Origin of the sequence: Brevibacillus massiliensis (assembly GCF_000311785.1) — a bacterium.
Taxonomy (GTDB): Bacteria; Bacillota; Bacilli; order Brevibacillales; family Brevibacillaceae; genus Brevibacillus_C; species Brevibacillus_C massiliensis.
Map to the genome: position 1 here is coordinate 57431 of NZ_HE978539.1, position 57671 is coordinate 115101.

At 50.6% G+C, this 57671-nt stretch carries 53 protein-coding genes, 4 pseudogenes and 1 riboswitch (1 of these 58 cut by a window edge); of the genes and pseudogenes, 50 read left to right on the forward strand and 7 right to left on the reverse strand.

What is annotated here, in order from left to right; all coding sequences use genetic code 11:
- Positions 1-95 precede the first annotated feature (95 nt).
- The gene (locus HGBM_RS11095) at positions 96-530 is read right to left on the reverse strand and encodes a DUF488 domain-containing protein (RefSeq protein WP_019121177.1); all 435 of its coding nucleotides are present in this window, start codon (positions 528-530) and stop codon (positions 96-98) included.
- A 22-nt stretch (positions 531-552) separates the two neighbouring features.
- Positions 553-900 (reverse strand): GNAT family N-acetyltransferase, encoded by a 348-nt coding sequence (locus tag HGBM_RS31635; RefSeq protein WP_245552943.1) that lies wholly within the window; start codon positions 898-900, stop codon positions 553-555.
- Between the two features lie 386 nt (positions 901-1286).
- Between HGBM_RS31635 and HGBM_RS27225 the strand changes: the two genes are divergently transcribed.
- The 30 genes and pseudogenes from HGBM_RS27225 (at position 1287) to HGBM_RS11250 (ending at position 34755) form a co-directional block, all read left to right on the forward strand.
- On the forward strand, positions 1287-1565 hold the full coding sequence (locus tag HGBM_RS27225; protein ID WP_051029652.1) for a winged helix-turn-helix transcriptional regulator: 279 nt from the start codon (positions 1287-1289) through the stop codon (positions 1563-1565).
- 735 nt (positions 1566-2300) lie between these two features.
- Positions 2301-2654, forward strand: a pseudogene (locus tag HGBM_RS31640) (FecCD family ABC transporter permease); the annotation flags it as partial.
- Positions 2655-2808: 154 nt separating this feature from the next.
- Positions 2809-3642: an alpha/beta fold hydrolase gene (locus tag HGBM_RS11110; protein WP_019121179.1), complete on the forward strand. Its 834-nt coding sequence runs from the start codon at positions 2809-2811 to the stop codon at positions 3640-3642.
- A 31-nt stretch (positions 3643-3673) separates the two neighbouring features.
- A complete protein-coding gene (locus tag HGBM_RS29520; RefSeq protein ID WP_280990812.1) occupies positions 3674-3955 on the forward strand; it encodes a DUF1963 domain-containing protein in 282 nt (93 codons plus the stop codon).
- 197 nt (positions 3956-4152) lie between these two features.
- Positions 4153-6033 (forward strand): sigma-54-dependent Fis family transcriptional regulator, encoded by a 1881-nt coding sequence (locus tag HGBM_RS11120; RefSeq protein WP_035286929.1) that lies wholly within the window; start codon positions 4153-4155, stop codon positions 6031-6033.
- A gap of 22 nt (positions 6034-6055) precedes the next feature.
- Complete coding sequence (locus tag HGBM_RS11125) at positions 6056-6874, forward strand: lipoate--protein ligase family protein (RefSeq protein WP_019121181.1); 819 nt, start codon at positions 6056-6058, stop codon at positions 6872-6874.
- A gap of 311 nt (positions 6875-7185) precedes the next feature.
- Positions 7186-8178 (forward strand): thiamine pyrophosphate-dependent dehydrogenase E1 component subunit alpha, encoded by a 993-nt coding sequence (locus tag HGBM_RS11130; protein ID WP_019121182.1) that lies wholly within the window; start codon positions 7186-7188, stop codon positions 8176-8178.
- A gap of 18 nt (positions 8179-8196) precedes the next feature.
- On the forward strand, positions 8197-9234 hold the full coding sequence (locus HGBM_RS11135; RefSeq protein ID WP_019121183.1) for an alpha-ketoacid dehydrogenase subunit beta: 1038 nt from the start codon (positions 8197-8199) through the stop codon (positions 9232-9234).
- A 76-nt stretch (positions 9235-9310) separates the two neighbouring features.
- Positions 9311-10588: a dihydrolipoamide acetyltransferase family protein gene (locus tag HGBM_RS11140; protein WP_019121184.1), complete on the forward strand. Its 1278-nt coding sequence runs from the start codon at positions 9311-9313 to the stop codon at positions 10586-10588.
- Positions 10589-10599: 11 nt separating this feature from the next.
- A complete protein-coding gene (gene lpdA, locus HGBM_RS11145) occupies positions 10600-11979 on the forward strand; it encodes a dihydrolipoyl dehydrogenase (RefSeq protein ID WP_019121185.1) in 1380 nt (459 codons plus the stop codon).
- Positions 11980-12451: 472 nt separating this feature from the next.
- Entirely contained in the window at positions 12452-13228 is a 777-nt protein-coding gene (locus tag HGBM_RS11150) for an alpha/beta hydrolase (protein WP_019121186.1), read from the forward strand.
- 463 nt (positions 13229-13691) lie between these two features.
- The gene (locus tag HGBM_RS11155) at positions 13692-14513 is read left to right on the forward strand and encodes a PHP domain-containing protein (RefSeq protein WP_019121187.1); all 822 of its coding nucleotides are present in this window, start codon (positions 13692-13694) and stop codon (positions 14511-14513) included.
- Complete coding sequence (locus HGBM_RS11160; protein WP_026074332.1) at positions 14489-15262, forward strand: sugar phosphate isomerase/epimerase family protein; 774 nt, start codon at positions 14489-14491, stop codon at positions 15260-15262. Before HGBM_RS11155 ends, HGBM_RS11160 begins: the two co-directional genes overlap by 25 nt.
- Before the next feature lie 11 nt (positions 15263-15273).
- Entirely contained in the window at positions 15274-16044 is a 771-nt protein-coding gene (gene surE, locus HGBM_RS11165) for a 5'/3'-nucleotidase SurE (protein ID WP_019121189.1), read from the forward strand.
- Between the two features lie 40 nt (positions 16045-16084).
- A complete protein-coding gene (locus tag HGBM_RS11170) occupies positions 16085-17164 on the forward strand; it encodes an ABC transporter substrate-binding protein (RefSeq protein WP_019121190.1) in 1080 nt (359 codons plus the stop codon).
- Positions 17154-18872: an ABC transporter permease gene (locus HGBM_RS11175; RefSeq protein WP_019121191.1), complete on the forward strand. Its 1719-nt coding sequence runs from the start codon at positions 17154-17156 to the stop codon at positions 18870-18872. The genes HGBM_RS11170 and HGBM_RS11175 overlap by 11 nt, the downstream gene beginning before the upstream one ends.
- Positions 18869-19921: an ABC transporter ATP-binding protein gene (locus tag HGBM_RS11180; protein WP_019121192.1), complete on the forward strand. Its 1053-nt coding sequence runs from the start codon at positions 18869-18871 to the stop codon at positions 19919-19921. The genes HGBM_RS11175 and HGBM_RS11180 overlap by 4 nt, the downstream gene beginning before the upstream one ends.
- A gap of 271 nt (positions 19922-20192) precedes the next feature.
- A complete protein-coding gene (locus tag HGBM_RS11185) occupies positions 20193-20495 on the forward strand; it encodes an ArsR/SmtB family transcription factor (protein ID WP_026074333.1) in 303 nt (100 codons plus the stop codon).
- 183 nt (positions 20496-20678) lie between these two features.
- Positions 20679-21842: an MFS transporter gene (locus HGBM_RS11190; RefSeq protein ID WP_019121194.1), complete on the forward strand. Its 1164-nt coding sequence runs from the start codon at positions 20679-20681 to the stop codon at positions 21840-21842.
- A 145-nt stretch (positions 21843-21987) separates the two neighbouring features.
- A riboswitch (SAM riboswitch) is annotated at positions 21988-22112 on the forward strand.
- Between the two features lie 100 nt (positions 22113-22212).
- Positions 22213-23232: a sugar ABC transporter substrate-binding protein gene (locus tag HGBM_RS11195; RefSeq protein WP_026074334.1), complete on the forward strand. Its 1020-nt coding sequence runs from the start codon at positions 22213-22215 to the stop codon at positions 23230-23232.
- 70 nt (positions 23233-23302) lie between these two features.
- On the forward strand, positions 23303-24793 hold the full coding sequence (locus tag HGBM_RS11200; RefSeq protein ID WP_019121196.1) for a sugar ABC transporter ATP-binding protein: 1491 nt from the start codon (positions 23303-23305) through the stop codon (positions 24791-24793).
- Between the two features lies 1 nt (position 24794).
- On the forward strand, positions 24795-25793 hold the full coding sequence (locus HGBM_RS11205; RefSeq protein ID WP_019121197.1) for an ABC transporter permease: 999 nt from the start codon (positions 24795-24797) through the stop codon (positions 25791-25793).
- Between the two features lie 207 nt (positions 25794-26000).
- On the forward strand, positions 26001-26741 hold the full coding sequence (locus tag HGBM_RS11210; RefSeq protein ID WP_019121198.1) for a GNAT family N-acetyltransferase: 741 nt from the start codon (positions 26001-26003) through the stop codon (positions 26739-26741).
- Positions 26742-27456: 715 nt separating this feature from the next.
- Entirely contained in the window at positions 27457-28998 is a 1542-nt protein-coding gene (locus HGBM_RS11220; protein ID WP_019121200.1) for a sugar ABC transporter ATP-binding protein, read from the forward strand.
- Positions 28982-29950 carry an ABC transporter permease gene (locus HGBM_RS11225; protein ID WP_019121201.1) on the forward strand — a complete coding sequence of 323 codons (969 nt, stop codon included), beginning with the start codon at positions 28982-28984 and terminating at the stop codon, positions 29948-29950. The genes HGBM_RS11220 and HGBM_RS11225 overlap by 17 nt, the downstream gene beginning before the upstream one ends.
- Before the next feature lie 64 nt (positions 29951-30014).
- The gene (locus HGBM_RS11230) at positions 30015-31118 is read left to right on the forward strand and encodes a substrate-binding domain-containing protein (protein ID WP_019121202.1); all 1104 of its coding nucleotides are present in this window, start codon (positions 30015-30017) and stop codon (positions 31116-31118) included.
- Positions 31119-31197: 79 nt separating this feature from the next.
- Entirely contained in the window at positions 31198-32295 is a 1098-nt protein-coding gene (locus HGBM_RS11235; RefSeq protein ID WP_019121203.1) for an erythritol/L-threitol dehydrogenase, read from the forward strand.
- A 37-nt stretch (positions 32296-32332) separates the two neighbouring features.
- Positions 32333-33328 (forward strand): dihydroxyacetone kinase subunit DhaK, encoded by a 996-nt coding sequence (locus HGBM_RS30755; RefSeq protein ID WP_026074336.1) that lies wholly within the window; start codon positions 32333-32335, stop codon positions 33326-33328.
- 13 nt (positions 33329-33341) lie between these two features.
- Positions 33342-33989 (forward strand): dihydroxyacetone kinase subunit DhaL, encoded by a 648-nt coding sequence (gene dhaL / locus HGBM_RS30760; protein ID WP_026074337.1) that lies wholly within the window; start codon positions 33342-33344, stop codon positions 33987-33989.
- Positions 33982-34755, forward strand: a complete 774-nt coding sequence (locus tag HGBM_RS11250; protein WP_019121204.1) for a triose-phosphate isomerase — start codon at positions 33982-33984, stop codon at positions 34753-34755. Before dhaL ends, HGBM_RS11250 begins: the two co-directional genes overlap by 8 nt.
- A 50-nt stretch (positions 34756-34805) precedes the next feature.
- Here the strand turns inward: HGBM_RS11250 and HGBM_RS11255 are convergent, their stop codons facing one another.
- Complete coding sequence (locus HGBM_RS11255; protein WP_019121205.1) at positions 34806-35579, reverse strand: DeoR/GlpR family DNA-binding transcription regulator; 774 nt, start codon at positions 35577-35579, stop codon at positions 34806-34808.
- Between the two features lie 426 nt (positions 35580-36005).
- Here HGBM_RS11255 and rpiB point away from each other — a divergent pair, with 426 nt between their 5' ends.
- Genes rpiB through HGBM_RS11280 form a run of 5 tightly spaced genes read left to right on the forward strand, consistent with a single transcriptional unit; the run spans position 36006 to position 41987 of the window.
- Positions 36006-36494, forward strand: coding sequence for a ribose 5-phosphate isomerase B (rpiB, locus tag HGBM_RS11260; protein WP_019121206.1), 489 nt, complete (start codon positions 36006-36008; stop codon positions 36492-36494).
- Positions 36495-36512: 18 nt separating this feature from the next.
- A complete protein-coding gene (gene glpX / locus HGBM_RS11265; RefSeq protein WP_019121207.1) occupies positions 36513-37457 on the forward strand; it encodes a class II fructose-bisphosphatase in 945 nt (314 codons plus the stop codon).
- A 48-nt stretch (positions 37458-37505) separates the two neighbouring features.
- The gene (fsa, locus tag HGBM_RS11270) at positions 37506-38159 is read left to right on the forward strand and encodes a fructose-6-phosphate aldolase (protein WP_019121208.1); all 654 of its coding nucleotides are present in this window, start codon (positions 37506-37508) and stop codon (positions 38157-38159) included.
- A gap of 23 nt (positions 38160-38182) precedes the next feature.
- Positions 38183-40204, forward strand: coding sequence for a transketolase (gene tkt / locus HGBM_RS11275; protein ID WP_019121209.1), 2022 nt, complete (start codon positions 38183-38185; stop codon positions 40202-40204).
- A gap of 40 nt (positions 40205-40244) precedes the next feature.
- Entirely contained in the window at positions 40245-41987 is a 1743-nt protein-coding gene (locus HGBM_RS11280; RefSeq protein WP_019121210.1) for a methyl-accepting chemotaxis protein, read from the forward strand.
- A 236-nt stretch (positions 41988-42223) separates the two neighbouring features.
- Here HGBM_RS11280 and HGBM_RS11285 read toward each other — a convergent pair whose 3' ends face one another.
- Positions 42224-43123, reverse strand: coding sequence for an SDR family oxidoreductase (locus HGBM_RS11285; RefSeq protein ID WP_019121211.1), 900 nt, complete (start codon positions 43121-43123; stop codon positions 42224-42226).
- Positions 43124-43357: 234 nt separating this feature from the next.
- On the opposite strand from HGBM_RS11285, the gene HGBM_RS32080 reads away from it, so the two are divergent.
- Positions 43358-43489 carry a hypothetical protein gene (locus HGBM_RS32080; RefSeq protein WP_019121212.1) on the forward strand — a complete coding sequence of 44 codons (132 nt, stop codon included), beginning with the start codon at positions 43358-43360 and terminating at the stop codon, positions 43487-43489.
- Positions 43490-43726: 237 nt separating this feature from the next.
- A pseudogene (locus HGBM_RS32475) lies at positions 43727-43999 on the forward strand (aromatic acid exporter family protein); the annotation flags it as partial.
- A gap of 36 nt (positions 44000-44035) precedes the next feature.
- On the opposite strand, the pseudogene HGBM_RS31645 reads toward HGBM_RS32475, so the two are convergent.
- Positions 44036-44329, reverse strand: a pseudogene (locus tag HGBM_RS31645) (VOC family protein); the annotation flags it as partial.
- A 209-nt stretch (positions 44330-44538) separates the two neighbouring features.
- Between HGBM_RS31645 and HGBM_RS27240 the strand changes: the two are divergent.
- Positions 44539-45219: a GntR family transcriptional regulator gene (locus HGBM_RS27240; protein ID WP_019121214.1), complete on the forward strand. Its 681-nt coding sequence runs from the start codon at positions 44539-44541 to the stop codon at positions 45217-45219.
- Positions 45220-45430: 211 nt separating this feature from the next.
- A complete protein-coding gene (locus HGBM_RS11305) occupies positions 45431-45991 on the forward strand; it encodes a DNA-3-methyladenine glycosylase I (RefSeq protein WP_019121215.1) in 561 nt (186 codons plus the stop codon).
- On the opposite strand, the gene HGBM_RS11310 is transcribed toward HGBM_RS11305, so the two are convergent.
- Positions 45979-47337 carry a sigma-54 interaction domain-containing protein gene (locus HGBM_RS11310; RefSeq protein ID WP_019121216.1) on the reverse strand — a complete coding sequence of 453 codons (1359 nt, stop codon included), beginning with the start codon at positions 47335-47337 and terminating at the stop codon, positions 45979-45981. The genes HGBM_RS11305 and HGBM_RS11310 overlap by 13 nt on opposite strands.
- 196 nt (positions 47338-47533) lie before the next feature.
- On the opposite strand from HGBM_RS11310, the gene HGBM_RS11315 reads away from it, so the two are divergent.
- The 5 genes and pseudogenes from HGBM_RS11315 to HGBM_RS11335 all read left to right on the forward strand — a co-directional run bounded on the left by HGBM_RS11315 (position 47534) and on the right by HGBM_RS11335 (position 51828).
- Positions 47534-48619 (forward strand): aromatic ring-hydroxylating oxygenase subunit alpha, encoded by a 1086-nt coding sequence (locus tag HGBM_RS11315; protein ID WP_019121217.1) that lies wholly within the window; start codon positions 47534-47536, stop codon positions 48617-48619.
- Positions 48620-48757: 138 nt separating this feature from the next.
- Positions 48758-49483, forward strand: a pseudogene (locus HGBM_RS27245) (ABC transporter ATP-binding protein); the annotation flags it as partial.
- A gap of 86 nt (positions 49484-49569) precedes the next feature.
- Positions 49570-50208, forward strand: coding sequence for an ABC transporter permease (locus HGBM_RS11325; protein ID WP_019121219.1), 639 nt, complete (start codon positions 49570-49572; stop codon positions 50206-50208).
- Between the two features lie 15 nt (positions 50209-50223).
- Positions 50224-51135 (forward strand): osmoprotectant ABC transporter substrate-binding protein, encoded by a 912-nt coding sequence (locus HGBM_RS11330; RefSeq protein WP_019121220.1) that lies wholly within the window; start codon positions 50224-50226, stop codon positions 51133-51135.
- A 36-nt stretch (positions 51136-51171) separates the two neighbouring features.
- Positions 51172-51828 (forward strand): ABC transporter permease, encoded by a 657-nt coding sequence (locus tag HGBM_RS11335; RefSeq protein WP_019121221.1) that lies wholly within the window; start codon positions 51172-51174, stop codon positions 51826-51828.
- Here the strand turns inward: HGBM_RS11335 and HGBM_RS27250 are convergent.
- Positions 51801-52469 (reverse strand): nitrilase-related carbon-nitrogen hydrolase, encoded by a 669-nt coding sequence (locus HGBM_RS27250; RefSeq protein ID WP_019121222.1) that lies wholly within the window; start codon positions 52467-52469, stop codon positions 51801-51803. The two genes, HGBM_RS11335 and HGBM_RS27250, sit on opposite strands and share 28 nt — an antisense overlap.
- Positions 52470-52812: 343 nt before the next feature.
- On the opposite strand from HGBM_RS27250, the gene HGBM_RS11345 reads away from it, so the two are divergent.
- From HGBM_RS11345 to HGBM_RS11370, 6 genes are all read left to right on the forward strand, one after another.
- Complete coding sequence (locus HGBM_RS11345; RefSeq protein WP_019121223.1) at positions 52813-53013, forward strand: cold-shock protein; 201 nt, start codon at positions 52813-52815, stop codon at positions 53011-53013.
- A gap of 211 nt (positions 53014-53224) precedes the next feature.
- Positions 53225-54178: an ABC transporter permease gene (locus tag HGBM_RS11350; RefSeq protein ID WP_019121224.1), complete on the forward strand. Its 954-nt coding sequence runs from the start codon at positions 53225-53227 to the stop codon at positions 54176-54178.
- On the forward strand, positions 54168-55118 hold the full coding sequence (locus tag HGBM_RS11355; RefSeq protein ID WP_019121225.1) for an iron chelate uptake ABC transporter family permease subunit: 951 nt from the start codon (positions 54168-54170) through the stop codon (positions 55116-55118). Before HGBM_RS11350 ends, HGBM_RS11355 begins: the two co-directional genes overlap by 11 nt.
- Positions 55112-55870 (forward strand): iron ABC transporter ATP-binding protein, encoded by a 759-nt coding sequence (locus HGBM_RS11360; RefSeq protein WP_019121226.1) that lies wholly within the window; start codon positions 55112-55114, stop codon positions 55868-55870. The genes HGBM_RS11355 and HGBM_RS11360 overlap by 7 nt, the downstream gene beginning before the upstream one ends.
- 40 nt (positions 55871-55910) lie before the next feature.
- Entirely contained in the window at positions 55911-56864 is a 954-nt protein-coding gene (locus tag HGBM_RS11365) for a siderophore ABC transporter substrate-binding protein (protein WP_019121227.1), read from the forward strand.
- Positions 56865-56972: 108 nt separating this feature from the next.
- Positions 56973-57671, forward strand: the 5' end (the start) of a protein-coding gene (locus HGBM_RS11370; RefSeq protein ID WP_245552949.1) for an ATP-binding protein. The gene runs 882 nt beyond the window's last position; the window shows 699 of its 1581 coding nt (coding positions 1-699); its start codon is at positions 56973-56975; its stop codon lies off the right edge, out of view.

Sequence of the window (57671 nt, forward strand, 5' to 3'; positions counted from 1 at the left end):
GAGCCGACATTTTCATAAAAAAAATCTTGACAGACCCTGTTTTTTAGTAAAGATGAAAGCATTCGGCTAGATATCCAGTTCCTTTAGATGTTTCGCTATAGATGAACGATTTCGATGCGGTTGTCAAATTCCCTTAAATATTCAACAACCAATCTTCTGTGGCAATGATGAGGCTTCTCTTCGCTGCATAAGAAACACGGAACACCGTCACCCAACATTTTCTGCATTCCTGTTTCAATTTTTCGTTGAGATAATAAATCCAGGAATGCAGTCTCAAACTCTCCCCAAGAAATATCTTTGTGTTTAATGGCCTTCAGCAGGCCTTCCGTCGGAGCAAGCGAAAGATCATGAACGTATTCGATATTCAGCAGTTCCAAAATAAATTCCAGGTCATCCTTTTTGGCGAAGCCAGCCAGTTGAGATGTGTTTTGCAGACGTGTATCAATAAGACGTGTAACTTTGTTTGTCTGAAGGGCTGACACAAAGGTCCGCAGCGATTTTTTGGAAAAACCTATTGTGGTAAGTAACATGGTATGCTCCTTTTCGCTTCCTTTACTCATGACACCGCCAAGCGTCATGCAATTTTTGTTTATTGTTTCGTAAAACGGTTATAAAACCGTCCAATATATCATGACTAACTGAAAAACCTTTGCGTTTATAGAACTCCAGGGCGTTATGATTGCCATTCGAAACAAAGAAAAAATAATCTTCGACATCGTCAAATTGCATGAACCACACCATTGACATATGGAAGAGTGCTGATCCAATCCCATATTGTCTATACTCTTCTTTAAGATAAAATTGAGATAAACAACCGACATTTTTTCTGCTGACAGAAGAAAGGTCAAAAAAAGTGGCAAACTCGTTTGCATACGTTTCTTTGGGGGAGATATTTGACATAACCTACTGGTTTATCATCGGCTTTTACTACCACAATATGGTTGTGTATTGCACGATTTATTGAAGGAATCATCCTTGTGTCAAAATTCATGTTGTCAAACAATTCTGGTTTGATCTGTGATTTCGACTTCTGAAAAGCCATAAGTTCATTGCATAGCTCCCTACAGCATTCAACTTCTTAACAGATATAATTTCATAATTTACATTCATCTTTCTCACCTCTCTTTACGCGTTTACCTACAATATAATTTTAGTGCATAGTTAAGGTAAAACAAGTACGCAGTAATTTATGACTAAGTCAGTAAAAACTGATTTAAAGGAGCCTTCGCGATGAATAGTGAACAAACGGGATACAAAAATAGAAATGATGCCCATTAACCTATGCTTTGAACATCATAGGAGGTAAATGGCGACTTCCTATTATCTGGGCTTTGTGGCAAAACAATACTTTGCGTTACAACGAGTTGAAACGGAAGATTGATGGAATTACAAATATGATGTTGTCTCAAGCATTAAAGGAAATGGAGGAGTATGGGCTCGTTGCTCGTAAGATGTATATGGAAATTCCTCCAAGAGTAGAGTACTCCCAGACTGAAGCGGGAATGGACTTGGTACCCTCTCTAAAATCACTGGCAAAATGGGGAAAGCAAATGCAAAATAAGTGAATTTCTTCCTCCCTAGAACCAAAGAAAGAAGGTAACTCATGCCAGGTGCTGGGGCAGGGTGTCCCTTCGCGTATCCAATACCGAAACATAAAGGAGTGACTGCGCGATGCTTATGTATCGCTGTTTTCGGACGGGGGGGGGGCCGAATCCCTCCGCCCTCCACATACACATGCGAAGATACCACCTGATCAGGGTGGTCTAGACATTTGCCGCTTGATAAAACGGCCAGGACAATGTTAAAATCACCAGCCTCTGGATGTTTGCTCCTATTTTAACTTTAAACTACGCGATGCCTTTTGTGTATTAACCGGTCCAGCCAACGTTTTTTACCCCACCCCAGGAACAGATTACTCCAAACATCGGCCGGAAATATCCATGTTCAGCCGGAACAAATTCTGCATTAATTAGTATCACGTAATCTGGCTTGGCAAAGGGGGAAACGGAATTGGCGGCACAGGTTCGGTTTGAGGATCAGGAGTGGGCTGATTTGGCGGCATGTTTTCATTTGGAATCTGGCGGGCGCAGCACGGATTCCGTCCGGACGCTGGATTTGCTCGATCTGGACGTGTGCGGTGCGTACTTGGATCGTTTAAATGGCGTCTTACGCTCTCCGTCGCGCATGGTCAGCGCTTCGCAATTTGCGAAACGCTACGCTTTTTTGATGATGGCGCCATTGTATGCGATGACGCGGTTCAACAAAAGCTTCCAAATCACGCTGGGCAGCTACCGAATAACATTACCGTGCAAGAGTTCGGAGACGACGTCGCGAAAGGGCTCGGCGCCCCGGTACAGCTGCACCGGGGCGTGCTGCTCGCCGTCAGCGTCGGGCTCGCCGGTTCAGCGGTGTCGGTCGCTAGGGCAGTCGGCTTCGTTGGACTGATCGGCCCGCATATTGCCAGAAAGCTCGTCGGACCGTCGTTCGGCACGCTCATTCCCGCCGCTGCGCTCGTCGGCGCACTGCTCGTGCTCGTGTCGGACACGGCGGCGAGAACGGTATTTTTGCCACTCGACATTCCAGCGGGCGTGTTCACTGCAGGTGTTGGGGCGCCGTTTTTTATCTACTTGCTGTATCGGAATCGGAACCGGTAGGAGGTTATGCGGACGCAGTCGCTTTCGCTGTCGTACGGCAGCGATGGGGTAAACGGAAAACGACGTATCTACACTTCTGCTTGGAAAAGGTTTTTTACCGGTTTCATAGAATAGTGATAAAAAAAGTAACCATTCAGAAAGAGGAGGGGCAGTGATGATTCAGGGCGGAAAGTATCTGAAGGTGGAACCGGGTGTTGAAATTTTTGTTCAGGATATCGGAAATGGGGATCCCATTGTCTTTATTCCCGGATGGACGTTTACCACCGAAGTGTTTCATAAGCAAGTCGAACATTTTCAAAAAACGAACAGAGTCATTGCAATAGACCCGAGAAGTCATGGAAGATCGTCCATTACGATGCATGGAAATGATTATGCGACACACGGCTCGGATTTGGCAAAAGTGATGGAAGCATTGGAATTGAAGGACGTTACGTTGATTGGTTGGTCATTCGGATGTTTGACGATGTGGGAATATATCAGGCAGCACGGGACCAAGAATATAAAATCGCTGGTCTTTATCGATTTGTCGGCCAAGCCGCTATCGATCAACCATGAACAGGACTGGGTGGAAGGACCGCTTGATGAGATTGCGGCAGTCTATAACCATTATCTAAGAGATTCCGAAAAGCAGCGGGAGTTTGTAGCGGCATACGCGACAGAAGTAATGGTTCAGAGAGAGCTGGAGGAAACAGAGCTCAACTGGATTATTGAGCAGTCTTTAAAAACACCTCATTACATCGCGGCAAATTTGTTTGCGTCCGGGATGTTCTCCGATTACCGGGAAGAAGCCAAACTCGCAAGTGAGTCTGTGCCGACCCTTACCATCATTGCAGAGCATTGGGCTGCTAAAGCAAAGAGGTTTGTTGAACAGCATGCTCCAAAATCTGCCGTAGAAGTGTTAGGGGGGCATATGATGTTTTGGGAGCATGACGAAAAATTCAATCGGATTCTCGATCAGTTCATAAAGGGTCAAAATCCCGCTGGATGATGAGCCCGGCGGAGATGATGAAGGCATTCCCATTGGCGCAAGCAAAGTCGGCGGCAGCCCCGATTTGCCGGAGAACGTCGAATGGCCTGCATGGAAGCAGTACAATCAGTCTTTCATCGCCCAGATCAATCTGGCAGACTTGCCCTCGCCTTCACCGCTTCCCGCGAGTGGACTGCTTTCTTTCTTCGTCTTGTCAAACAGCAATTTGACTGTGTTGTTTGTGAAATGCAATGTGGATAAGAATGGCTCATCTGGCAACGGTGATAACCAGCCAATCGGAATTGGCGAAAAATGCAGTCCGTACTCCCTTTAGGAGGCGGGCTGCATTCGCTTTTCGATTACGACGAAGGCTTCCTTGGCTATGACCCCACTGAGTCATCCGTATTTGCGACAAGCTATTCAAAATATTGAGAAATTTATCGGAAAACGGTAAGCTAAAGGTAATTCCCTTATTCATGAGAAAAGGCAAAGGGGGGCGGCTCCTTGTTTAACGAAACGCTTTCTTCGAAAATGTGGAAACGTTTTGTACAAGAAGGTGTAATCGACTCTGCACGCATCAATAAGCGAATAACGGAATCGTGGATTCGCTGTAAAAACAGGTATGTCAATCCGTATCTGGGCACAGGGCGGGAAATTCTGACTGGCGAGTCCTTTGACAGCCAGAAGAAAAAGTATCAGGAATTGCTGGATATTACTTTGCCGCATGTAGAGAAGATGTCCAAATTTATTGCAGACACCGGGATGATCGCCATACTGATTGATCCTGAGGGCTATGTGCTCTCCATGAAAGGGAAAAAGCCGATCCTGCAATACGCCGGAGACATAAATTTTGTGGAGGGTGTTCGCTGGACGGAGGATGAGGTGGGAACAAATGCAATCGGGACGGCGCTCCATGCCAAAGAACCGATACTGGTCAGCGGCACGGAGCACTACTCGGTAGCTTCCCATAAATGGAGCTGCTCCGCGGCGCCCATTCACGATGAAGAAGGCAGGCTGGTAGGTATTCTCGATATCTCCTGTCCGCTGGAGCACAGTCATCCCAATATGCTGGCGATCGTTTCTTCCATTGCCTATACGATCGAGCAAGAATGGAGCAGAAGGCGCGAGCTGGACGAGTTGGAGCTGATTCGCTGCACGTGGGAACTCGCGGAAACCAATCAGCCGATCGTGATTTTGAACCAGAAACAGCAGGTCATCTTTGCCAATAAGGTAGTGCGGCAAAAGGTATTGCAATGGCCGAGCAAATGCGACTACCAGGACTTGCTGCGCGAATACGGGTATGTGGAACGAAAGCGAACCCCTGTCTACTCCAAACAACACGGTGGGCTGCTTGGATACAGTGCCTTCTTGCTGGAGGCAGCCGTGAACTCCCGCCATGCTGCTGTGACGCTGCCTTTCTCGCTGAATCCCATTTTATTCCATGGTGAAGCGGGAACGAGCATTTCGTTCCAGCGCGTTCTGAAGCAGATTGAACGCATTTCCCGCAGCAGCGTAAATGTGTTTATCCGGGGGGAAAGCGGCACCGGAAAGGAGCTTGTCGCTCGGGCCATCCATGAGAACAGTCCATATAAATCGGGTCCCTTTGTCGCGATGAATTGTGGCGCTATTCCCAAGGACCTGATCGAAAGCGAACTGTTTGGCTACGCGGAAGGAGCGTTTACCGGTTCGCGCCGCCACGGGTACAAAGGAAAACTGGAGCAGGCAAATGGAGGCACCTTGTTTCTTGATGAAATTGGGGAGATTCCTCATCAAATGCAGGTTGCGCTGCTGCGTGTCTTACAGGAAAGGAAAGTGACGCCCATTGGCAGCACTTCCGAAATACCGGTAAACATCCGCGTCATAACTGCGACACACCGGGATATTACGCAACTGGTGAAGGCGGGGACATTTCGCGAGGACCTGTACTACCGACTGCACGTTTTCCCTCTCCATGTGCCGCCCTTGCGCGAACGGAAAGAAGACATCCCCTATCTGATCCGCTATTACTGCCGGAAAAACAATCTCGAGCTGCCGGCAATCCCTCACATCATACAGCAGCTCATGGAATACGACTGGCCAGGGAATATTCGGGAGCTGTTCAATACGCTGGAACGCATCAGCATTATCGGCGACGAGGAAATACCGCTTCTGCTGCAGGAGCTGTTCCAGTCTGGATCGAGGGGCAAAGCTCCAGCAGCCGTGCCAGATCATCTCCCGGAGCGCGAAAACGGGCCCGCTCCCCCTGAGAGGCTGCCGGTTCGCTTCGCCAAGCTGACCTATCGAGAGGAGATTGAAAAACAATCGATCATCCAGGCGTTGCGGAAAACAAATGGAAGCGCTTCGGCAGCGGCTGGTCTTTTGGGAATTCCACGAAGCACCTTTTACAGGAAATTGCAAAAGTACAACCTGTAAGGCAGCGCAGAAAGGAGAAGAGATGGACAGCGTAAGCTTGCCTGCACGGCTCAGTGTAATCGATACCACTTCCGCAATCATGACTGGGGACATAACAGTGCCTTTTGCTTTTGACGAGGTATACGGACGGCAGGTAGGAGAAGGGCTGCTGGAACCAACCGTTCATATCTGGAGGCATCAAAGAGCATTTGTGCTGGGCTCAAGAGACTGGAAGCTTCCGCAGGTCCAGGAGGCAATCAAGTGGCTGCAGGGTCAGGGATATTCGGTCACGGTCCGCAATTCGGGAGGAGCAGCCGTTCCCTTGGATCCTGGGGTTGTCAATCTGTCGCTGATTTTGCCCAACCGGCAAGGCAGTCTGGATGTACAGCGCCATTTTGTCCTGATGGCTGAGCTTATTCGCCAGAGCCTCGAACGTTGGGCTTGCAGGGTCAGCACAGGCGAAGTAAGCGGCTCGTACTGTCCCGGAGAATTCGACGTAAGCGTGAATGGAAAGAAGTTCTGCGGGATTGCCCAAAGAAGGCAAACCAGGGCGGTCATCATCCAGGCATTCGTGCTGGCAGAAGGCAGCGGGGAGGCCAGAGGGAGGCTGGTCAAAGCCTTTTATGAACGCGCTGCCGGAGGATCATCTTCAGCGGATCATCCCATTGTGGAACCGGCGAGCATGTCCAGCCTTTCCGAGCGGCTTGGCAAGTCAAGCGCAGAATCGTTTGTCAGATTGATCAAACAGCAGCTTGCACTGCAGGGACTCTTTGCCGAGTATCGCGACTATTCGCCGTTCAAACTGGAGGGTGTGCAAAAAACGGTTGAGGAGTACCGAAGAAGATATCACGTGCACGTGTAATGGAAGAAAAACCAAGAGCCATCGGTGTTTAGGCACTGGTGGCTATTTTGTTGCGCAAAAACGGTCTTAAAACGATTCTGGGAAAGAATGAGACAATTTGGGACTCTGTCTCATTTTGTATTGCCGCCTCCCGGAAAGAAGAGATGGCAACCCCCTGTTTTCAGCGAAAGGAGAGCGTTTGCTGTGTTGGCACACGACTTGCTTTTGGGATAAGGAAAGAAAGGGGGAAGGCAGGTCAGCCGTTGGAGGATTGCGTGATGGATCACCGTGTTTCAAGTTGGGACATGAAGGAAAGATGGGAGGAAGATCGTATGGAAGTAACCGCAAAAGAAAACAAGGTATTGTCACAGGACAAGGCCAGGTGGATGTACCAGAAAATGCTGGAGATCCGCAAGTTTGAAGATGCCGTGCATCTCCTGTTCGGCCAAGGAAAATTGCCGGGATTTGTTCATTTGTACGCGGGGGAGGAAGCCATTGCGGTGGGAGTCGGGGCCCATCTTGACGTAAAGGACTCGATTACGAGCACTCACCGTGGACATGGCCACTGCATTGCCAAAGGCTGTGATCTGGATGGAATGATGGCCGAAATTTATGGGAAGGCAACGGGTTTGTGCAAAGGGAAAGGCGGCTCCATGCACATCGCCGATTTGGATAAAGGGATGCTGGGCGCAAACGGAATCGTGGGCGGAGGCTTCCCCTTGGCTTGCGGTGCCGCACTGACGGCCAAGCTGAAAAAGACGCAAAGTGTAAGCGCTTGCTTTTTTGGTGACGGAGCCAACAATCAGGGGACATTTCATGAGGGAATCAACCTGGCCGCGATTTGGAAGCTGCCCGTGATATTTGTTGCCGAGAACAACGGATACGCGGAGGCGACACCGTTTACGTATGCGTCGAGCTGCATAAATATCGCTGATCGCGCAACCGCTTACAATATACCCGGCGTGACTGTCGACGGCAAAAATGTGATGGAGGTCTACCGCGTTGCAGAAGAAGCTGTGAAAAGGGCCAGAAACGGAGAGGGGCCTACCCTGATCGAGTGCATCACCTATCGCAACTACGGACATTTTGAGGGAGATGCCCAGAAGTACAAAACGGAAACGGATAAGCAAAAGCACGCGCATGAGCAGGATGCGATCAAGATTTTCCGGGATTATCTGACAGAGCAGCAGCTTTTCACGGAAGAAGAATTGACTGAGATGGAGGAGGCAGTCGAGCAGTCGATTCAGAAGGCCATCCGTTTTGCCGAAGAGAGTCCATACCCGGACGCAAGCGAGCTGTTGACCGATGTGTACGTCTCTTATTAATGGAAGGGAGGAGAAATCATGGCGAGAATGATCAGTTTTTCAAAAGCGATCAACGAAGCGATGAAGATCGCGATGGAGCAGGATGAAAATGTAGTTCTGATGGGAGAAGACGTAGCGGGGGGAGCCCAGGTCGATCATCTGCAGGATGACGAAGCGTGGGGCGGCGTTCTGGGTGTGACCAAAGGCTTGGTCCAGACATTTGGCCGTGACCGCGTGCTGGATACGCCGATCACGGAAGCCGGGTATGTCGGTGCGGCCATGGCGGCTGCCGCCACAGGCCTGCGGCCGATTGCCGAGCTGATGTTCAACGATTTCATTGGCAGTTGTCTTGACCAGGTGATGAATCAGGGGGCCAAGTTCCGCTACATGTTTGGCGGCAAAGCCCAGGTGCCGATCACGATTCGAACCATGCACGGGGCAGGGTTCCGCGCCGCGGCCCAGCATTCGCAAAGTTTGTACGCCATGTTCACCCATATACCAGGGGTCAAGGTAGTCGTCCCATCAACGCCATACGATGCGAAAGGCTTGCTCCTGGCCGCTATCGCCGATAATGATCCGGTTATTTTCTTTGAAGACAAGACCCTTTACAACATGACAGGAGAGGTTCCGGAAGGCCATTATACGATTCCGTTAGGCCAAGCGGACATTAAGCGAACCGGCTCGGATTTGACCATCGTGGCCATCGGCAAGCAGGTGCATACGGCCCTGGAAGCGGCAGAGCTGCTTGCCAAAAAAGGGATTGAAATCGAGGTCGTGGACCCCCGCAGCTTGTCTCCGCTGGATGAAGAAACAATTCTCTCTTCCGTTGCCAAGACCAACCGCTTGATCGTCATTGACGAAGCGAATCCGCGCTGCGGCATCGCGGCTGATATCGCCGCGCTTGTCGCCGACAAAGGATTTGATACCCTGGATGCGCCAATCAAACGGATTACGGCTCCGCATACACCTGTGCCGTTTTCGCCGCCACTCGAAGATTTGTATCTGCCCACCCCGAAAAAAGTGATTGAAGTCGTCTCGGAACTGATTGGTGACGCTTCCATCATGGCCGTTTCCTAAACATGACGCGGGGCACTCCTCCAAACATGGGAAGGGGTGCCCATTTATCCGACGAACGAAGGAGTGAATCGAAAACATGGCTGCAGAAGTCATTATGCCGAAATTGGGAATGTCCATGGCAGAAGGAACCGTGATCGGCTGGAAAAAGAAAGTTGGCGATCAGGTCACCAAGGGCGAGGGAATTGTGGATATCAGTTCGGAAAAAATTGAGATGGAACTGGAAGCGCCGGCGGATGGCATTTTGCTCGCGATCGCCGTCGCCGATGGCGGGGTCGTACCCTATGGAACGGTGCTCGGCTATATCGGACAGTCAGGGGAGAATCTGGAGACCACTTCCCATGCGGCAGCAGGAACCGCGGAGCACCAGGAGGTGGCGGCAACAGCGATGATGGAAGAGAAAGCCGTTCCGGCGCCAGCCGCGAACAAAGGCAGCAGCTTGAAAATTTCCCCCGTTGCCAAAAAAATCGCCGAAGAAGCAGGGCTAAATCTGGAGTCCATCGTGGGTACAGGCCCGCAAGGCCGCATCACGAAAGAAGATGTAGAAAAGGCTTTGGCGAGCCGTGCTGCTTCCGGGCCGGTAGCGACAACCCCAGCTTCAGCTGCTGCTTCAGCTTCTACACCTGCACCCATGCAGACTGCTTCTGCCCAGGAGGTGGTGGAGACTACTCCGGTTATCGGTATGCGAAAGGTAATTGCCACCCGGATGCTGGAGAGCTTGCAGCAGAGCGCCCAGCTGACGATGACGGCCAAGGTCGATCTGACCGAGCTGCTCTCGCTGCAAAAACAACTGGCGGTTGAGATTGAAAGACGCCAGGAAGGAAAACTTACCGTTACCGACTTTATCGCCCGGGCTGTCGTCCTCTCGCTGAAGAAGCACAAACAGCTGAACAGCGCTTATTTCGCCAATCAGCAAGAAGCGCGAATCGAAACATATGGACATGTTCACCTGGGAATCGCTGTCGCGCTGGAGAAGGGCTTGGTGGTTCCGGTGATTCGTCACGCCGACACGCTCACTTTGCTGGAAATCTCAAAAGCGATCAAATCGTTGGGCGAGCGGGCCCGCAATAACCAGCTAAGCGGTGACGAAATGAAGGGATCTACCTTTACGATCAGCAATTTGGGAGCTTACGGGGTCGAGTATTTTACACCTGTATTGAATCCTCCGGAAGCCGGGATTCTTGGTGTCGGGGCGATCGAGGCAGTTCCGATGTACCGGGGAGAAGAACTTACGCGGTGCAGCCTGCTTCCGCTCAGCCTGACATTTGACCACCGCGTGTTGGATGGAGCGCCGGCCGCTCAATTCCTGGGAAGCGTCAAGGATTACCTGGAACACCCGTACACTCTGTTGTTGTAAGGAGGAGACCCGTGGGAACCGTAGTGATTATCGGTGGAGGACCGGCAGGTTACGTAGCTGCGATAACAGCTGCCCGCAAAGGACAGCAGGTGACAATCATAGAGCATCAGCAATTGGGCGGCACTTGTCTCAATGAGGGATGCATCCCGACGAAGTCGCTTCTGGAAAGTGCGGAAACCTATGAAAAGGTGAAGCGAGCCGCAGCCTTCGGGATCGACGTGCCGGCTGACGGAGTATCCGTCAATTGGCGAGGCGTCCAGCAGTATAAAGGGAAGGTGATGAAAAAGCTTGTCCTCGGAGTAGGCTATTTGATGAAGAAGAACCAGGTGCAGGTAATCAAGGGGAAGGCAGCTTTTTTGACAGACCGGATCGTGAAAGTGGAAAAAGCGGACGGAGCCGAGCAGATCACCGCTGACCGCTTTATCCTCGCAACGGGCTCCGAGCCGATCGAGCTGCCGTTTGCTCCTTTTGATGGACACTGGATCATTCACAGCAGCCAGGCGATGTCGCTTCCCGGCATCCCCGCCAGCTTGCTGATCGTGGGGGGAGGAGTCATCGGCTGTGAATTTGCCAGCATCTACAGCAGAATGGGAACAAAGGTTACCGTGGTAGAGATGGCAGGGCAGCTGTTGCCGGGGGAAGACCGCGATATTGCGGAGGTGTTAACCCGGCAGTTGGAGGCGGCGGGGGTAACCATTTACACCGGGACTTCGCTGCAAAGCTTGGATGCAGCGGCGAAAACAGCGACCGTGCAAAAAAGAGACAGAGTGGAAGAAATACAGGCAGAACGTGTATTGGTGGCAATTGGCCGAAAGCCGCGAGTAGAGGAGCTGGGCTTGGACCGGATTGGTGTAACGTATTCCAGGCAAGGCATCCAGGTAAACGAAAACATGCAGACGAGTGCCTCTCATATATATGCCTGCGGCGATGTGATTGGCGGTATTCAGCTTGCCCATGTTGCCTTTCACGAGGGAGAAGTGGCAGCGCTCAACGCATGCGGCATTGAGAAAAGCGTTTCTTATCACGCCGTTCCCCGCTGTATCTATACGTCACCGGAGATCGCCAGTGTGGGGCTTACGGAGATGCAGGCCAGAGAAAAGTACGGGGATGTTCGCATTGGGGAATTCGCATTTACGGCGAACGGAAAAGCGTTGATTCTAAATGAACAGACAGGGAAAGTGAAAGTGATTGTCGAGCCGAAGTTCAACGAGATCGTCGGGATTACGATTGTCGGCCCCCGGGCGACCGAGTTGATCGGCCAGGGAACAATCATGCTGCACACGGAAATGACTGCGGATGCCATGGAAGATTTTATCGCGGCCCATCCGACACTGTCAGAAAGCCTGTTGGAAGCCGTGTTGAACGTAACGGGTCAAGCCATCCATGGTTAAGGCTGTCGGGAAAATCCCGGCAGCTTTTTTTCTTTTTATATCGTTAGAGTAAGAGTTATAAAAGATCCCCGTTAATTAGATACATATATTAGCATAAATAGAAATATTTTTACCATAGCCACGTAATCATCCGTAAATTAAACGTTCAGGGAATTTAGAATATACAATTTGCGAAATGATAGTCTGAGAGGAGGTACCGTTGCTCAAAATGGCATAATCATAATTGATAATATTAAATTTGAGCATCGTAAGGAACAGGGTCTGCAGGCTTTTTGTTGAATATAGAACGTTGGCTAAAAAGGAAAAGGTACCCCCATTTCATACCGAATATTCCCGTAATTACGAATCGTGGGAAATGGTTGTTGCCGTTACTTGTGCCATTTACAGCGGCGGGATTGGGGGCTGCGCATGTACATGGCAGTTTTTCGCCAACCATCGGGATAACAGCGACTTTTGGAGAGGAGCGATACTTGTGAAAGATCATGTCTGGATTGAGAGCAGAGGAAAACGTCTGTCGGCGATGGTTCATCAGCCGCAGGGCGTGAGCAATCCCCCTGTCGTGATTGTTTGTCACGGATTTACCGGGGAAAAAGTGGGCGGCAACCAATTTAATCTGCATGTGGCGAATGGCATTGAAGCAGCCGGCTTTGCGGTTGTTCGCTTTGAATATGCCGGCTCGGGAGAAAGCGAAGGAGAATTTGCCGTCGATACGACGATCACGGGCTGGAAAAGCGACCTGCGCGAAGTCGTCCACTGGGTGAAAAAGCAGTCGGCTCTTCAGAAGGGGCCATTGTTTCTTCTCGGGCATAGTCTGGGCGGATGTGTCGTGCTTCTCCATGAAGACACGGATCATTTGATTTCTGGACGGATCGCGTTGGCTCCGGTCATTCATCCCGAAGAAAACTTTCGTGAGATCATCCTTGGGCCACAGATGTGGGCGGCGTCCTTGGCAGGCGAGACAATCTCGCACTTTTTTGGCAAAGGTTACTTTTTGCAGCCGAATTTCGTGCGCGACATTGCCCGGCAGAATCACTCTCCGCTGCAAGTCGGCCAAACCTATGCCGATCCGGTTCTGCTGATCCACGGTACAGAAGATCCGGCTGTTCCGGCGGAAGGGTCCAGGCAGTTTTACCAGGAGTATAATGGACCAAAGGAGCTTTTTCTAATCGAAGGGGCCGACCACAGCTTTTCGCGGCACATGGCTGAGCTGAGGGAGAAGATCGTGGAATGGTTGAGGTCACATGTTTGATGGGAAACGCCCAGGCGATCGTGTGCTCCCGTCAATGGAAGCGTAAAGGCAAGGAATCAGCAAGGAAGGAAACAAAGCTGCGGCTTTCTCAGTGAACTGAGGAGGCCGCACTTTTTTTGTTCGGCTAACTATGCCCCGTCCGTGCGCCGCAACTTAGGCTCCGCCAAAAAGCTTGCGGAGCCGGGTATCCTTATCTCGGAGCATGTGTCATGGATCCCCCCGCACAAAAGAATGTTAAAAATTTGTAAATCATTTACAAAATCTTTGCAAAAGACATTGAAAGCGCTGCGAATCTATGTTCAAACATCACACATTCTTACCCGAATGTCGGATGGATGCGTGATGACGTTTACCTGCCGAGAAGAGCAGCGGCGCTTCATAAAAGCTTATCACTCTGCTTATTCGGGATTAAAACTTATTTTCTAAAATGAAGCCAGGGTGAAACGAGAGGGGGGAGTGTAACATGATCGATCTGCATACACACACGACGGCATCTGACGGACTTATGACTCCTCGGGAGCTGCTAGACGAGGCGCAGCAAGTGGGCGTCCGTTATTTAGCGATTACCGATCACGACTCGATCGACGGCTACCTTGCCATCAGGGAAGAAAGCAAACAAGCAAAAGTCCGGGTGCTCCCGGGAATTGAATGGAACACGGACGGTCCGGACGGCGAACTGCACATCCTGGGTTATGGCTTTGACATCGCCGATCCCCGTCTGCACTATATCATCGATCGACGGAAGCAAGAGCGCATCGATTGGGCCAAAGAGATTGTCGGCAAGTGCCGGCAGTTGGGAATGGAGATACCCTTTGCGGATTGTCTGGCCCGGGCCAAGGGAGGGGTTGTGGTCCGCACCCACATCGCGGAGGTGTTGGTTTCACACGGGTACGGAACGGACCCGCGGGAGGTTTTTGGCAAGCTGCTGCAAAAAGGCTGTCCAGCGTATGTGCCCAGACCGGTTTTTACTGCCCGGGAAGCGATTGAGTTAACCCGTGAGATCGGCGGAATCGCCATCCTGGCGCATCCCGGCATCTATCCGTTCGAGTTTGATTTCAAGCTTTTAGTCGAGTATGGGATAGACGGAGTAGAGGTTTACCATGCAAAGCATTCGCCCGAGCAGACAACAAAATGGGAGCGGGAAGCACAGCAGTACAACTTAATTCGTTCAGGAGGCAGCGACTTTCACGGGTATGGGTCAAGGAATCCGCATCCAATCGGAAGTGTAGATATCCCGCCTGAAGTAAAGGAGTGGTGGACTTGTTTTATGTCTCATCAACCCTGATGTGGTCTTATCCGGTAGAAGAAGCGATTCTGATAGCGAAACAGCATGGGTTTCAGGGAGTAGAGATATGGGCCGAGCACGTCTGGTTTCATCAGAGCGATGCGGCAAAAATCAAGCAGGTTGCAGCTCGGGAGAATATGTCGTTGACGCTTCATGCAGCCAGTTGGGATTTGAATCTCTGTTCGCTCAATCAAGGAATCCGGGAACAATCGGTGGCGGAAATCACCAAGTCGTTTATCCTGGCGGCCCAGTTGGGAGCCAGGAATGTCACGATCCATCCCGGGCGGGTCACCCTCTCGCAGAGCTGGAAGGGTTGGCATATGGACATTCTCACGCAAAAGCTCAACACGCTTGCAAAAGAAGCCGGAAAACTTGGATTGGACTTATCCATCGAACATATCGAACCAATCAAAAAAGAGTTTATTGTAACCCCGGCAGATATGAATGAACTGACCGCGAGGATCGCTTATCCCGTCAGTACAACCTTCGACGTGGCTCACGTTCCGCTCACTTATCCCCTCGTCGATTTTTACCGGGAACTGCGCTGGATCAGCAAGGTGCATATTAGTGACGCGACCGTGAACCAACTGCATCTTCCGCTTGGACAAGGCGATGTGGCACTGCAATCCATCCTGCCTGTGATCATGGAAAAAGAAACGATCATCGTCGTCGAAGGAATCGACTTTTCCAAAGAGACTGAAGACTTGAAACAAAGCGCGAAGTACCTGCAAAGTGTGGTCAAGCGATAGGAGCCGTGAACATGTCCTATAAAATACTAGTTACCAATGATGACGGCATTTTTTCGAATGGTGTGTATCACCTTGCGCGAGCGTTGCAGCCGTTTGGCGAGGTCTTTGTTGTTTGTCCGGATCAGGAAAGAAGCGCGATCAGCCATGCCATTACACTCAAGTCTCCCTTGAAAGCAAACAAGGTAAATTTTTTTCAAATGCCCTGCGAGGCGTGGGCTGTCAACGGAACGCCGGCAGACTGTGTCAAAATGGCGGTCGAGGTCATTTTGAAAGAAAAGCCCGATTTTGTCATTTCGGGAATCAATCTCGGTCCGAACCTCGGACGGGATGTATTTTACTCGGGGACCATCTCGGCAGCGGTCGAGGGCGTGATGTACCAAATCCCTTCTATTGCCGTATCGCTGGCCACCTTTAAGAAAGACGCGGATTTTTCCATTGTCGAACCATTGGCTTACAGGGTGTTTGAAACCCTTTTTCAACACAAGCACAGCGCTGAACACGTGTTGAACATTAACCTTCCGTACTTGTCAAAAGAAATGGTGAGCGGGGTGGCAGTGACCCAACTCGGGATGGATGTGCTGCGCTATCAGTACGTTGGCTTGAATGATCCGCACGGCTATTTATGCTATTGGCTGAAAGACAACCTGGCCGAACTGAGCTTGAACGACGAGGAGAACGATTTCCAACAGCTTTGCAACGGCTATATTACCGTGACCCCGCTGCAGTTAAACATGACGAATACCGCATTGAAAACCAAAATGATGAAGTGGTTTCAAGACTGACAGTGAGCCCAATCGCTGATCCATTTAGGGGGAGTCTATTATGTTGAGTGCTGTTACGAAGAAAATCGCTTTGCCCATTCTTACTGTCCTGACTGCTGCCAGCCTGGGTGCTTGTGGCGCCACACCCGCAGGGCAGCAGTCAAGCGAGGCCGCCCCAAAGCCAACGGCTAATGCTGCCGTAACCGTGGAGGCGCCGAAAGTCGAAGGAACACTCCACTTCTACACGTCGCAACCGGACAAGGATGCGGCGGCGCTGATTGACGCCTTCACCAAGAAGTATCCGGATGTGAAAGTGGAGCTGTTCCGCTCCGGCACCGAAGAGGTGATCAGCCGTTTGCTGGCAGAGGCGGAAACCAACAATGTGAAAGCGGATGTCCTGCTGGTTGCCGACGCTCCCACCTTTATCAGTTTAAAGAAGCGGGACTTGCTGCTGCCCTATCAGTCAAAAGAGGCTGACGAAATCCCCGACGAGTTGAAAGATGCCGATGGGACCTACTACGGAACAAAAATCATGTCTACCGTATTGGCTGTAAATACAAAGAACGTCACGGAGCTGCCAGATAGCTGGAAGGTGTTGACCTCTCCGGCTGCGGCTGAAAAGGGCATTATGCCAAGTCCGCTGTATTCGGGGGCGGCCGCCTATAACCTGGGCGTTCTGATCAGGCAGGAAGGATTTGGGTGGGATTATTTTCAGGCGCTTGCGGCGAACAAGGTGACAGTCGTAAAAGGGAATGGCGCTGTGTTGAAAAGCCTGGCAAGCGGCGAAAAGGATTACGGAATGATTGTGGATTACATGGTGGCCCAAGCGAAAAAGGAAGGTTCTCCGGTTGAGCTTGTGTATCCGAAAGAGGGAGTCCCGGTCATTACCGAGCCGATTGGGATTTTAAAAGCGACGCAAAATGCGGAAGCGGCGAAGGCGTTTGTCGATTTCGTGCTCTCGGAAGAAGGGCAAAACGTGGCTTCAAGTCTGGGCTATACGCCGATACGAAAAGGCGTGAAAGCGCCGGAAGGACTAAAATCGATCGATCAACTGAACGTTTTGTCGGCCAATCCGCAAGAGTTGGAAGAGACGCGCGAGGAAGACAAAAAGAAATTTGGAGAGATGATCGGTGGAAAGTAAGCTCCAGGCGGCTTGGAAAGAAAACCGGCTAAAGAACCCGCTTCCTCCATTGCGGCGCTTCCATCTGGGCGAAATCGGCAAGTGGACGACCTTGGCGCTGGTTGCCTGCTTCTTCCTCTTTCCGCTGCTCAAGCTGACGTTTCTCAGCGTGAAGACAGATACAGGGATCGGCCTTACCCATTTTACGGAAATCCTGGCCGACCCGCGGACCTGGCTGGCTGTTGAAAACACCTGCTGGGTCGCGGGCGGATCTACCGCGATCGCCGTTGTGATCGGAGTCGGATTAGCCTGGATTTGCGCTTATACGGATATCCGGAGAAAGGGCTGGATTCACCTTCTGGCCCTGATGCCGTTACTTATTCCCTCCTATGTGACTTCACTGGCGTGGACGCAATTGGCTGGCCCGACAGGATTTCTGAATAAATGGGCTTCCTTATGGAATGTCTACGGATTGGACGGGATTATCGTCGTGATGGGACTGACGCATTATCCCCTGGTCTATCTGCTGACGCTGTCCGTCTTGTACCGCATCCCCAAAGAATTGGAATGGGCGGCGCGGGCATCGGGTGCCGAGGGGATGAAGGTATTTCGCCAGGTGACGCTGCCGCTCGCTTTGCCCGGGATAGCCGGGGGCGGATTGCTGGCTTTTATCGCCAGCCTCGATAACTTTGGCATCCCTGCATTTCTCGGCATCCCGGAAGGAGTCACAGTGCTGAGCACCCTGATTTATGAACAAGTGATCGGGTTTGGCCCCAGCGCTTTTGCCCGAACAGCGGCTCTATCGATCATTTTAGGTGTGATTGCCCTCCTTGGAACCGGCGCCCAGTGGATGCTGGTGCGAAATAACCGTTTGGACCAGACGGACGCCGAAGACCGCTCGATTCGCTATCCGCTCGGCAAGAAGCGTTTTCTGCTGGAAGGGCTGGTGTGGATCTTTCTGCTTGGAACAAGCGTCGTTCCCCTGCTGGCAATGGCAGCCACTTCTTTTCTCAAGGCATATGGGCTTGCTTTTACGCTGGAAAACCTGACCTGGGACAACTTTCGGTTTGTCCTGGCAGGCAATGCGGCTTCCCAAGGCGCGATCAGGAACAGTCTGGCTCTCGCCTCGATGACGACAGTCATCTGCATGGTGGCGGGAACGCTGTTGGCCTACTGGCGAGTAAAGCAGCCGACGATTTTGCTCAAGGCCATAGAGGGCGCAGTATCGCTCCCTTATGCGCTGCCTGGAATCGTGCTGGCTCTGGCCATGATCCTGACCTGGATCGAGCCGTTCCCCGGATGGCAGCCCGGTATTTACGGCACAATCTGGATGATTCTGGTTGCCTATCTGACGAGATTCCTGATCTTGCAGGTGAGGAGCAGTTCGAGCGCCATGCTGCAGATCGGCAATGAAGTGGAGGAAGCGGCCAGGATAAACGGAGCGGGCTTGCTGGCTCGCTGGCAAAAGGTGCTCATCCCGCTGTACCTGCCTGGCATCCTGACGGGAGCCTTTCTCGTTTTTTTAACATCTGTTACGGAATTGACGATCTCTTCTTTGCTCTGGTCATCTGGAACGGCAACAATCGGCGTCGTCATTTTCAATTTGGAACAGGCTGGACAGACTGCGAACAGCACGGCCTTTTCCACGGTAATCGTGGCTGCCATCGGACTGGCCATCTCACTCGGGGGATTGATGAAACAATGGTGGCGAAGGAGGGAAGCAAGATGAATGGGACGATCATCCGGGGAGTCAACAAGAAATTCGGGCAGGTAACGGCTCTGCACCATGTTGACCTCTCCATCAAACGCGGGGAATTTATCGCCCTGCTTGGGCCAAGCGGCTGCGGGAAAACGACCTTGCTGCGGCTGATCGCGGGATTTGAATCGCCGTCGGCTGGCGAAATCTGGCTCAATGATGAATTGGTGGCCAGTGCCGAATTCAGGAAACCTCCGGAAGAGAGACGGATTGGAATGGTGTTTCAATCGTTTGCCCTCTGGCCGCATATGACCGTCTATGAAAATGTGGCGTTTCCGCTAAAACATCAGTCCGACATCTCGCCAGCGTATAAACAGAATCCGCAAAAACGGGTAAAAGAGGTTTTGGAAATGGTCGGGCTGGGCGGGTTTGAACGGCGTTACCCCAATCAACTGTCCGGCGGGCAGCGCCAGCGGGTTTCGCTGGCGCGGGCGGTTGTCTTTAACCCTTCCGTGCTGCTGATGGATGAGCCGTTGAGCAGTTTGGACGCGGAATTGCGCATTCAGATGAGAAAGGAGATTCAGGAGATTCACCGGGAGTTGGGTACATCTATCGTTTACGTCACCCACGATCAGTCGGAAGCTCTGGCGATGGCAGACCGCATCGTCGTGATGAAGGAAGGCAGAATCGAGCAAGTGGGGACGCCGCAAGACATCTATTTTACGCCGCAAACGCCATTTGTCGCCAAGTTTGTAGGGAGAGCCAACTTTTTATCAGGTACGTGGCTAAATCCCAGCACGTTTGTACCCGCCAACGCTCGGGAACCGGTCACGATTCAATCCCCCCACTTTTTTTCGTTTTTTCACAAACACAATCTCCTGCCTGTCAGACCCGATCAAATCAGCTTGAAGAAGTGGAATGAGCCGGCAACGGGACTGACTGGAACGATTACGCATATCCAATTTCAAGGGAAAGAGCTGATCTACTCGGTTCAGACCCCGGAGAGCCAGGTGGAAGTGATCACCGATATCCATACCAGGTTTGCCTATCAGGAAAAGGTGAGATTGGAGCTGCAAGTGTAGCGGTGCGTGGGACAGATCCCCCGTTCTACTAAAGAGGGCGACGCCAAGACACTTTTTGGAATGATAACCCTTGTCATCTTCACACGTCAGTGATTTGGACAGCGAGTCTTTCGCAGGCTGCCGGTTGCCAATTGGGTCAACTTGGCAGCCTGCTTGGCGCTGTCAACCGGACGCTGCGTTTGTCGGCTTGTTGTTGACAAGATTACCGACGTATAACAAGGCCGAAGGCAAAAAAATTGACACATCGAGAATTCTCGATATAATGATGTGTATGAAACCAATCGAAATTTTCAAGGCCCTGTCCAATGAATCGAGGCTGCAAATATTACAATGGCTGAAAGAACCGGAACATCACTTTACTCCCCACGAAGGGGTTGATCTAAGGGAAACTGGGGTATGTGTAGGTCAAATTACCAAAAAGTTGAATATGACGCAGTCAACGGCTTCACAGTATCTTTCCATTCTGCAGCGGGCTGGGCTGATAAAGACCACCCGAATTGGGAAGTTTACTTACTTTAAAAGGGATGAGCAGGCCATTCAGGAAATCGCTGAATTCATGAAGCGGGATTTATAGACGAACTGAATTTCTCTCAGGAGATATTCAGTTTCATTTCAGCTCAACATATTGACATATCGGGATATATCGAATTGAGTTCTTTTTTGCTTAAACATATATCTATATTTCCTAATATGTCGAAACAATCGTCTTAACAGACAAAAAAATCATCAGATCCAAACAAACAGGAGTGGAGAGAGCTTGTCGAACACATGGAAAATTTACGCATTGGCAATCGTCAGCTTTTTAGTGGGAACGTCTCAGTATATCATATCTGGCATTCTGGATAAAATTGCGGATACGATGGGGATTACCCTGATGGCTGCGGGTCAGCTTATTACCGTTTACTCACTTGCTTACGCGATCGGCACCCCCGTTCTGATGGCGGTCACGGCAAGCGTCGACAGACGCAGATTGCTCGCTTCTGCGTTCGGTATATTTGTCATAGGAAATATCCTCTCGTTTGCCCTGCAGGGATTTGAGGCATTTATGGCCGCGCGCGTTGTCATGGCGCTTGGAGCGGGGATGGTTGTCGTTACGGCACTGAGCATTGCGGCTAAAATAGCCCCGCCAGGCAAGCAGGCCAGTTCCATCGCGACAGTCGTGATGGGATTTACAGCCTCTTTAATTATTGGTGTGCCGCTTGGAAGAATTGTCGCTTTCACCTATGGCTGGCAGTCAGTTTTTGCTGGAATCGCCCTTTTAGGACTAATGGGAATGGTTGTTATTTTCTTTGCCATTCCGCGCATGAAAGGGGATCAACCCGTACCTCTGCGCAAACAGATTTCCTTTTTAAGAAATCCGAAAGTCGCTTTGGGCTTATCCATCACCTTCTTCTGGCTGGGAGGGTATTCGATCGCTTATACGTATATATCGCCTTACCTTTTGACCGTTGCCGGAATGAGCGAAAAAATGTTAAACGGGGCATTGCTCGCTTTCGGTATCGCCAGCCTCGTCGGATCTAAATTTGGAGGCTACAGTACGGACAAGTGGGGGCCGTCCTTTACGCTGATGGGCGGGATGACCCTGCATATCATATCCCTTGTCGTTCTGGCCCTCATACCGCACTCCTACATTGCGGTATTCCCCTTGCTTTTAATCTGGTCCTTTGCGGCCTGGTCATCGGGCCCGACACAACAATACAATTTGGTCACACTTGCGCCTGAATCTTCGGGTGTGATGCTCGGTCTCAATCAGTCGATGATGCAATTGGCCATGGCTGCCGGAGCAGGGATTGGCGGTGTGGTCGTGGGTCAAGTTTCGTTGGCGTCGATCACCTGGATCGGAGCGTTGGGGGTTGCTGTTGCGATTGTTGCGACTTTCGGGCTGGCTCGTTTGCGGTCCTTCAGGGAAGCGGCAGAATAAGCCTGCACGGGGTCGGGCCCAAATGGCGGACTCGCATGGCTGGAAGCATTCAATCAACAATCCCGTTAAAAACCAAGTTGACAAATCGGTAATGCATATTATATTCTGTATTCACAATACGAAATACAGTTGCGAATCATCATTACTCTTATCCAGAGAAGGCTGAGGGACAGGCCCTATGACGCCCGGCAACCTAGCAAAGAGAGAGCTGCGCTCCCCCGCGCCAAGGTGCTAACTCCTACAGGTATGAAAATACCTGACAGATGAGAGGCCGGAATCGTTGATGGAAGCCTCTTTCTGTACGAAAGAGGCTTTTTTGGTGCGCATCTGCGGCTGCTTCTTTGGGCAACAAAAAAAAGGGGGAAACACAGTGAAAAAGAGGTTTGGTATTGCTTTAGCGATCACGTTGGCATTGTCTGTTGTCCTGACGGGATGCGGAGCGGGAGGCAGCAGCAGCGGTACGGGCGGCAATCAAGCTTCAGGCGAAAAAGCGAAGCGGATTGCGCTCGTGATGCGTCAAAACGTGGGCACTTTCTCAGCCCAGTACATCAATGGCGTCAAAAAGGAAGTAGAGAAAAATGGCGGCGAGCTGACCGTCTTTAATGCCGATGGCGATCTGGCAAAAATGGCTTCCAACCTGGATGCCGCGGTCAACCAGCATTTCGACGGCATTTTGATCGACCATGGTACCGCAGAGGCGCTGCAGCAGGGGGCCGAAAAAGCCGTAAGCAGAAACATTCCGGTTGTCTTGTTTGACACCGATATCAAGCTTCCAGGCGTGCCGGTGGTAGAGCAGGATGACAACAAGCTGGCAGAACTGAGCCTGGAGAAGCTGGCTGCCGATACAGGCGGTAAAGGCGGTATCGTCAAAATCTGGGTGGCCGGTTTTGCCCCGATGGAGAAGCGTCAAGTAACGTATGAAGCCTTTTTGAAGAAGTACCCGGATATAAAAGAGATTGCCGCGTTTGGGACGGCTTCCAACAACACCGCTTTGGATACGCAGACACAGATGGAAGCCATTTTGAAAAAGTACCCGAATAAAGGCGACATCACAGCCGTGTGGGCCTCCTGGGATGAATTTGCCAAAGGAGCGACACGCGCGATTCAACAGGCCGGACGGACAGAGATTAAAGTGTACTCGATTGATTTAAGCGATGAGGATCTGCAAATGGTTCAGGAGGAAAATTCCCCCTGGGTGGCAACGGCCGCGGTCGATCCGGCCAATATCGGCTTGATTCAGGCACAAACGGTCTTTAAGAAGATCAACGGGGAGGAAGTCCCGGACAGCGTGAAGCTAAATCCCGTGCTTGTCGACTTTGCGGATTTGCCGAAAGACAAAAAGGTGACGATGGAGGATCTGCCTGAGTACATCAAAGATTGGGGCAAGTAAGGCAGGTGATCTGTTTGGTTAGTCCCGTTGATCGATCAACGGGTCTTCCTATGAAAAGGGGGGATACATGATGACTCATTTGCAGATGAACGGGATCATCAAGCATTTTTCAGGTGTCCCGGCCCTTCGCTCGGTCGATTTCGAGGTGAAGGGGGGCGAGGTGCACGCTCTGCTCGGCGCCAATGGGGCGGGAAAAAGCACCCTGATGAAAATTCTGACGGGGGCTTACCAGGCGGACGCAGGGACGATTTCGCTGGATGGCAGTGAGGCAGCCATCCACTCTCCGCAGGATGCCAAGGCCCTCGGGATTCAATGTGTCTACCAGGAAGTGGATACGGCGCTGATCCCGTATTTGAGCGTGGCGGAAAATATCCTGTTGGACCAACTGGTGCAGACGAAAGCAAAGGGACTGATCAACTGGCAGCGCCTCTATTCTCAAGCGGAAGAAATCCTGCAAAGCCTGGGCTTTTCGATTCCCGTGAAAAAGCATGTGGAAGCGTGTACCCTGTCAGAAAAGCAGCTGATCTTGATTGCCCGGGCCACTGTGCAGAAAGCAAAACTGGTGATCTTTGACGAACCGACCGCCCCGCTGAGCAGCAAGGAGAGCGAGCGGCTGTTTCAGATCATTGCCCGCCTGAAACAGAACGGAGTCGGAATTATCTACATCTCTCACCGGCTGCCGGAGATTTTCCAGATTTGCGACCGCATTACGATCATGCGGGATGGCAGAAATGTGACCACCAAGAAGACCAGCGAGACCAATCTTGACGAAGTCATCACCCATATGTTGGGGAAGTCCTTTGCCGAGGAGTTCCCCAAAGTGCAGGTGCCGATCGGAGAGCCGCTGCTGGAGGTAACGGGAGCCGCCGGCGGCAAAGTGAGCGGCGCCGATCTGACAGTGCGGGAGGGAGAGATCGTCGGGGTCGTCGGTCTGGTCGGCGCCGGGAAAACCGAGCTGGCCCGGCTGCTGTTTGGCGCGGACGGGATGGAAGGGGGCAAGGTCACCCTCAAAGGGAGGCAGGTGCATTTTCGCAGTCCAAAAGACGCTGTCGAGGCGGGGATCGTGCTCGTACCGGAAGAGCGGCGCAAGGAAGGCATTTTTGTCGAGGAATCGGTCAAAAACAACCTGTCCGTGACGACGCTGGCAAAGTGGTCGCCGCTGGGATTTATCCGCCGGGGGATGGAGTCCGGCCATGCCAGGGAGCTGGTGAACAAACTGGACGTGAAGACTGCGGATATCAGCCAACTGGTCGGGTTTCTCAGCGGGGGCAATCAGCAAAAAGTGGCGATCGGCAAGTGGCTTGGCACGGAATGCGACGTCTTTATGTTTGACGAACCGACCAAAGGAGTCGATATCGGGGCAAAGAGCGACATCTATCGGCTGATCGGCAATCTCGTGGAACAAAAAAAGGGAGTCCTCTATTTTTCCTGCGAATTTCAGGAAGTGATCGGGATCGCAGACCGGATTCTGGTGATGTTCGAAGGGAAGATCGTCAAAGAACTGAGCCGCGAGCAGGCTACGCAAGAATTGATCATGTACTACGCAAGCGGAGGTGAATAAGGTGGAGGCAAAGAAAATCAGTTTGTTTGATCTTGTCTATAAATACGGAACAGTCGCCGTGATCGTGATCGTCATGCTGGTATTTAGTCTGACAAATCCCTATTTCTTTACCTATGACAATATTGCAGATATCTTGCGCTCCATCTCGATTGTCACGTTCGTTGCGATCGGAGTTACCTTTTCGTTGATCGTCGGAGGTTTTGACCTGTCAGTCGGATCGACGGTCTCCCTGACCACCGTTGTCACTGCCTCGATGATGGTCTGGTATGAGCAGGGGGCGGTTGTCACATTGGTGGTGCCGATTGTAGTCAGTCTGCTGGTAGGTCTTATCAATGCACTGCTCGTGGTGAAAATCCGGATTCCCGACTTGTTGGCCACCTTGGCCATGCTGTACATTGTCAATGGCATTCATATGACGTATTCCAAAGGCTACTCCATCTATGCCAATATGCCGATGAGCGATGGGACAACCGCGCCGGGAAAATTTCAGCAGTGGTATCTCTGGCTGGGACAGGGAGAAATCCTCTCGATTCCGGTGCCGGTGATTTTAACCTTTTTGCTCGTCGTGATCACGCATATCTATTTGACCTACACCAGACAGGGACGGATGCTGTACATGACGGGCGGCAATCTGGAGGCGGCCCGCTTATCCGGCATTCCGGTGGATCGGTACCGCACGCTTGCTTATGTCCTCTCCGGCCTTTTTGCCGGACTTGGCGGCATGCTTCTGGCAGCCCGCATCGGGACGGGGCAGGTGAGCAGCGGCGGATCCATGTTGATGGATGCGGTTGCTGCCGCTTTCGTCGGCTTTTCCGTATTTGGCGCAGGAAAGCCAAACGTATTCGGCACCTTCGTCGGAGCCATCCTGATCGGGGTACTGCTGAACGGGATGACCATGCTCAACCTTCCCTACTACGCCTACGATATTATCAAAGGGGTCGTATTGGCGCTGGCTTTGGCCGTTACCTACTACCAGCTGCGCCGGAAGAGAAGGGCGTAGAGTATCTTATTATCGCACCGCGTGAGCGCGGTGCTTTTTTCGTTTTGTATAGAAGTGGAAAATTTGATAAAATTGAATAAGTAGGAAACAAATGGGGGAGCTTCGGCGTTCCCTTTTGAAGGATGTGATCCAATCGTGATTCTTTTCATTGCTGTAGCCCCAAAGTATTCGAAGTAAAACAAGCAATACTTTGGGGAGGATACTCTTATGAAATACGCAATTTTCACGTTAACCGAGCGGCCGGAATTAGCCGACCAGATAGACGAGTTGTTTGCGGCAAGCTGGCCGGAATTTATGCGGCACGATCAAGTGGCCGATGAATATTTTCCGTATTTGGAGCAGTTGTTTCCGCAGTTTCAGTTTTTTCTGCTTGAAGAAGGCGGGAAAGTCATCGCTGCGGGGAACGTAATTCCATTTTACTGGGATGGCACACCTGAAGGACTGCCGGCTGGATGGGATGATGTGCTGATCCGCGGGGTGGAGGAACACCGCAGCGGCCGGAAGCCAAACGCCGCATCCGCCCTTTCCATCGCTGTTGATCCCGCCTTCCGCGGACAGGGAATCAGCCAGCGAATGGTTGCGGCCATGAAAGCATTGGTAAAGGGACAGCAGCTAGGGCAAATGGTTGCGCCTGTGCGCCCTTCTCTGAAACACAAGTATCCGCTTACTCCAATAAACCGCTATGCTGATTGGAAGACTCCGGATGGAGCCCCGTTTGATCCATGGGTACGGACTCATTGGAAGACGGGTGCTGAAATCATCAAAATGGCATCAGAATCCATGATCATACGAGGGACAGTTGAAGAGTGGGAAAGCTGGACAGGCATGAGATTTCCCGCGTCAGGCACGTATGTCGTTCCCGACGCGCTGGTTCCCGTTGCGATTGATGTGGAGACGAATAGCGGTTGTTATGTCGAGCCGAATATCTGGATGAGGCACATGCTTTGAGCGGCGAAGCGTAAAGTCGGCAAACCCCCGGGTTTTCTTCGCTTTGCGCAGGACATCCACATCCATCGAAACACCTCGGAAACTCCTTCTGCCGACTGCGGCAATGAGGGAGTTTCTCTGTAATCGAATGCTGCCCATAGGCGGCTTTTTTGCTTGTTGGCTGTCCGCCGCGGCGGCAGACGGTTGCCTCCCGACAGCGAAGTGAGTTCGAAATGCTTCCTTTCATCCCATGCGATGCTTTGCAGAACACAAGCAAACATAGGCCGACCAGGGCTTACGATAAGGAGCAAGCGAGAGAGTCGTGCATGCAGCACCTGCTCGCCCGGCTTGAGAGCAAGTCGCCCCGGCTCGTCTTTTGTTTGGGAAATGCAGCGGTACAAACCTTGCCGTATTTTTTGGAGGACTGGGAGTTTCTTGTGTCGGAATGTTGACTGTTAGGGTTTATCGAATTTCTTTTGAAAATCGATAAACCTTTTTTATTTGCAATCGAAATGAACAATTTCCATAGAATAAACACGACAAATCTGGAAGAAATACAAGAATAAAGTCACAAGATAAATTGACAAAAGAAAATCTCGAATATATAATATCACTTAAAAACAATGAAAAAAGATAATAATCAAAAGAATATTTATGTGTTAAATGAAAACAAATGAAGTTTTTTGTTGAATAATGAAAACGGTACCTTAAACAAGCCGTGCAACGAGGTGGGGAAATGAGTGATCAGACCGTCTATTCACTTGAAATGAGAAATATCTCAAAAACTTACCCGGGTGTCCAAGTATTACATAATGTCTCTTTGAAATTGCGACCGGGAACCGTTCACGTGCTGATGGGGGAAAACGGTGCGGGCAAGTCGACATTGATGAAGATCATAGCTGGTATCGTACAACCGACATCGGGAGACATCGTGCTCTTCGGAAAAAAAGTGAAATTCAACAGTCCCCGAGACGGATTAAGACACGGTATTTCCATGATTCATCAAGAGTTAAGCCCCATTCCGGACATGACTATTGCAGAAAATTTGTTTTTAGGTCGTGAGCATCAGTACAAGGGAACATTCGTCATTCATTACAAAAAAATGAACGAAGAGGCGGCAAAACTGCTTTCCGGCATTGGCTTGAAGATCGATCCTGGGACGAAAATGCGCGATTTGACCGTAGCGGAGACACAGATGGTGGAAATAGCCAAAGCGATTTCCTACAACTCTGACATCATCATCATGGATGAGCCAACATCGGCTATTACCGATCGGGAAGTTGAAACCCTTTTCAGTTTGATCAATCAGCTCAAAAGCCAAAATAAGTCAATTATTTATATCTCGCATAAAATGGACGAGATTTACCGGATTGCCGACGAGATATCGGTCCTCCGTGACGGCCACTATATCGGGACATATGCTGCGTCCCAGATCACTCCCGATCAATTGATCAACAAGATGGTTGATCGGGAATTAAAAGAGGTTTTTCCGGAAAAGAAGGCAAAGGTGTCCCAAGAAGTCGTACTAAAAGTAAAGAATTTAAGCCACTCCAAAAAATTTCGTGATATCAGCTTTGAGGTGCGGGCAGGTGAAATCGTCGGGATAGCAGGGCTGATGGGCTCGGGGAGAACGGAAGTGGTAGAGAGCATTTTCGGTATCAGGCCGTTGGACAGCGGAGAGATCTACATTCGTGGAACAAAGGTGAAAATCAGGAATGCCAAAGAAGCTATTCGACATCGAATCGCCCTGATTACGGAAGACAGGAAGCAGCAAGGACTGATTTTGCCGTTGAGTGTCAAGGATAACATGACTTTGCTTTCGCTGAAAGATTTTCAGAGGGGCAAAATCATCATTGACCGCAAAAAAGAACAGTCGAAAGCGAAAGAGTACGTTTCATCGTTAAAGATAAAAACTGCCGGCTTGCAGCAGAGCGTCGGATCACTAAGCGGCGGAAATCAGCAAAAGGTTGTGTTGGCCAAGTGGCTGATGAAAGCGCCGGAAATTCTGATATTTGACGAGCCAACCAGGGGTGTTGATATCGGTGCAAAAGCGGAAATTTACAAATTGATTGCTGATTTGGCGGAACAGGGTGTGGCGATCATCCTCATTTCCTCGGAACTGCCCGAAGTACTGGGCATGAGCGATAGAATTATTGTTTTTCACGAAGGGAAAATCTCCGGGGAACTGCAAAAACAGGAGGCCACCCAAGAGAAAATCATGAAGTTGGCGACAGGAACTAATAACAGGGAGGTAACCAGCGTTGGAGTTAACGAATAATCCGGCTATAACGGAAAAAAAGACATTTCAGCCTAAACATCTGCTCTCTTCCTACGGAATTGTAATCGCGCTTATCTTGCTGTGCATAATCCTTTCCTTTACGGCAGACAACTTTCTCCGCTCGGAAAACCTGATCAACGTCCTGAGACAAGTGTCGATTAACGGAATTCTTGCGATCGGCATGACTTTTGTCATTATTACTGCGGGAATTGACTTGTCTGTGGGATCGATCGTGGCCTTGACGGGAGTGTTGGCGGCAAGTTTTGCCAAGGACGAAACGACACTGTGGCTGGCGGTTCTGATCGGATTGATGTCAGGTCTGATTTTAGGATTTTTAAACGGGTTGGTCGTCGCCAGATGGGGAGTCGCCTCATTTATCGTAACGCTGGCGATGATGACCGTAGCCAGGGGGTTAACATTTGTCTATTCCGATGGAAAACCGATATCAGGCTTATCGAATGCGTATTTAACCATCGGGAAAGCAGATTTTCTCGGTATTCCGATCCCTGTCTGGATATTTTTGGTGACGTTTGCCCTGTGCCACTTTATCTTGTATCACACAAAGTTTGGCCGATATGTGTACGCCGTTGGCGGTAACGAGAATGCGGCGTCAGTCTCTGGAATCAACGTCTCGCTTATTAAGGTCCTGGTATTTTCCATCAGCGGCCTGCTGGCAGGACTAGCCGGTATCGTCTTGTCATCACGCGTGTCGGCAGGACTGCCGCAAGCTGGGACAAGTTACGAACTTGATGCGATTGCCGCAGTGGTAATCGGCGGGACAAGCTTGTCCGGCGGGCGCGGGAGACTTTGGGGAACATTGGTCGGAGTACTCATCATTGGTGTGGTAAATAACGGACTCGATCTGTTGAATGTCTCATCGTACTACCAGCAGATAGTAAAAGGATGCATCATTGTCGCTGCTGTTTTGCTGGATTCGAAAAAGTCAAAATAGGGTGAAATCACGATTGGATGCATGAGCAATCGTGAAAGGTGGTGATTGCGGGCGAGGCAGACCCTTGATTGTCAAAACAGGAACGACGGGGGTACATTCGGGAATCGGTAAAAAAAGAGTAACAGTAGGCAAAAACAAAAAACGGGGAGGCAATGAGATGTTTGTTTCAGCAAAAAGAAAAATTTCCATACTCTTCTCGCTCTTTGCAGTATTTGCGATGCTGGTTGCGGGATGCAGCAATCCATCGGTCGGCAATACCTCGTCTGACAGTGGGCAAACGGAAGCTGGCAGCGGTGGGAGTGCAGAGAAGAAAGATAAACTGAAAATTGGTGCTACTGTTTATTATATGACGGAATTTATTACCCTGGCTACGGAAGGTCTGAAGAAAGAGGCCGAAGAACAAAATGTTGAACTTACCGTACTGGACGCCAACAACGATGTGGCAAAGCAGATCTCTCAGATCGAAAACCTGATTTCTCAAAAAGTGGATGCGATTATTGTCGCAGCAGTGGATTCGGACGCCTTGGCACCGGCTGTTCAGAAAGCCAAAGAAGCGGGAATACCGCTGATTGGTTTAAATATGATCATCAACAGCCCGGATGTGACTGCGTACTCCGGCCCCAATGACGTAGAAGCAGGGGAATTGGAGATGCAATATGTTGCAGATAAACTTTCTGGCAAAGGAAATATCGTCATCCTGGAAGGGCCGATTGGCACTTCCGCCCAGTTGCAGCGCCGGGAAGGAATCCATAATGTTCTGGACAAAAATCCAGAAATCAAGGTGCTGGCTGAGCAGACTGCAAACTGGTCCCGTGCAGAGGCGCTGACGTTGATGGAAAACTGGCTGCAAAGCTTCGATGGCCAGATTGATGCGGTCGTCGCCCAGAATGACGAGATGGCGTTGGGTGCGATCCAAGCTTTGGAAAGCAAGGGATTAAAGGATAAAATTCCGGTGGTTGGCGTAGATGCGATTAAAGATGCTTGCGAGTCGATCAAGAATGGAGTTCAAGATGCGACTGTTTTCCAGGATGCCGAAAAAGAAGCGAGACAATCTGTGCAGTTGGCGATCAAAGCGATCAAAGGCGAGCCAATTGAAAAAGACAACCTGATCAAAATGGAACTGGTCACAAAAGAAAACGTGGACAAGTATTTGTCGATCTATCAATAACGAGTAAAACGAGATAGCCGAAGCGAAAACTTCGGTTATCTCGTTCTAAACAAGACGTCCATCTGGGGGAGGAAATCATATGGGATTGAATACGAAGGAATTGCCAAAAACCATGAAAAGGCTGGTGGCTCATGCGCCTCATGACTATCGTTTGGAAGAAGCACCCGTTCCCCAACCGGGATACGGAGAAGTGATTGTAAAGGTGCTGGCATGTGGCGTATGTGCCAGTGACATCAAGGCATTCAAGGGTGCGGGCATGTACTGGGGAGACGAGTTTAACCAGGCTTGGTTGAAAGCGCCAGTCACACCGGGACATGAATTTTTCGGTGAAGTTGTTGCGCTTGGCGAGGGTGCTGCAGAAAAACATCAGGTACAGCCGGGAGACTGGGTGATCGCCGAGCAGTTGATTCCATGCGAGAAATGCCGCTACTGCAAGCGCGGCGAGTATTGGATGTGCCAGGTCCACAACATGTTTGGCTTTCAAAAGGATGTAGCTGAAGGGGGAATGGCTGAATATATGCGTTTCCCGAAAAACGCTATCGTTCATAAAATTCCGCCAAGCTTTACCGTTGAGCAGGCTGCCGTCATCGAACCTCTGGCTTGTGCGATTCACGCAGTGCAGCGGGCGAAAATTGAATTTGAAGATACGGTTGTAATCGCTGGAGCGGGGCCGTTGGGATTGTTCATGATTCAACTCGCCCATCTGAAGACGCCAAAGAATCTGGTCGTCCTGGACATGAAGGATGAACGTTTGGAGCTGAGCCGAAAATTTGGAGCAAATGTTGTGATCAATCCGTCCAAAGAAGATGCACTGGAAAGAGTGCTGGAATTAACCGATGGCTACGGCTGTGACGTTTATATAGAAACAACAGGTCATCCGGTCGGGGTTACCCAAGGTCTGCAGATGATCCGCAAGCTGGGCAGATTTGTCGAGTTCAGCGTGTTTGGCCAACCGACGACAGCGGACTGGAGCGTAATCGGAGACAAGAAGGAATTGGATGTATTGGGTTCGCACATTAGTCCCTATACCTATCCCATCGCCATCAGTCTGCTGGAGCGCGGCTTAGTGACAGTCGACGACATCGTTACCCATACTTACCCGTTGGATGACTTCGCCAGCGCTTTTGACACCGCAGCGAAAGGTGACGGTTCGATAAAAGTACTGCTCAAGCCATAGTCTCATCACGGGACCATGATCACGGAGGAATCAGCAGATGAAAAAAATCGTAAATGACACCAATCAAGTGGTAACTGAGATGCTCGAGGGATTTATGGAGGCGTATGGACAAGCGTACGAAAAATTGCCCGATGTGAACGGCATCGTATTAAAAGACCGAAAAGAGAAGGTGGCCGTGGTAATTGGCGGCGGCAGCGGTCATGAACCGATGTTTTTCGGCTTTGTCGGCGAGGGATTGGCGGATGGCGTGGCGGTTGGCAACGTGTTTGCAGCACCTACCCCCAATACGGTATATGAAGTCGCGAAAGCTGTCAATTCAGGCAAAGGGGTTCTCTTTGTGTACGGCAATTACGCCGGCGATGTCCTCAACTTCAATATGGGGGCGGAACTGTGCGAAATGGACGGTATTCCTACCAAGACGGTGCTGGTATGCGATGACGTAGCTTCGGCGCCCCGCGATCGTGCGGATGACCGCAGGGGAATTGCCGGTGACGTGTTTGTGTTTAAGATCGCAGGTGCGGCGGCAAACAAAGGGCTTTCGCTTGAGGAAGTTGCGAGAATCACGGAAAAAGCCCGTGATAACACAAGATCAATCGGAGTGGCGCTTACACCAGGTTCGATTCCGGATACGGGGAAGCCTACTTTTACGCTAGCAGATGATGAGATTGAATTTGGCATGGGGATTCATGGCGAACCGGGTGTTCAACGAACCAAATTGATGAAAGCAGATGAGCTGACGGACGTGATGATGAAGGAACTCTTGCAAGACCTTCCGTTCGCTCGCGGCGACGAGGTTTGCGTACTAATAAACGGGCTTGGTTCCACTACCTTGATGGAGATGTTTATTGTCAACCGCAGAGTTGCTCAAATATTGAGGGAGCTGGGCATCAAGGTGCATGACAGCGATGTCAACAGCTATTGCACGACACAGGAAATGGGCGGTCTCTCGATCACGCTGATGCGGTTGGATGAAGAGTTGAAGGAGTATTACGACGCTCCGGCCTATTCTCCGTTTTATATAAAAAAAGGATAGGAGTTAACGAGAGATGACAGATCGATTGGACATGCAACAAACGCGGGACATGTTTCTGTATGTGGCCGACCAGTTTGAAACAAACAAACCGTTTTTGACGGAAATTGACAGCGCGATTGGCGACGGTGATCACGGGATAGGGATGTCCGTAGGGTTTGCCAATGCCGGCAAGATCGTCAAAGAAAAAGAGTTTCAAACGGTAAATGAGATGTTTCATCAGATCGGCATGGCGATGATCGGTTCAATGGGCGGAGCATCGGGCGTTATCTTCGGAACGATGTTTATGGGCGGAGCAAAAAATGCTGCCCCATTTGCAGCCTTCGATCTGGAAGCAGTCACTCATTTGTTCGGGGGCTCCCTACAGGCTATTAAAGACCGGGGAAAAGCCCAACTTGGCGACAAAACCATGGTAGATGCGTTAGAGCCGGCCATCGCCTCGCTGCAGGAAAGCTTGCGTCAGTCCAAAACGCTTCTCGACGGGCTGAGGGAAGCGGAAGCAAGCGCCAAGGCAGGAATGGAAAAAACCAAAGAGTACATTGCCAAATTTGGCCGGGCGAAGTCGCTCGGTGAGCGCGCCCTTGGTCATCAAGACGCGGGTGCTACCTCTGTCTGGATTATCTTCAAATCGATGCGGGAATGGGTAGAAGGCATCCATGAATAAAATATGGATTGGTACAAATTGGAAGATGCATAAATCGTTGCAAGAAGGAATGGCCTATTGCCGGGAGCTGATCCGCCTGCTGGATGAAGTAAAGCCCGCTTTCGAAGTATTCGTCATTCCGCCGCATACATCGCTCCTGCCGCTCAGGGAACTGACCAGAGAGTCTCGTCTGCTGTTAGGCGCACAAAACATGCATTGGCTCGACGAAGGAGCATACACAGGTGAAATTTCGCCGAAAATGCTGAACGAAATCGGGATTGATCTGATTGAATTGGGTCATTCTGAGCGCAGGCAGTACTACAATGAAAACGACATAGCCATTAACAAGAAGGTGCATGCGGCTATTCGGCATGGAATCAAACCGTTGATTTGCATCGGCGAAACCGCAGAGCAAAAGGAGTACGGAATCAGTCTGGAGACCATCGCAGCGCAAGTAAAGGTCTGTCTCTACGGCATCGACAGCGATCAAGCAGGGCAACTGATGCTCGCCTACGAACCGGTCTGGGCCATCGGCGAGCAGGGAATCCCTGCTGATCCGGCTTATATTGCCAATGTACATCGGCACATCCGCCAGATTTTGCGCGAACAATTTGGCAGCGCAGGCGATGCTGTACCGATTCTGTATGGCGGCAGCGTTCATGTGGACAACAGTCTGCAGTATCTTGCCCAACAACATGTAGATGGCTTGTTTATCGGCCGTTCGGCATGGAATATGTTCAGTTTTGAGGAAATCATTCGGAAGGTGCATGCTTTCCAGGCGGGATAGAGTGAGAGGCGGGGAAAGGGAAAAAAGATAGCCGACCAGCTATCTTTTTTCTATGCTTTTTCCACAATGATCACGTTAATTTGCTTTTTTCTCAGCTGTTCCACGATGTCGTCCGGTGTATTCCGATCCGTGATGATCGTCTCAATTTGCGGTACCTTTGCAAAGGAAGCGATTGAGCTTTTCCCAATTTTTGTATGGTCGAGCAATGCGACGACACGTGATGCGGAGTTGATCATGGCTTTTTTTAGTTCTACTTCATATACGTTGAAATCTGTCAGGCCATCCTCTAAGGTAAACCCGCTGGCTGAAGTGAACATGGTGTCGACGTTAATTTGATTGAGGATGCTGGCCCCGAGCAGCCCTTCCAATGCAGAACAGCCTATTCGCAGTACGCCGCCGATGAGTATCACGGTGATCCCAGGGTTATCCTTGAGTTCCATTGCGGTATACAATCCGTTCGTTACCACGGTTAGACGAATTTGTTTCTGCTTGAGTGTCCTTGCCAGCTCCAAAGCCGTCGAACTGGCATCAAGCAGAATACACTGCCCATCATGGATAAGTTCAGCCGCCCGATTGCCGATGAGCATTTTCTCTTCCCGGTTTTTTTGCTCTCGAACAGAAAAGTTGTGTTCTGCCCGTAAGCTGTCATCGATCATGGCTCCGCCGTGTGTGCGGATAATAAGCCCTTCTTCTTCCAGTCTATTCAAATCAGCCCGCAGAGTAGCATCAGATACGTTGAGGAGTTGCGAGAGCTCCTTTACGGTTGCGCGTTGCTGTTTTAATAGGAGATCAATAATCTTGTTTTTCCGTTCCGTCGAAAACATTTTTGGCAAACAACTCACCTCAAAAAAGAAGTAAACAGCAATTATGTAATTTATGATACTCAACATTCGTAAAACAAGCAACACAAAAACAAAAAAATACAAGAGAAAACGCTAGCCAATATTATTTCCGGCTGCTTATGCAGGTGAAAAGAAAGGCGGAGTGGAATTTGAAAAACCAAAAAACGAAAGAAAAAATTATAAAAATGATATAAAACAAAAACAAAAGGCAATACAATATTGACAATTCGACAGAATATAATAAAATATGAAATATAAATTAATGGAGATGGGGTGGTCTTTATTTAATTTTACTAAATTCTTAAAATCGTGCTAAATAGTCCGAATTGATTTGAGTGATTTGCTAAGTATTTTGATTGAAATAGAAAAGAAATAAAAGTTATGTGAAAAGAAATGGAGGAATCATCTGTGAAAATAGCTGTCGGTTCTGACCACCATGGATTTGCCTATAAGGAAGTCATTAAACAGTATCTGCAAGACAATCATCATGAAGTAATCGATTATGGCTGCTATTCTTGTGATGAAGTTGATTATCCGGGGGTAGCGTTTGAGGTAGGCAAGGATATCGTCAACGGGAAGGCTGAGCGGGGGATTCTAATCTGTGGAACAGGGATCGGTGTTGCCATCGCTGCTGGAAAAGTTCCGGGGATTCGGGCAGCGCTTTGCCATGACACGTATTCAGCCGAGAGGTCACAAAAGAGCAATAATGCGCAGATCCTAACGTTGGGGGCAAAAGTTATCGGCATTGAAGCTGCATTAAAAGTAGTAGAGACATGGGTAAACTCCAAGTATGAAGGAGGCAACTCCGGAAGAAAAATCCAGCAAATCATGGATCAGGAGCAAGAGTTTTTAAAAGCCGGACTCGCTGATGAAACTACCAATCCAACCAAATGCTAGGCGCCCGGGTGACCCGAGATGAAGAGTCTGATGATGGAGTTCGTTGCTGTTACAGAAGCTGCTGCACTAGCCTCTTTTTACTGGATCGGTCGCGGTAACAAGCATGAAGCGGATCATGCTGCAACGTCTGCAATGCGGAACAAACTAAATCAGATTCCGTTTGCTGGGAAAATCGTGATTGGCGAAGGAGAATTGGATCAAGCCCCGATGCTGTACATTGGCGAAAAGGTGGGTACGGGTAGCGGGATCCAGTGTGATATTGCTGTAGATCCGCTGGAAGGAACCAATTTAATTGCGAAAGGCCAGAGCAACTCGATTACCGTTTTGGCGGCAGCGGAAGCGGGAGCGCTGCTTCACGCTCCTGACATGTATATGGAGAAAATCGTCGTCGGCCCGAAAGCTTCAGGGAAGATCGATATTGATGCGCCGCTGATGGAAAATTTGCAAGCTGTAGCAAAGGCTAACGGAAAAGCACTGCAGGATCTGACAGTAATGGTTCAGGATCGGCTGCGCCATCAGAAAATCATCGACACCATACAGCAAGCGGGCGGCAGAGTGCACCTGTTTTCTGATGGTGACGTTACCTGTGCGATCGCAGCTTCGCTAGAAGGATCCGGGGTCGATATGCTGGTAGGAATTGGCGGCGCACCGGAGGGTGTGGTCTCCGCTGTCGCTGTCAAGTGCTTGGGCGGTGAGATGCAGGCCCGGCTGCTGCCGCAAAACGAACAGGAATATTCCCGGTGTATGCAGATGGGCCTGACCAAGCCGGAGCAGACCTTGACGATGAATCAATTGGTTGGTTCGGATGAGTGTGTATTTGCCGCTACCGGTGTTACCGACAGTCTGCTTTTGCGAGGAGTCAGGCAGGGAAACGGCGATCGGAAAATGACTCATTCCCTCATGCTTTACGGTAAAGACAAAACCATCCATTATCTTGATACCGTGCATGAAAATCATCTGTAAAATAGGTGGTCGAGCTTCAGAATATCAGAAAAGTCTGGAGGAGATATCATGAAATTTTTCTTGGATACGGCAAACATAAAAGAAATTGAACGGATTCACAAGCTTGGTCTGGTAGACGGTGTCACGACAAATCCGTCGATCATCGCAAAAGAAGGCGGCAACTTCAAAGAGTTGATCAAGCAAATCTGCGGCTTGATCGACGGGCCGGTAAGCGCAGAAGTGATCGGACTTACAGTAGAAGAGATGATCGAGGAAGCGCATGAATTAGTCAAATGGTCTCCCAATGTCGTGGTTAAACTGCCAATGACTGAGAGCGGTTTGGAAGCGACATCCCGCTTGTCCAAGGAAGGCATCAAAACAAATGTAACCCTGGTGTTTACGGCAGCGCAAGGATTGTTGGCGGCAAAAGCCGGGGCGACGTACATAAGTCCATTCGTCGGCAGATTGGATGATATCAGTTCAAATGGATTGGAACTGGTGAAAGACTTAAAAACGATTATGCAAAACTACCAATACCCCACCGAGATTATCGTGGCCAGCGTGAGAAGTATTCAACACGTGGAGCAGGCGGCTGTCGCCGGAGCTGATATCGCCACGATCCCCGGTTCGCTGTTCCCCAGCCTATGGAAGCATCCGTTGACAGACACCGGTATCGAACGATTCCTGAAAGATTGGGAGCAAGCGTCTGCCGCATCAAAATAAATCTTCGTTAAGGAGCGGATGGTATGTCAATGAAACAAAGTACGTCGCAGCGGCTGGCGGTTGATACGCTGCGTGTCCTCTCTATTGATATGATCGAGCGGGCCAATTCGGGTCATCCGGGGATGCCGATGGGAGCAGCGCCAATGGCTTTTGAATTATGGGTGAATCAGATGAAGCACAATCCCGGCAACCCGAAGTGGTTTAACCGTGACCGCTTTATTTTGTCTGCCGGCCATGGTTCTGCGCTGTTGTACAGTCTGCTCCACCTAACGGGCTATGACTTGTCCCTCGATGAGTTAAAGCGCTTTCGCCAATGGGGCAGCAAGACGCCGGGACACCCGGAGTACGGCCATACTCCAGGCGTGGAGGCTACGACCGGGCCGCTTGGGCAGGGGATCGCGATGGCGGTCGGTATGGCGATGGCGGAAGCGCATTTGGCCGATCGGTTCAATCGGGAAAATTTTGCCGTCATCGATCATTATACGTATGCCATATGCGGTGACGGGGACTTGATGGAAGGAATATCGGCGGAAGCCGTATCGCTGGCGGGACACTTGGGGCTGGGCAAGCTGATCGTCCTGTATGATTCCAATGACATTTCCCTGGATGGTGAGCTGTCCCAGGCGTTTGGCGAAGACATCCGCGGCCGGTTTGAAGCCTGCGGCTGGCAGTATCTCCGCGTTGACGACGGGACGGATATACAGACCATTGGCGAAGCGATCCAGCAGGCGAAAGCGTCTGTGAGCCTGCCTACGCTGATCGAGGTAAAGACCGTGATTGGCTACGGAAGTCCAAACAAAGCAGGGAAGTCGAGTGCTCATGGTTCTCCTTTGGGAGCAGAGGAAATGCGGTTAACCAAACAGCAGTACGGATGGAATTTTGGCATGTTTGAAATTCCGGAAGAGGCAAAAAAGCTGTTTCTGCAAGTGAAAGCCGCTGGCGCCAACCAGGAAGCGGAATGGAATCAACTCTTCTCGCAGTATCGGGAAGCTTATCCTGAATTGAGCAAACAGTTGGAACAAATGATCAACGGAGAATTGCCCGATTCATGGGATGCTTCGCTCCCTGTGTATCAGACCGGTTCTTCTGACATGGCTACTCGCGATGCTTCGGGAATTGCGCTTAACTCGTTTGCCAGCGTGTTGCCGTCACTTATCGGCGGCTCTGCAGACTTGGCCTCTTCCAACAATACTGTTTTAGGCGGTTTCGACAGGCTGGAAAAAGGCAATTACAGCGGGAGAAACATCGCCTTCGGAGTTCGCGAACATGCGATGGGCGCTATCCTGAATGGACTTTCCCTGCATGGCGGTATCCGTCCGTACGGGGGAACGTTTCTCGTCTTTTCCGACTATCTCCGCCCGGCGATACGCTTGTCAGCACTCATGAAGCAGCCAGTCATTTACGTCTTCACGCACGACAGCATCGCCGTAGGCGAAGATGGGCCGACCCATGAACCGATCGAGCATCTGCCTTCTTTGCGGTTAATTCCGGGGCTGTGCGTGTTTCGGCCGGCCGATGCCAATGAAACGATCCAGGCGTATCGCTGGGCACTGGGGCAAAAGGAAGTGCCGACAGCGATGGTGCTCAGCCGTCAAAAACTGCCTGTTCTTCCCGGGACCTCAAAACTGGCGGCCGACGGAGTGGCGAGAGGAGCGTATATCTTGAAGGAGCCTGAAAAGGGAGAAAAGCCTGCGTTAATCCTGATTGCTTCCGGTTCAGAGGTAAGCCTGGCCATGGCGGCACAGCACATCCTCAGGGAGCAAGGTGTTGCCGCACGGGTCGTCAGCATGCCAAGCTGGGAGCTGTTTGAACAACAGCCCCAAGCGTACAAAGAATCTGTTTTACCGTCGGGGATAAAAGCCCGAGTTGCAGTGGAAATGGCTAACCCGATGGGATGGGAGCGTTATGTCGGCGATCATGGCACAGTGATCGGGATAAACAGCTTCGGGGCTTCCGGAAAGGGCAGTCTGTTGATGGAGAAATTTGGTTTCACAGTTGATCATGTCGTCACAGCCGCAAAGCGGATCGTTGCCAGCCAACGTTAGCAAGAACGAAATCGAACGGAAGTTTGAAACAGGAGATCGAATGAGAAAAACATTTCAATTGACTGTGGGAAAGAAGTTGTTTGCCAGTTTTTTTGCGATCTTGTGTCTGATGGTGTCTTCAGCCTGGTATAGCCTGAGCGGGTTTAAGAGCGTTCAAGACAATACGGAAGATATTATGCAGAAAAAGCTGCCGCAAGTGGCTATCATCAACAACATCAATTATTTGACGGAACATATTTTATCGCTCAACTTGAAAAATATCATTGAACAGGACCAGTCTCCCGTCAAGGTAAAAGCGAATGGGGAGGAGATCGTCCGCACATTTCAAGTGATTAATGAAGAGTTGAGTCGTTATGGAAAAGCTATCGATCAGGAAGAAGTGAAGAAAATCTATGCCTCGCTTCAGACGGAATGGGAAAGCTTTAAAGCGCTTCACCAAGAAATTGATCAGGTAAGCAAAAATGCCTCTTCGGCCGATTCTGCTGCCAGCACTGCACTGAAGCTGCTTGAACTGGTTAGAAAATCGGACGCCATTTTTAACAATATGAAACAGTATCTTGAATACCTTGCCCGTTTGGACACCGATAGCGCTGACAAGGCATACGCAGAAGCGGAACAGATTAGCACAAGACAAATGACGGTTTCGCTCTTGTTTACGGGCATCTCGATTTTGCTTGCTTTGATCCTGGCTTTTGTCCTGACGCGCAATATCTCCAGACCCGTGCAAATCGTGTCAGCATCCCTGAAACATATAGCAGAAGGAGATCTCCGGATTGGCGATGCCAAGATCAAAAATCGGGATGAGTTAGGTGGTTTGGTAAAACTGCTGGGAAAAATGGGGGACGACTTGCGGGCAGTCATCACCGGGATGAGAAATGCATCCGTCCATGTTGCCTCTTCGGCCGAGGTTCTGACGGCAAACGCCGATCAGGGGAAAGCTTCGATTGAGCAGATCGTTTCGACGACACAGCAGATTGCTGCTACATCGGAGGAATCACTGGAATCGGTTGAAAATGCACGGAAACTAATCAACCAGATGACCGTCGAAATGCAACAAGTCGCCGCAAACAGTCATGAGGTGGCGAAGCTAACCAAACATACCGCCCAGGTAACGACCCAAGGGTCAGAAGTTGTCCATCATGTTCTCAGCCAGATTAACGACATAAACAAGACGGTCAAAGAATCTGCCGAAAGCGTCAAAAACCTGGAAGGCCATTCTCGGCAGATCGGCGATATTGTGGCGATTATTACGGAAATGGCGAACCAAACCAACCTGCTGGCGCTGAATGCGGCGATTGAAGCCGCACGTGCCGGGGAGTCTGGCCGAGGGTTTGCTGTAGTCGCGAATGAAGTCCGTAAATTAGCGGAACAATCGGCGATGTCGGCGCAGCAGATAGCGGGCTTGTTAGGGGCAATTCAAACAGAGATTGAGCAGACGGTGGTGTCCATTAACACCGGAGCGGACAAAGTAACGGAAGGTTTTACTCAAGTTGAACAGGTGGGACAAGTTTTTCAGGAGATCGATAACGCGATTCAGGATGTATCGAGCAGGGTCCACGAGGTAACCAACTCTGTTTCACAAGTTGCCCTGGACAGCAGGCAAATTGTTGAGTCCCTTGACGTATTGGGAAAAATCGCCGAGGAAGTGGCAGCCGGCACACAGCAAAACTCGGCGGCCACACAGGAACAACTTGCCATGCAGGATGAGATTGTGGAGAAGGCCCGTTCGTTATCGCAGTTAGCCGAGGAACTCCGGCGTATGATAGCCAGATTCCAGTTGTAGTTTATACGCACAGACAGAGAAGGCCAGGTATTTCAAAACAGACGCGTTTTGAGATACCTGGCCTTGTTTTTCTGTATAAGAGTTTTTTTTACTTGACCCACGCCCCAAAGCGGTACAGAGGACAACATGCCGGCCAGGCACATGGTCATGATGATCTTTTGGAAAAAAAGCGCCCTCACCGGACGCTATTCTTGCAAATGCGGTTCGCAATCCCCAATATTGAGATGGTTCAGCTACTAAGTCTCGGTCATTATGCCGCCGTTTACATGCAGCACCTGTCCCGTCACGAAAGAAGAATCATCTGACGCCAGGTAAATATAGGTCGGCGCCAGTTCAAACGGCTGTCCCGCCCGCTTCATCGGCGTTTCGGTGCCGAATGTCCTTACGTAATCGGCTGAGTAGCTGGATACGATCAAGGGAGTCCAGATCGGTCCGGGAGCTACCGCATTGACGCGTATTCCCTGATTCACCAGTTGGAGGGACAGGGAGCGGGTAAAGGATACGATGGCACCTTTTGTCGCCGAATAATCGACCAACAGGGGAGCTCCGGCGTAAGCTGTCACCGATGCCGTGCTGATGATGGAACTGCCTGGCCGCAGATAGGGAAGAGCGGCCTTGGTCATGAAGAAGTGCGGGTAGATATTGGTGCGGAACGTATCTTCCAACTGCGCCGCCGAAATGTTTAAAATGCTCTCCTGCGGAAATTGGACGCCTTGATTCAAGACGAGGACATGCAGCTTGCCGAAACAGGCCAATGTTTGCCGGACCACTTCATATGAAAATGCTTCATCCCGCAGGTCTCCCATTAACAACAGACAGCGCCCGCCGTATCGTTCGACCATCTGCCTGGTCGCCTCTGCATCTGGTTGTTCGTACAGATACACAATCGCCACATCGGCGCCTTCTTTTGCGAAGCCAATCGCGACGGCGCGGCCTATTCCGCTGTCGCCGCCTGTAATGATGGCCACTTTTCCCCGCAATTTTCCGCTTCCCGCGTAATCGGGATTGTTTGAGATAGGCAGTGGAACCATCAAGTACTCGAGGCCCGGTTGGACGTCCTGATGCTGCGGGGGAAAGGTAATTGGCGTCAGTTCGCACCTGGTTTCGTAACTGTAGTACGGATACATCGGAATCATGATCAACCCTCCAGATTGTAAGTTACAACTGTAGGTTATTCGCCTAGCAAGCAGGATGTTCCATCGCCTGCCCGGCGCTGTCCAATGGCGCAAAGCCGATCCCTGACGACGTCGCCTGGTTATAATCCCTTTCTGGGAATTTTAGGAAAACGCTTGCTTTCCGGTTTTACTTGTAAAGGGATCTACCCGGCTCGCGTGAACTTGCCGCCTTCGTCGGGGAGGAGGCAAACCTGCTTGGCGGTACATTTGGCAGCCGCGCTGCAGACGGGATTGATTCCATATTCTGATGAATTTTCAAAAAAACCTTTCCTGGTTTATTTCCACCGTCGCGATCAGTGCATTCGGCTACTTCATGTGGCGGCATAACGCTCCGACGATCTTTAGTAAAATATCGGATACAATGGGCTGCTCGATGAGCGGCTTTTTGGGCTGTGATGAAATGTGACAGGAATGCTGTCGGCGAGTCGGCGGTTGTGTAAGATTTTCGGTAAGCAAATGGATTTCGGAGGAGGGAAAGCATGGGATATTTGTACGATTTGGTCATGAAACAGCTCCGTGATCAAGCAGAGGGGGAGCGGAAGACAACGTCGCAGCAAAAGGAGGATGATTCCCTTGATCGGAGCGCGCGTAGTCAAGACGTCCCTGGCCGTTTTCCTGTCGATTCTGATCGCGAGGAGCCTTGATTTGCACACTCCCCATTTTGCCGGAATCATTGCCGTACTGTCGGTCCAGCCATCGATCTACCGATCCCTTCGCTACGGTTTGCAGCATACGATCAGCGCTGTGATGGGGGCAGCAGCGGGGGCCTACTGCCTTTACCACCTGGGCGGCTCCGCCGTTGTCATGGGAGTTGTGGCATTTTTGCTGATGGCTGTACACGTCTGGATCCAATGGACCAATTCGCTGCTCGTCTCTTTTCGACTTCTCCTTATCGTCCGTCGAGATACAGATGGTGACCTGGTTTCCCGATTGATGGGGCTGACCCGGGAAGCTATCAGAAAACATCAGGTCGGTTTCGCCAACCTTTACCATCGCGTGTGAGATACGCTCTTTTACCTCTGCCGACGGCGGGCACCCTGCGTCTTCCGGCATCTCTCCGAAAGTTTGGCTGAAGAGAACTTCGGCACCCAGCGCTTTTTCGTAAAATTGGATCGCTTCCCTGGCATTTCCGTCCATCACCAGATAGGGGATCAAGCGCAATGTCATCACAATCAGCTCCTTGGTTTTACATCATTTTAGTATTTCTCAAAACTTATGGCTAAATCCCATTATAGCAAAAGATGTTTGAAAGCTTTTCTTATCGATTGCTATGTTTCAATGAACGGAGGAGGTATTTCCTTAACGCAAAAAGTTGTATGGTACATGGTAACCATGTAAAATATAGGGTAAAAACAGTCGGGCAAGGGGGGAAGGAATTGGATCTTTCTGTTTCTACTGAAAGCATTCACGCGCAGGTTACCAATCTTTTGCGCAAGGCAATTGTTTCCGGGGAATTCGCTTTAGGCGAAAAGCTCTCGGAAACGGCTTTATCCCAACGGCTTGGTGTCAGCAGGACTCCTGTTCGCGAAGCGCTTAAGCAATTGCAGCAGGAGGGGTTAGTGGATATCATTCCACGTGTAGGCACCTGTGTCGCCAAACCGACAGAGAAGGAAATATCAGAGCTTTTTACGATAAAAGAAGTACTGGAAGGGCTTGCTGCCGGGCAGATGGCAAAAAGAGGCGACACTTCGGAGCTTCGCGAACTGGTTGGTGCGATGAACGACATGGAAGCATCGGTGCAGAGCAGAAATATCGATGCTTACGTGGAAGCCAATGACCGCTTTCACGACGCCATTATTAAGGGATCGGGAAACAGCAAGCTGCAGTACCATTTCAATTTGCTAATCAATCAATTGCCGTATCGGCGATTCGTTTACCTCACATTGGATCAGCCAAACCGCCTGGAAAAATCCGTCGAGGAGCATAAGCAGATTGTGCATGCCATAAAATCTCAGGATCACCAATTGGCGGAACAGGTGATGAGGGAACATGTACGGGCAAGCGGCGAAAAGCTGATGCAGTTGATGAAGAGCGAATTGTTTGAAAATCGGTCATAGGGGAAGTCAGATTGAACAATCGAATAGGGTAAGGGGTGTCTCGGCAGCGGGGTGTGCTAGAATGAGGACATGCCTCCCGCCCTGGATAAAGCAATAAGACAAAAACTGGACAAGCCGTCTGGAAAACTGACCAAAATTTTTCACGACCAAAAAGGGGGGGCCTAAGCCCGAGCCCTGATGCATGGGATAATTTCCGCCGGGAGGAATGTACATGAACAGATGCGCCTGGGTCAATCAAGATCCTTTATACATCGACTATCACGACAGGGAATGGGGCGTTCCCGTCTACGACGACCGCTTGCTGTTCGAGTATCTGAATCTCGAAGGGGCGCAAGCCGGCCTCAGTTGGTATACGATCTTGAAAAAAAGGGAAAATTACCGCCGGGCTTTTGACCAGTTCGACCCGGAGAAGATCAGCAAATACGATGATAAAAAAGTGGAAGAGCTGCTCAATGATCCGGGTATCGTGCGAAACAAGCTGAAAATAGGGGCCGTCATCGCAAATGCCAAAGCGTATTTGGCTGTGGTCGAAGAATTCGGCTCCTTCAGCAAATACATCTGGTCGTTCGTGGACGGAAAGCCCATTCTGAACCACTATAAAGAGCCGAGTGAAGTCCCTGTTTCCACCGAGATCAGCGACCGGCTGAGCAAGGATCTCAAACAACGCGGGTTCAAGTTCGTGGGCACGACTATCTGCTACGCCTACATGCAAGCGGTCGGAATGGTGAACGACCACCTGGTGACCTGCTGCTGCCACCCTCAGTCCCATTGAGTGCCGCAGTACTTGCGGATCAATTTTGACGCTCGCGTCTGGCTGATTTGCAGATCGGCGGCTACTTTACGGGAGCTTTTCCACTTTCGGTAGGATTTGGTGACCAGCTTTCGTTCCACCTCTTCGATGGCGGCATCCAGTGACGACCAGGGAGTATCGGGCGACCCGGGCTTGGCATGCTGGTGAATGATCTCCGGCAGATCACCGGGGTTGATGATCGACTCGGTGGTGATGACTGAGCGTTCCATGACATTTTCCAGCTGGCGCACATTGCCCGGCCAGGAGTAGTTTGAAAGAATCTCAAGCGTTTCCTGGGAGATCAGGCGATCCACCTGGTATTTTTTATTAAAGCGATTGATAAAGTAGTAGGTGAGAGGAATGATATCTTCCGGGCGTTCGCGAAGCGGCGGGATTTTGACGTCAATGACGTTCAGCCGGTAGTACAGGTCCTCCCGAAACTGCTTGTTCTCAACCATTTTGAGCAGATCCCGGTTCGTGGCGGCGATGATCCGGATGTCTACCTGCTTTACCTCAGTGCCGCCAACTGGAAGGAATTGGCGGTCCTGAATCACCTGCAGCAGCTTTGCCTGAATCTTCAGCGGCACCTCGCCGATCTCATCCAAAAACAGGGTACCGTTGTTTGCCGCTTCAATCAGCCCCATTTTGCCCGCTTTATTCGCCCCTGTAAAGGCCCCTTGGTTATAGCCAAACAACTCCGATTCCAGCAATTCTTCCGGGATCGCTGCACAGTTGATCGTCAGCAGGGGCCCATTCTTTCGCTGGCTGACCTGATGGATGAACTTTGCCAAAGCACCCTTCCCGGTTCCTGACTCTCCCTGGATCAGAATTGTCGAATCAACAGCAGCGACCCGTTCACAAAAGGCAAGCAGTTCCTTCATCTTCGGGTTGTTGGTGATGATATTGCCGACGGATATATGGTGTTCGCTTGCATTTTCCTCCCTTGAAAGCGTCAATTCCTTAAAGTTCGGCTCATGGGCCGTGATGACGACCAGTTCAATCTCTTGGCTCCTGTTGAGGATGGGGACGGCAGTCGTGATTAACTCACCGCCGTAATAGGTGGTTTGTTTGATCGTGACGGGCTTTTTTTCTGCCATCACGCGGGGTACCACAGTCGGTGTCCAATATCCCTGTTTGAACAGCTTTTCATTTTTGACGCCGATCACCTCGGAGCGCTTCAGCCCGTAATGCTGCTCGCAAATCCTGTTGATAAAGACGATGCGGGTATCGCCGTCGAGGACGTATATCTCGTCTGATGAATGGTCCAGGATTTTTTCAAAGATTTCCGTGCTCATTTCAATCATCTGGTTCCCGGTTTCTTTATACATGGACAGCCCTCCTTGGACAAGCAAAAAAAGCCAGATTGAGTTGAAAACACTTCAGTTGAGTTGATATTAACTCGAATAGAAGCGGCGAGGCAACGAGAATTAACGAAATAGTAAAAAAATAATTCGGCACGGTTTTTGCTACGCTGTTTTTGTCGAAAACCGAAATCATCTTGTGAATGGAAGGGGACGAACCAGCATGTCAGTTCAAGAAGCGAAAGCCAATATCCATAACGATGAGGTGAGAACACTCCCGTACGGTTTGTATACCGATCCCCGGGTATTGAAGGAAGAGCAAGAGAAGATCTTCGCCCGCTCCTGGCAGTTCGTCGGGCATGTCAGCCAGGTGGAGCATCCGGGGGACTATTTTACCTGTGAGGTGGCGGGAGAGCCGATCCTCCTCGTCCGGGGAAAAGAGGGGACGCTGCGGGCGTTCTACAATGTGTGTCCGCACCGCGCGACCAAACTGGAAAAAAGCGCAGAAGGAAATAAAAAAGTGCTGCAGTGCGGGTATCACGGCTGGACGTTCAACCTCGACGGCTCGCTGCACAGGGCGCCGAATTTCAAGGGAGCGGATGGCCTTTGCGCGGAAAGGTCCTGCCTCAGAAGCGTCAGAGTGGAAGTGCTGGCCTCCTTGATTTTCGTCAATCTGGATGACCATGCCCAGCCGCTGTCGGCCTCATACGGCAATTTCTTTGCCGAGCTGGAGGGTTTTCCCTTCCTGGGTGAGTTGAAAAAAATCAACAGCAAGACAAGGGTCATCAAGGCGAACTGGAAGGCCTTTATCGACAACTATCTGGAATGCGACCACTGCCCGATCGCCCATCCGGGATTTTCGGCGGCTTTGGATCTCAGCCAGTACAAAATCATTCAGTGCGAAAACTACTCCGTGCAGGGAACTGTCGTAAAGCCGGATAAACAGTACGGATCGGTCGAGCTGAACAAGGCGGAAATGCAGGGGGGCCGGTTCTACTGGCTGTGGCCCAATCTGATGGTGACGATCTACCCCGGACCGGGCAATATGTCGATCATCCAAATGGTGCCGATCGACCATGAGACGACACTGGGCATCTACACCTACCTTTTCCGAGACGACCAGCTGACCCAGGAGGAGCGGGACCTGATCGCTTTTGCCGAACAGGTTCGGGACGAAGACGTCGAACTGGTCGAGCTGGAACAGATCGGGTTTCGTTCCCGCGCCTTTTCAAAGGGCCAATTTTCTCCCACCGAGCACGCGGTGCTGCAGTTTCACGAGATGGTGCTGGGCGCTCTGGAGCAAAAATAGACGGGGCTTCCGACGAGGAAGCTCCTGCTGAAGAAAACGTGGCCAAATGACTTGAAAGCGTTCTCTTTCCATGTCAATTGGGTTATAGTAGGGCAAATGCCGCAGCTCTCACAAAACGAAAATAGAAGGGGGATGCCGATGATACGATTTCACAATGTCAGCAAGACGATCAATCAGGTTCAGGTCATCAAGGGGCTCGATCTTCAGATCCGTGAAGGGGAACTGTTTGTCCTGATCGGTCCCAGCGGATGCGGCAAGACGACCACGATGAAAATGATCAATCGCCTGGTTGAGCCTTCATCGGGAACGATCGAAATCAACGGGGAGGACATTTCGAAAAAAGACCCTGTGCAGCTTAGGCGCAATATCGGGTACGTCATCCAGCAAATTGCCCTGTTTCCTCACATGACGATAGGTCAGAATGTTTCGATTGTTCCCAAACTAAAGAATGTCCCGTCTCAGGAGTGCGAGAGAAGAGTGGATGAGCTGCTGGACCTGGTGGGACTGGATCCGAAGAAATTCAAGGACCGCTACCCGTCCGAACTGAGCGGCGGACAGCAGCAGCGGGTGGGCGTCATTCGGGCCATGGCCGCCGACCCGCCGATCATCCTGATGGATGAACCATTCAGCGCCCTGGACCCGATCACGCGGGAGCAGCTGCAGGACGAGTTCGTCCGCCTGCAGAAAGCGATCAAAAAAACGATCGTCTTCGTGACCCACGATATGGACGAGGCCTTGAAAATAGCCGACCGGATCTGCCTGATGAAGGATGGGAGCATCGTGCAAATCGATAAGCCGGCCCAACTCTTGCAGAATCCTGCGGGCGAATTTGTGATCGAGTTTATCGGGCCAAAACGCTTGCAGAAGCATCTGCGGGAATACAATACGTCCCAGCCTCCCGGCGAAATCGGTCCCCTCCAGACGGGAACTTCCAAAAGCGGGGGAGTGCGATGAGTGAGTTGATTGCCTTTGTCCAGGAGAGGTACAGCGATATTTTCACTGTCATCTGGCAGCATCTGTACATCTCCGCCATCGCGGTCATCGCGGGATTCATCGTTTCCGTCCCCTTGGGGATCGTTCTGACCAGAACGAAAAAAGTGAGTCAATTCGTGATCGGGATTGTGAACGTGATACAGACCATCCCCAGTTTGGCGCTGCTTGGGTTTATGATTCCCCTGATCGGGATCGGGACATTTCCCGCGATCGTCGCGCTGTTTTTGTACTCGATTCTGCCGATGCTGCAAAACACCTACACCGGGATCAGGGAAGTGGACCCAGCGATGAAGGAAGCGGCCAGGGGGATGGGCATGACGGATTTGCAGATCTTGCTGAAGGTCGAGGTTCCGCTGGCGATTTCCGTCATTATGGGAGGCTTTCGCACAGCGACGATCTACACGATCAGTTGGGCTACGCTCGCTTCCTTGATCGGCGGGGGAGGGCTGGGGTATCTGGTCTTTACCGGGCTGACGATCAACAACGAGAGCATGCTGCTGATCGGAGCCATTTCCGCCGCGCTGCTGGCGGCTTTGGCAGATATCCTGACGAGGAAGATTCAGAGTATCTGCACGCCGAGAGGACTGCGAAAATAACAGGGGGGGAATTTCGTGAAGAGAATAGGGTCTTTTATCATTGCCGGCCTGCTGCTGTTTAGCGTGATCACAGGCTGCTCCCAGAGCGGAGCTTCCGGATCGGGGGATGTCGTCAAAATCGGCTCCTGGTCCACCTCTGAGCACTTGATTCTCGCTCATATGATCAAGCTTCTGATCGAACAAGACACAAAGCTGAAGCCGGAGATCGTGGAAGGACTGACCTCCACGCCGGTCGTGCTCAAAGCGATGGAGAACAACGAAATCCAGATTTCCGCCGTGCGGTACGTGGGAACGGACTTGTCCAGCAGCCTGAAAATCGAAAATCCTCCGCGCGATCCGGACGAAGCGCTGAAAATGGTGCAAGAAGGAATGCAGGAAAAATACGATCAGAAGTTCTTTCCCTCTTACGGCTTTGAAAATACCTATGTGTTTACCGTGCGTCAGGACTTGGCCGACAAACTCAACCTGCAAAAGGTATCGGACGTAGCTCCTTATGCCAAGGACCTGCACCTGGGTACGGACAATGCTTGGCTGGAACGCCCCAATGACGGCTATCCGGCGTTCAAAAAGGCGTATGGAATCGAGTTTGGCAAAACCTCGCCGATGGAGATCGGTTTGGTGTACAAGGCTGTCAGCAACAAAGACGTGGACATCGTGCTGGCGTATTCGACAGACTCGCGTCTGAAGGAATATCAGTTGAAAACGCTGGAAGACGACAAAAAATTCTTCCCGCCGTATCAGGCAGCACCTGTTGCCCGCAACGACTTGTTGAAAAAGCACCCCGAATTGGAGGACGTGATCAGTAAACTGGTCGGCCAGATTGACACGGAGACGATGACGGTATTGAATTATCAAGCAGATATCAAGAAAGTACAGCCGGCCGAGATCGCAAAAAACTTCCTGAAGGAAAAGGGGCTGCTGAAATAACGAAAAACATCGATAACGGTGAAGGAGAGAGGCAGCTTGAATACCTTGATGGACGTTTTGCGATACATGATCAACGACTGGGAAAATATCCTGACAATCACCGGTGAACACCTGTACATGAGCTTGAGCGGGGTTGTGCTGGCTGCGATTGCAGGCGTGCCGACAGCTGTGTTGATGACGAGGAACCAAAAGCTGGCCGTGTCCGTACAAGCTGTGGTCAACATGATTCAAACCATCCCGAATCTGGCGCTGCTCTTGATCGTCATGATCTTCTTCGGGCTGGGCTACACGACGGCCATCATCGCCCTGATCTGTTATTCCCTGCTGCCGATTATCCAGAATACCTATACGGGGCTGCAGAATGTAGACCCTCATCTGATCGAAGCGGGAAAAGGCATGGGCATGACGCCCATGCAGCTGCTGGTAAAAGTAAAAATTCCTCTGGCTCTGCCTGTCATGATGGCGGGTTTTCGGGTAGCGACGGTCATCTGCATCGGCGTCGCCACCATCGCCACTTTTGTCGGCGCAGGCGGGCTTGGGCAGCTGATTTTCCGGGGGATCCTATCCACGGATGACGTGAAAATCCTGGCTGGTTCCATTCCGGCTGCCTGTCTTGCCGTCGGCGTGGACTTTTTGCTGAAATGGGTGGAAAAGCGGTCCGGGTTTTACCTGCACAAAGTGAGGAACGAGTAACCCACGACCGCTGTCTCAGGGCCGGCGATTTGGTGCATCTCGTTCACAGTAGGCCATACTGCGACGTGGATCTGTTCCGCGGTATTGTGCAGTACCTGACGGGCGAGCGGCATCCAGTGTTCCCAGCAGATGAGGCCGCCGACCCTGCCGACCGGTGTCTCCACGGCCTTCAGTCCGTCCGCTTCGCCCGGCCCCCAGATGACCCGTTCCGTGTAGGTCGGCACCAGTTTGCGGTGGTGGTTCAACAGACTGCCATCGGGCCCGATCGTGATCAAGCTGTTGTAGAGGGTGCCGTTCCCCGGTCCCTGTTCGACTCGTTCGTTTAAACCCATTACGATCACAACGCCGTGTTCTTTGGCCGCCTGGGCGATGCGGCCGATTTCTTTGCCCGGCACCGTTGGACTGTTTTGGCGAAGCAGGGCGAAGACTTCTTTTGTCGGCGGATGGTTCCACAGGGCAGCGCCCGGGCAGTAGTCCAACCAGGTAGGATAGCCAATCAGCCAGGTCTCGCCGAATGCAATCAATTTGGCTCCCTTTCTGGATGCTTTTTCGATGTAGTGGACAGCTTTGTCGACGCTCTCTTGCAGATTCAGGTAGACGGATTTGCTTTGTACGATGGCTGCGGTTACTTTCTGGGACATTCTGTATTCCTCCAGTGATTGTTGGTAAATGAACAATGTATTGACAATTATACAAAAGGTTTAAATTATTTAGAAATATTTTTGTTGATATCCGGCAGCAATAAAAAGCCCTGGCTCGCAAGCCGGGCTTCTGCAGTACAAAAGCAGCAATCATTGACGTTTGCCCTCCGTTCTCTTGCTTTTGAGAATCGAGTATGGTATTGTGTTATCAGTCCGATAACGTGAGAGTAAATTCACATATTGTAAAGGGCTGCATCTTAACAGTTTGTGCCTTTTACAATATGTGAATTTTTATTTTGAAAATAAAATGAACATGTTAAATGAAAAAATGGAGGTTTTGCACATGCAAACAGGTACAGTCAAATGGTTCAACGCTGAGAAGGGCTTCGGTTTTATCGAAGTGGAAGGCGGCAGCGACGTATTCGTGCACTTCAGCGCAATCCAAGGCGAAGGCTTCAAGTCTTTGGATGAAGGCCAACGCGTTCAATTCAACGTGGTGCAAGGAAATCGCGGTCCGCAAGCTGAAAACGTCATAAAGCTGTAACGAGAAGAAAACTGCCCTTACAACAGGCGTGAGGGCAGTTTCTTTTGGTTCCGTATCGGTGAGACAGTCATTACAGTGATCTGCTGTAATGACTGTTTTTATTTTTTTTGCACATTTTCTTATCTGCATATTATTGACAATGCATATGGGCTATTGTAAACTAATCGCGAAGTTAATTGATAATGAATATCATTATTAAATAGGGAGAGCCATGAAAAGAAGGTTTCTGTTGCTTGCACTCATCATCTTGTCCCTCGCTTCCATTTTTATTGGAGTCAAGGATATTACGCCCTTGGACCTGTTCCATCTGTCTGAAGACAAAGCCCAAATCCTGTTGGTCAGCAGGCTGCCGCGGCTGATCAGCATCATCATTGCCGGGGTCAGCATGAGTGTATGCGGATTGATCATGCAGCAGCTCAGCAGGAACAAGTTTGTATCACCGACTACCGCCGGCACGCTGGATTCTGCCCGGTTGGGCATTCTGGTTTCCCTGATGGCATTCGCTACGGCCAGTCCCTTCCTGAAGATGCTTGTCGCCTTTGTCTTTGCACTGCTCGGCACGTTTCTGTTTATGAAAATTCTCGAGAGGATCAAGTTCAGGGATACGATCTTCATCCCGCTGGTGGGGCTGATGTTCGGCAACATCATCAGTTCGATATCGACGTTTTTCGCCTACAAGTACGATTTGATTCAAAACATGTCGGCTTGGCTGCAGGGGGATTTTTCCCTGATCATGAAGGGCAGGTACGAACTGCTGTATGTGAGCATTCCTTTTTTGGTCCTGGCGTATCTATTTGCCAACAAATTTACCGTCGCGGGGATGGGCGAGGAGTTTTCCAAGAATCTGGGCCTGAACTACAAGCAGGTGGTCCGGATCGGCTTGATCATCGTGGCACTCGTCACTTCCTCTGTCGTACTGACAGTCGGGACGATTCCATTTTTGGGTCTGATTATTCCGAACATCGTCTCCATCTACCAGGGAGACCATTTGAAAAAAAGCTTGCCTCACACGGCGCTGCTCGGGGCTGTCTTCATCCTGTTTTGTGACATCCTCGGCCGGATCATTCTCTATCCGTACGAGATATCCATCAGCCTTACCGTCGGCGTGATTGGAAGTGGTATCTTTGTTTATTTACTGATGAGGAGAAGGGCACATGGGGTATAAGGCAAAGACGTGGTTCCTCGCTGTCATCGCCGTGATATTGATAGCCGTCTTTTTGTTCATAAGCATTGGAAGCAGTTGGGACTACATACTGCCGAGAAGGGCTGCCAAGGTGTTTGCGATACTCTTGACCGGGGGATCGATCGCATTTGCGACGACCGTTTTCCAGACGATTACGAACAATCGCATCCTCACCCCCAGTATTTTGGGCCTGGATTCCCTGTACTTGATGATTCAGACGATTGTCGTGTTTCTGTTTGGTTCCAAGACCCTGACGATGGGCAGCAGCAATCTCAACTTTGTCGTTTCGGTCGGTTTGATGATCCTGTTTTCGGGAGTGTTGTACAAAGTCATCTTTAAGCGGGAGCAGCAAAACATTTACTTTCTGCTGTTAATCGGTTTGATTTTCGGCACACTCTTTCAAAGCATGGCAACATTTATGCAGGTGCTGATCGATCCAAACGAGTTTCAAATCGTCCAGGACAAGATGTTTGCCAGTTTTAACAATATCAAGACAGACCTGCTCGGGATTGCCGGCATCTCCGTCCTGCTCGTCTCTGCCTACTTTCGCAAGTTTATCAAGTATCTGGATGTGCTTTCCCTGGGCCGAGAGCAGGCGATCAACCTCGGGGTCGATTACGATTACGTCGTAAAACGGCTGCTGATCGTCGTCGCGATCCTGATCTCCGTTTCGACAGCGCTGGTCGGGCCGATTACGTTTCTGGGGCTGCTGGTCGTCAATGTCACGTATGAATTTTTCAAAACCTACCGGCATCAGTATCTGCTTCCGGGTTCCATTCTGGTCAGCATCGTCGCTTTGGTCGGAGGCCAGCTGATTGTTGAAAGGGTCTTTACCTTCGCCACAACCTTAAGCGTGATCATCAATTTCTGCGGCGGAGGCTACTTTCTATACCTTTTGTTAAAGGAGAACAAATCGTGGTAGAAGCAAAACATGTTTCCAAGCTGTACGCAGGCAAAAAGGTGATCGACGATGTGACCGTGACCATCGGAAAAGGCAAGATAACCTCCTTTATCGGGCCAAACGGAGCAGGCAAAAGCACCTTGCTGTCGATGATCAGCCGTCTGATCTCCAAGGATGCAGGGCATATATACATAGACGGAAAGGAGCTGGGCCAGTGGAAAAGCGGCGACCTCGCGAAAAAAATCTCCATCCTGAAGCAGTCCAACCACATCAGCCTGCGGTTGACGGTCAGAGAACTGGTTTCCTTTGGGCGCTTTCCTTATTCGCAAGGCAAGCTTTCAAAAGAAGATGGGAGGTATGTGGAGGAAGCGATTCGGTACATGGAGCTGGAGGAGATGCAGCACAAGTACCTCGACCAGCTGAGCGGCGGCCAAAGACAGAGGGCCTACATCGCCATGGTCATCGCCCAAAATACAGAGTACATCCTGCTCGACGAGCCGTTAAACAACCTGGACATGAAGCACTCTGTGCAAATCATGAAGATCTTGAAGCGGCTGGTGGATGAGCTTGGAAAAACCATCGTGATCGTCATCCACGACATCAATTTTGCCTCCTGCTATTCGGACACGATCGTTGCGCTAAAAGCAGGCAAAATCGTCCGGGAAGGCACTCCGGACGAGATGATGGATCCTGTGGTGCTGCGGGAAATTTACGAGATGGAGATGAAAATCGAGACGGTGGATAACCATAAAATTTGCATTTATTTTTCCTGAATCATGGCTTCAATCAAAAAACTGATAAGAGGTGGATAAAATGAAACAAGTACTTCTATTTTTCACGATCGCATTGGCGGCTGTCTTTGCGGCTGCGTGCGGTTCCAACAGTTCCAATACCGCTGCAGTGCAGGACACGGATGCAAACCAGGCGGGCGAAGAGCTGACGATCAAGCATGAGCTGGGGGAGACGCAAGTTAAGAAAAACCCATCCAAAGTGGTTGTGTTTGACTTCGGCACGCTCGATTCCCTGGATAAGCTGGGGATTGAAGTGGCGGCATTGCCAAAAAGCAGCATTCCTCCCTATCTGGAGAAGTACAAGGATGACAAATACGTAAACGTAGGCAGCCTGAAAGAGCCGGATTTTGAAAAAATTCATGAGCTGCAGCCCGATTTGATCATGATCTCGGGAAGACAGTCCGACCTGTACGATGAGTTTAAGAAGATTGGACCTACGATTTATCTGGGTGTTGATACATCGCGTTATATGGAGTCATTTGCCGAGAACGCGAGAACATTGGGGAAGATTTTCGACAAAGAAGCCGCTGTCGAGGAAGAACTGGCGAAAGTGAATGAATCGATCAAGCAACTGCACGAAAAGGTATCGGCAAGCAAACAGAACGCTCTGATCATCCTGGCCAATGACGGAAAAGTCAGCGCCTATGGAGCGGGTTCCCGCTTCGGAATTATCCACGATGTATTCGGCTTCACGCCTGTTGATGACAAGATAGAGGTGTCGACTCACGGGCAGAGCATCTCTTTTGAATACATCGTCGAAAAAGACCCGGATTATCTGTTTGTCATCGACCGGGGCACAGTGGTAGGCGGCACATCGTCGGCAAAAAATGTTGTGGAAAACGAGTTGGTCAAAAACACGAAAGCGTTTAAAAACAACCATATTGTCTACCTTGATCCGAATTACTGGTACCTTTCCGGCGGAGGACTTGCTTCCGTAGCGGACATGGTTAAGGAAGTAGCAGACAGCATCAGGTAGAGAATGTTAAAAAAGGCACCTTGGGTGTCTTTTTTGCTGTTAAATGATGTTAAAATTATAGGGGGAATTATCTATATTTATTCTGAAAGCGCGAAGGGGGAAAGCGGATTGCACTTCAAGGATCATAAAGACTCTGACTCTGCCGTGAAGAAGGGCACCCATCTGGGGCAGCTTGCGTCAGTAGGGCAAATCGCTGCTGGAATTGCACATGAGGTAAAAAATCCCTTAACAGCCGTCAAAGGTTTTTTACAATTACTAAAAGAGGACTATAAGGATTCGTATTTGGAAATTGCCCAAGCGCAATTGCAGAATGCTCTCCTGACGCTGGAAAATTTACTGCATGTCGCCAAGCCCGACTTGGAAACGGAACCCGATCAAACCGTTAATTTGTCCGTAGAATTGGAGTCCCTCATCAACCTCTTTCAAGATCAGATTTACCGCGTAGAGATTACAAAGGACTTTTCCGATACGGAAGCCTTGGTGTACGGAAAAAAGAATCAACTGAAAAAAGCATTTTTCAATCTCTTAAAGAATTCATTTGAGGCAATACCAGAACAGGGCTCGATAACGATTGAACATTTTGTCAAAGACGGGAATGTAACCGTTTCGATCCAGGACACGGGAGTCGGCATTCCCGAAGACAAGCTGTCTATGCTGGGAACCCCGTTCTTCTCGACGAAAGTGGATGGAACAGGGATGGGATTAACCCAGGTGTTCTCGGTTATCTATCAGCATGGAGGGGAGATCCAGGTCTACAGCAAAGAAGGAGAAGGGACGAAGTTTGTCATCACGATTCCCAAGGAATCC

What these genes read in the sequence shown, in the direction of transcription:
- HGBM_RS11095 (WP_019121177.1), bottom strand. Translation starts at nt 530, where the DNA reads ATGTTACTTACCACAATAGGTTTTTCCAAAAAATCGCTGCGGACCTTT.
- HGBM_RS31635 (WP_245552943.1), bottom strand. Translation starts at nt 900, where the DNA reads ATGTCAAATATCTCCCCCAAAGAAACGTATGCAAACGAGTTTGCCACT.
- HGBM_RS11110 (WP_019121179.1), top strand. Translation starts at nt 2,809, where the DNA reads ATGATTCAGGGCGGAAAGTATCTGAAGGTGGAACCGGGTGTTGAAATT.
- HGBM_RS11120 (WP_035286929.1), top strand. Translation starts at nt 4,153, where the DNA reads ATGTGGAAACGTTTTGTACAAGAAGGTGTAATCGACTCTGCACGCATC.
- HGBM_RS11125 (WP_019121181.1), top strand. Translation starts at nt 6,056, where the DNA reads ATGGACAGCGTAAGCTTGCCTGCACGGCTCAGTGTAATCGATACCACT.
- HGBM_RS11130 (WP_019121182.1), top strand. Translation starts at nt 7,186, where the DNA reads ATGGAAGTAACCGCAAAAGAAAACAAGGTATTGTCACAGGACAAGGCC.
- HGBM_RS11135 (WP_019121183.1), top strand. Translation starts at nt 8,197, where the DNA reads ATGGCGAGAATGATCAGTTTTTCAAAAGCGATCAACGAAGCGATGAAG.
- HGBM_RS11140 (WP_019121184.1), top strand. Translation starts at nt 9,311, where the DNA reads ATGGCTGCAGAAGTCATTATGCCGAAATTGGGAATGTCCATGGCAGAA.
- HGBM_RS11155 (WP_019121187.1), top strand. Translation starts at nt 13,692, where the DNA reads ATGATCGATCTGCATACACACACGACGGCATCTGACGGACTTATGACT.
- surE (WP_019121189.1), top strand. Translation starts at nt 15,274, where the DNA reads ATGTCCTATAAAATACTAGTTACCAATGATGACGGCATTTTTTCGAAT.
- HGBM_RS11170 (WP_019121190.1), top strand. Translation starts at nt 16,085, where the DNA reads ATGTTGAGTGCTGTTACGAAGAAAATCGCTTTGCCCATTCTTACTGTC.
- HGBM_RS11180 (WP_019121192.1), top strand. Translation starts at nt 18,869, where the DNA reads ATGAATGGGACGATCATCCGGGGAGTCAACAAGAAATTCGGGCAGGTA.
- HGBM_RS11185 (WP_026074333.1), top strand. Translation starts at nt 20,193, where the DNA reads ATGAAACCAATCGAAATTTTCAAGGCCCTGTCCAATGAATCGAGGCTG.
- HGBM_RS11200 (WP_019121196.1), top strand. Translation starts at nt 23,303, where the DNA reads ATGACTCATTTGCAGATGAACGGGATCATCAAGCATTTTTCAGGTGTC.
- HGBM_RS11210 (WP_019121198.1), top strand. Translation starts at nt 26,001, where the DNA reads ATGAAATACGCAATTTTCACGTTAACCGAGCGGCCGGAATTAGCCGAC.
- HGBM_RS11220 (WP_019121200.1), top strand. Translation starts at nt 27,457, where the DNA reads ATGAGTGATCAGACCGTCTATTCACTTGAAATGAGAAATATCTCAAAA.
- HGBM_RS11235 (WP_019121203.1), top strand. Translation starts at nt 31,198, where the DNA reads ATGGGATTGAATACGAAGGAATTGCCAAAAACCATGAAAAGGCTGGTG.
- HGBM_RS30755 (WP_026074336.1), top strand. Translation starts at nt 32,333, where the DNA reads ATGAAAAAAATCGTAAATGACACCAATCAAGTGGTAACTGAGATGCTC.
- dhaL (WP_026074337.1), top strand. Translation starts at nt 33,342, where the DNA reads ATGACAGATCGATTGGACATGCAACAAACGCGGGACATGTTTCTGTAT.
- HGBM_RS11250 (WP_019121204.1), top strand. Translation starts at nt 33,982, where the DNA reads ATGAATAAAATATGGATTGGTACAAATTGGAAGATGCATAAATCGTTG.
- HGBM_RS11255 (WP_019121205.1), bottom strand. Translation starts at nt 35,579, where the DNA reads ATGTTTTCGACGGAACGGAAAAACAAGATTATTGATCTCCTATTAAAA.
- glpX (WP_019121207.1), top strand. Translation starts at nt 36,513, where the DNA reads ATGAAGAGTCTGATGATGGAGTTCGTTGCTGTTACAGAAGCTGCTGCA.
- fsa (WP_019121208.1), top strand. Translation starts at nt 37,506, where the DNA reads ATGAAATTTTTCTTGGATACGGCAAACATAAAAGAAATTGAACGGATT.
- tkt (WP_019121209.1), top strand. Translation starts at nt 38,183, where the DNA reads ATGTCAATGAAACAAAGTACGTCGCAGCGGCTGGCGGTTGATACGCTG.
- HGBM_RS11280 (WP_019121210.1), top strand. Translation starts at nt 40,245, where the DNA reads ATGAGAAAAACATTTCAATTGACTGTGGGAAAGAAGTTGTTTGCCAGT.
- HGBM_RS11285 (WP_019121211.1), bottom strand. Translation starts at nt 43,123, where the DNA reads ATGATTCCGATGTATCCGTACTACAGTTACGAAACCAGGTGCGAACTG.
- HGBM_RS11305 (WP_019121215.1), top strand. Translation starts at nt 45,431, where the DNA reads ATGAACAGATGCGCCTGGGTCAATCAAGATCCTTTATACATCGACTAT.
- HGBM_RS11310 (WP_019121216.1), bottom strand. Translation starts at nt 47,337, where the DNA reads ATGTATAAAGAAACCGGGAACCAGATGATTGAAATGAGCACGGAAATC.
- HGBM_RS11315 (WP_019121217.1), top strand. Translation starts at nt 47,534, where the DNA reads ATGTCAGTTCAAGAAGCGAAAGCCAATATCCATAACGATGAGGTGAGA.
- HGBM_RS11325 (WP_019121219.1), top strand. Translation starts at nt 49,570, where the DNA reads ATGAGTGAGTTGATTGCCTTTGTCCAGGAGAGGTACAGCGATATTTTC.
- HGBM_RS27250 (WP_019121222.1), bottom strand. Translation starts at nt 52,469, where the DNA reads ATGTCCCAGAAAGTAACCGCAGCCATCGTACAAAGCAAATCCGTCTAC.
- HGBM_RS11345 (WP_019121223.1), top strand. Translation starts at nt 52,813, where the DNA reads ATGCAAACAGGTACAGTCAAATGGTTCAACGCTGAGAAGGGCTTCGGT.
- HGBM_RS11350 (WP_019121224.1), top strand. Translation starts at nt 53,225, where the DNA reads ATGAAAAGAAGGTTTCTGTTGCTTGCACTCATCATCTTGTCCCTCGCT.
- HGBM_RS11355 (WP_019121225.1), top strand. Translation starts at nt 54,168, where the DNA reads ATGGGGTATAAGGCAAAGACGTGGTTCCTCGCTGTCATCGCCGTGATA.
- HGBM_RS11365 (WP_019121227.1), top strand. Translation starts at nt 55,911, where the DNA reads ATGAAACAAGTACTTCTATTTTTCACGATCGCATTGGCGGCTGTCTTT.